This is a genomic window from Methylobacterium sp. J-088 (assembly GCF_022829295.1).
Lineage (GTDB): Bacteria > Pseudomonadota > Alphaproteobacteria > Rhizobiales > Beijerinckiaceae > Methylobacterium.
The window spans coordinates 1-56,220 of record NZ_JAKSYH010000121.1 but is presented as its reverse complement, the minus strand read 5'-3'; the positions used below and the strand labels follow the sequence as shown (position 1 = coordinate 56,220).

At 69.5% G+C, this 56,220-nt stretch carries 50 protein-coding genes, 1 tRNA gene and 1 pseudogene (1 of these 52 only partly in view); 28 read left to right on the top strand and 24 right to left on the bottom strand.

The features are described from left to right. The 5 genes from MKK63_RS13110 to MKK63_RS13090 all read right to left on the bottom strand — a co-directional run. On the bottom strand, positions 1-1,230 hold the 5' portion of the coding sequence (locus MKK63_RS13110) for a ribonuclease E/G (protein ID WP_244002345.1). Its footprint begins 1,845 nt before the window's first position; only the first 1,230 of its 3,075 coding nucleotides appear in the window; its start codon is at positions 1,228-1,230; its stop codon lies beyond the left edge, outside the window. A gap of 742 nt (positions 1,231-1,972) precedes the next feature. Next, positions 1,973-2,164, bottom strand: a complete 192-nt coding sequence (locus MKK63_RS13105; protein ID WP_244002342.1) for an addiction module antidote protein — start codon at positions 2,162-2,164, stop codon at positions 1,973-1,975. Between the two features lie 129 nt (positions 2,165-2,293). Then, a complete protein-coding gene (gene glcF, locus MKK63_RS13100) occupies positions 2,294-3,634 on the bottom strand; it encodes a glycolate oxidase subunit GlcF (protein WP_244002340.1) in 1,341 nt (446 codons plus the stop codon). 137 nt (positions 3,635-3,771) lie between these two features. Next, positions 3,772-4,959: a glycolate oxidase subunit GlcE gene (gene glcE, locus MKK63_RS13095; protein ID WP_244002338.1), complete on the bottom strand. Its 1,188-nt coding sequence runs from the start codon at positions 4,957-4,959 to the stop codon at positions 3,772-3,774. A gap of 140 nt (positions 4,960-5,099) precedes the next feature. Beyond that, positions 5,100-6,542 carry a lipopolysaccharide biosynthesis protein gene (locus MKK63_RS13090; RefSeq protein WP_244002336.1) on the bottom strand — a complete coding sequence of 481 codons (1,443 nt, stop codon included), beginning with the start codon at positions 6,540-6,542 and terminating at the stop codon, positions 5,100-5,102. A 409-nt stretch (positions 6,543-6,951) separates the two neighbouring features. On the opposite strand from MKK63_RS13090, the gene MKK63_RS13085 reads away from it, so the two are divergent. Then, on the top strand, positions 6,952-8,724 hold the full coding sequence (locus MKK63_RS13085; RefSeq protein WP_244002334.1) for a methyl-accepting chemotaxis protein: 1,773 nt from the start codon (positions 6,952-6,954) through the stop codon (positions 8,722-8,724). Between the two features lie 9 nt (positions 8,725-8,733). On the opposite strand, the gene MKK63_RS13080 is transcribed toward MKK63_RS13085, so the two are convergent. Next, positions 8,734-9,240, bottom strand: coding sequence for a GNAT family N-acetyltransferase (locus MKK63_RS13080; RefSeq protein ID WP_244002331.1), 507 nt, complete (start codon positions 9,238-9,240; stop codon positions 8,734-8,736). Positions 9,241-9,997: 757 nt separating this feature from the next. Between MKK63_RS13080 and MKK63_RS13075 the strand changes: the two genes are divergently transcribed. The 5 genes from MKK63_RS13075 to MKK63_RS13055 all read left to right on the top strand — a co-directional run bounded on the left by MKK63_RS13075 (position 9,998) and on the right by MKK63_RS13055 (position 15,490). Then, positions 9,998-11,164 (top strand): type III PLP-dependent enzyme, encoded by a 1,167-nt coding sequence (locus MKK63_RS13075; RefSeq protein ID WP_244002330.1) that lies wholly within the window; start codon positions 9,998-10,000, stop codon positions 11,162-11,164. A gap of 247 nt (positions 11,165-11,411) precedes the next feature. After that, the gene (locus MKK63_RS13070) at positions 11,412-11,963 is read left to right on the top strand and encodes a GNAT family N-acetyltransferase (protein ID WP_244002327.1); all 552 of its coding nucleotides are present in this window, start codon (positions 11,412-11,414) and stop codon (positions 11,961-11,963) included. Between the two features lie 296 nt (positions 11,964-12,259). Further along, complete coding sequence (dgcN, locus tag MKK63_RS13065; protein ID WP_244002325.1) at positions 12,260-13,273, top strand: N-acetyltransferase DgcN; 1,014 nt, start codon at positions 12,260-12,262, stop codon at positions 13,271-13,273. 1 nt (position 13,274) lies between these two features. Beyond that, entirely contained in the window at positions 13,275-14,258 is a 984-nt protein-coding gene (gene dgcA / locus MKK63_RS13060) for an N-acetyl-D-Glu racemase DgcA (protein ID WP_244002323.1), read from the top strand. A 182-nt stretch (positions 14,259-14,440) separates the two neighbouring features. Then, positions 14,441-15,490 carry a ketopantoate reductase family protein gene (locus MKK63_RS13055; protein WP_244002320.1) on the top strand — a complete coding sequence of 350 codons (1,050 nt, stop codon included), beginning with the start codon at positions 14,441-14,443 and terminating at the stop codon, positions 15,488-15,490. A gap of 38 nt (positions 15,491-15,528) precedes the next feature. Here the strand turns inward: MKK63_RS13055 and MKK63_RS13050 are convergent, their stop codons facing one another. Beyond that, positions 15,529-15,870 carry a hypothetical protein gene (locus MKK63_RS13050; RefSeq protein ID WP_244002318.1) on the bottom strand — a complete coding sequence of 114 codons (342 nt, stop codon included), beginning with the start codon at positions 15,868-15,870 and terminating at the stop codon, positions 15,529-15,531. 180 nt (positions 15,871-16,050) lie between these two features. Next, the gene (locus MKK63_RS13045; RefSeq protein ID WP_244002316.1) at positions 16,051-16,389 is read right to left on the bottom strand and encodes a DUF1491 family protein; all 339 of its coding nucleotides are present in this window, start codon (positions 16,387-16,389) and stop codon (positions 16,051-16,053) included. 248 nt (positions 16,390-16,637) lie between these two features. On the opposite strand from MKK63_RS13045, the gene MKK63_RS31700 reads away from it, so the two are divergent. After that, positions 16,638-16,769, top strand: a complete 132-nt coding sequence (locus MKK63_RS31700; protein WP_279574643.1) for a hypothetical protein — start codon at positions 16,638-16,640, stop codon at positions 16,767-16,769. 320 nt (positions 16,770-17,089) lie between these two features. Here the strand turns inward: MKK63_RS31700 and MKK63_RS13040 are convergent, their stop codons facing one another. Then, on the bottom strand, positions 17,090-17,812 hold the full coding sequence (locus tag MKK63_RS13040) for a peptidoglycan-binding domain-containing protein (RefSeq protein ID WP_244002314.1): 723 nt from the start codon (positions 17,810-17,812) through the stop codon (positions 17,090-17,092). 43 nt (positions 17,813-17,855) lie between these two features. After that, entirely contained in the window at positions 17,856-19,745 is a 1,890-nt protein-coding gene (locus MKK63_RS13035) for a PAS domain-containing sensor histidine kinase (RefSeq protein WP_244002312.1), read from the bottom strand. Positions 19,746-20,046: 301 nt separating this feature from the next. On the opposite strand from MKK63_RS13035, the gene MKK63_RS13030 reads away from it, so the two are divergent. Then, positions 20,047-20,367, top strand: a complete 321-nt coding sequence (locus tag MKK63_RS13030) for a hypothetical protein (RefSeq protein WP_244002310.1) — start codon at positions 20,047-20,049, stop codon at positions 20,365-20,367. A 10-nt stretch (positions 20,368-20,377) separates the two neighbouring features. Here the strand turns inward: MKK63_RS13030 and MKK63_RS13025 are convergent, their stop codons facing one another. From MKK63_RS13025 to MKK63_RS13005, 5 genes are all read right to left on the bottom strand, one after another. Further along, the gene (locus MKK63_RS13025) at positions 20,378-21,499 is read right to left on the bottom strand and encodes a DUF2336 domain-containing protein (RefSeq protein WP_244002308.1); all 1,122 of its coding nucleotides are present in this window, start codon (positions 21,497-21,499) and stop codon (positions 20,378-20,380) included. A 132-nt stretch (positions 21,500-21,631) separates the two neighbouring features. Next, positions 21,632-21,988, bottom strand: a complete 357-nt coding sequence (locus MKK63_RS13020) for a hypothetical protein (RefSeq protein WP_244002306.1) — start codon at positions 21,986-21,988, stop codon at positions 21,632-21,634. Between the two features lie 70 nt (positions 21,989-22,058). Then, positions 22,059-22,520, bottom strand: coding sequence for a GNAT family N-acetyltransferase (locus MKK63_RS13015; RefSeq protein ID WP_244002305.1), 462 nt, complete (start codon positions 22,518-22,520; stop codon positions 22,059-22,061). A gap of 24 nt (positions 22,521-22,544) precedes the next feature. Continuing rightward, the gene (locus tag MKK63_RS13010; protein ID WP_244002302.1) at positions 22,545-23,072 is read right to left on the bottom strand and encodes a hypothetical protein; all 528 of its coding nucleotides are present in this window, start codon (positions 23,070-23,072) and stop codon (positions 22,545-22,547) included. 542 nt (positions 23,073-23,614) lie between these two features. Further along, positions 23,615-24,115, bottom strand: coding sequence for a MucR family transcriptional regulator (locus tag MKK63_RS13005; protein WP_244002300.1), 501 nt, complete (start codon positions 24,113-24,115; stop codon positions 23,615-23,617). 498 nt (positions 24,116-24,613) lie between these two features. Here MKK63_RS13005 and MKK63_RS13000 point away from each other — a divergent pair, with 498 nt between their 5' ends. The 4 genes from MKK63_RS13000 to MKK63_RS12985 all read left to right on the top strand — a co-directional run bounded on the left by MKK63_RS13000 (position 24,614) and on the right by MKK63_RS12985 (position 27,806). Next, the gene (locus MKK63_RS13000; RefSeq protein WP_244002298.1) at positions 24,614-25,024 is read left to right on the top strand and encodes a PaaI family thioesterase; all 411 of its coding nucleotides are present in this window, start codon (positions 24,614-24,616) and stop codon (positions 25,022-25,024) included. A gap of 291 nt (positions 25,025-25,315) precedes the next feature. Next, positions 25,316-26,248, top strand: coding sequence for an oxygen-dependent coproporphyrinogen oxidase (gene hemF, locus MKK63_RS12995; protein ID WP_244002296.1), 933 nt, complete (start codon positions 25,316-25,318; stop codon positions 26,246-26,248). A 10-nt stretch (positions 26,249-26,258) separates the two neighbouring features. Further along, positions 26,259-27,377, top strand: coding sequence for an ATP-dependent RecD-like DNA helicase (locus MKK63_RS12990; protein ID WP_244002294.1), 1,119 nt, complete (start codon positions 26,259-26,261; stop codon positions 27,375-27,377). A 339-nt stretch (positions 27,378-27,716) separates the two neighbouring features. Then, a tRNA-Ser gene (locus MKK63_RS12985) sits at positions 27,717-27,806 on the top strand. 225 nt (positions 27,807-28,031) lie between these two features. Here MKK63_RS12985 and MKK63_RS12980 read toward each other — a convergent pair. Continuing rightward, positions 28,032-30,518, bottom strand: coding sequence for a PAS domain S-box protein (locus tag MKK63_RS12980; protein ID WP_244002427.1), 2,487 nt, complete (start codon positions 30,516-30,518; stop codon positions 28,032-28,034). 169 nt (positions 30,519-30,687) lie between these two features. Between MKK63_RS12980 and MKK63_RS12975 the strand changes: the two genes are divergently transcribed. From MKK63_RS12975 to MKK63_RS12965, 3 genes are all read left to right on the top strand, one after another. Further along, a complete protein-coding gene (locus MKK63_RS12975) occupies positions 30,688-32,178 on the top strand; it encodes an ATPase domain-containing protein (protein WP_244002292.1) in 1,491 nt (496 codons plus the stop codon). Next, positions 32,178-33,218 carry a sensor histidine kinase gene (locus MKK63_RS12970; protein WP_244002290.1) on the top strand — a complete coding sequence of 347 codons (1,041 nt, stop codon included), beginning with the start codon at positions 32,178-32,180 and terminating at the stop codon, positions 33,216-33,218. The genes MKK63_RS12975 and MKK63_RS12970 overlap by 1 nt, the downstream gene beginning before the upstream one ends. A 588-nt stretch (positions 33,219-33,806) precedes the next feature. After that, the gene (locus MKK63_RS12965; protein WP_409564510.1) at positions 33,807-34,112 is read left to right on the top strand and encodes a GCG_CRPN prefix-to-repeats domain-containing protein; all 306 of its coding nucleotides are present in this window, start codon (positions 33,807-33,809) and stop codon (positions 34,110-34,112) included. Between the two features lie 78 nt (positions 34,113-34,190). On the opposite strand, the gene MKK63_RS12960 is transcribed toward MKK63_RS12965, so the two are convergent. Continuing rightward, entirely contained in the window at positions 34,191-35,075 is an 885-nt protein-coding gene (locus MKK63_RS12960) for a LysR family transcriptional regulator (RefSeq protein ID WP_244002288.1), read from the bottom strand. A 185-nt stretch (positions 35,076-35,260) separates the two neighbouring features. Here MKK63_RS12960 and MKK63_RS12955 point away from each other — a divergent pair, with 185 nt between their 5' ends. From MKK63_RS12955 to MKK63_RS12925, 7 genes are read left to right on the top strand one after another with little or no spacing between them, the layout of a single operon-like run. Further along, positions 35,261-36,301, top strand: a complete 1,041-nt coding sequence (locus tag MKK63_RS12955; protein WP_244002286.1) for an ABC transporter substrate-binding protein — start codon at positions 35,261-35,263, stop codon at positions 36,299-36,301. Then, on the top strand, positions 36,301-37,362 hold the full coding sequence (locus MKK63_RS12950; protein WP_244002283.1) for an ABC transporter ATP-binding protein: 1,062 nt from the start codon (positions 36,301-36,303) through the stop codon (positions 37,360-37,362). The genes MKK63_RS12955 and MKK63_RS12950 overlap by 1 nt, the downstream gene beginning before the upstream one ends. After that, positions 37,359-38,243 (top strand): ABC transporter permease, encoded by an 885-nt coding sequence (locus MKK63_RS12945; RefSeq protein ID WP_244002281.1) that lies wholly within the window; start codon positions 37,359-37,361, stop codon positions 38,241-38,243. Before MKK63_RS12950 ends, MKK63_RS12945 begins: the two co-directional genes overlap by 4 nt. Next, a complete protein-coding gene (locus tag MKK63_RS12940) occupies positions 38,240-39,055 on the top strand; it encodes an ABC transporter permease (RefSeq protein ID WP_244002279.1) in 816 nt (271 codons plus the stop codon). The genes MKK63_RS12945 and MKK63_RS12940 overlap by 4 nt, the downstream gene beginning before the upstream one ends. Further along, a complete protein-coding gene (locus MKK63_RS12935) occupies positions 39,052-40,185 on the top strand; it encodes an NAD(P)/FAD-dependent oxidoreductase (RefSeq protein WP_244002277.1) in 1,134 nt (377 codons plus the stop codon). Before MKK63_RS12940 ends, MKK63_RS12935 begins: the two co-directional genes overlap by 4 nt. Continuing rightward, positions 40,166-40,486, top strand: coding sequence for a (2Fe-2S)-binding protein (locus MKK63_RS12930; RefSeq protein ID WP_244002275.1), 321 nt, complete (start codon positions 40,166-40,168; stop codon positions 40,484-40,486). Before MKK63_RS12935 ends, MKK63_RS12930 begins: the two co-directional genes overlap by 20 nt. After that, on the top strand, positions 40,483-41,880 hold the full coding sequence (locus MKK63_RS12925; protein ID WP_244002273.1) for an NAD(P)/FAD-dependent oxidoreductase: 1,398 nt from the start codon (positions 40,483-40,485) through the stop codon (positions 41,878-41,880). The genes MKK63_RS12930 and MKK63_RS12925 overlap by 4 nt, the downstream gene beginning before the upstream one ends. Before the next feature lie 331 nt (positions 41,881-42,211). Here the strand turns inward: MKK63_RS12925 and MKK63_RS32220 are convergent, their stop codons facing one another. Further along, complete coding sequence (locus tag MKK63_RS32220; protein ID WP_409564509.1) at positions 42,212-42,649, bottom strand: pentapeptide repeat-containing protein; 438 nt, start codon at positions 42,647-42,649, stop codon at positions 42,212-42,214. Here MKK63_RS32220 and MKK63_RS12915 point away from each other — a divergent pair. Both MKK63_RS12915 and MKK63_RS12910 read left to right on the top strand, forming a co-directional pair. Then, positions 42,587-43,747, top strand: coding sequence for an NAD(P)/FAD-dependent oxidoreductase (locus MKK63_RS12915; RefSeq protein WP_244002269.1), 1,161 nt, complete (start codon positions 42,587-42,589; stop codon positions 43,745-43,747). The genes MKK63_RS32220 and MKK63_RS12915 overlap by 63 nt on opposite strands. Before the next feature lie 26 nt (positions 43,748-43,773). Next, a complete protein-coding gene (locus MKK63_RS12910; protein WP_244002267.1) occupies positions 43,774-44,118 on the top strand; it encodes a RidA family protein in 345 nt (114 codons plus the stop codon). Between the two features lie 91 nt (positions 44,119-44,209). Here the strand turns inward: MKK63_RS12910 and MKK63_RS12905 are convergent, their stop codons facing one another. From MKK63_RS12905 to MKK63_RS12890, 4 genes are all read right to left on the bottom strand, one after another. Beyond that, on the bottom strand, positions 44,210-44,413 hold the full coding sequence (locus MKK63_RS12905) for a hypothetical protein (protein WP_244002265.1): 204 nt from the start codon (positions 44,411-44,413) through the stop codon (positions 44,210-44,212). A gap of 98 nt (positions 44,414-44,511) precedes the next feature. After that, positions 44,512-45,297: a YfdX family protein gene (locus MKK63_RS12900; protein WP_244002263.1), complete on the bottom strand. Its 786-nt coding sequence runs from the start codon at positions 45,295-45,297 to the stop codon at positions 44,512-44,514. A gap of 231 nt (positions 45,298-45,528) precedes the next feature. Continuing rightward, positions 45,529-46,893, bottom strand: coding sequence for a sensor histidine kinase (locus tag MKK63_RS12895; protein WP_244002261.1), 1,365 nt, complete (start codon positions 46,891-46,893; stop codon positions 45,529-45,531). Next, positions 46,886-47,563 carry a response regulator transcription factor gene (locus MKK63_RS12890; RefSeq protein WP_244002259.1) on the bottom strand — a complete coding sequence of 226 codons (678 nt, stop codon included), beginning with the start codon at positions 47,561-47,563 and terminating at the stop codon, positions 46,886-46,888. The genes MKK63_RS12895 and MKK63_RS12890 overlap by 8 nt, the downstream gene beginning before the upstream one ends. 570 nt (positions 47,564-48,133) lie before the next feature. On the opposite strand from MKK63_RS12890, the gene MKK63_RS12885 reads away from it, so the two are divergent. The 3 genes from MKK63_RS12885 to MKK63_RS12875 all read left to right on the top strand — a co-directional run bounded on the left by MKK63_RS12885 (position 48,134) and on the right by MKK63_RS12875 (position 52,930). Next, positions 48,134-48,331, top strand: coding sequence for a polyhydroxyalkanoate synthesis regulator DNA-binding domain-containing protein (locus MKK63_RS12885; RefSeq protein WP_244002257.1), 198 nt, complete (start codon positions 48,134-48,136; stop codon positions 48,329-48,331). A gap of 64 nt (positions 48,332-48,395) precedes the next feature. After that, the gene (locus MKK63_RS12880) at positions 48,396-49,730 is read left to right on the top strand and encodes an efflux RND transporter periplasmic adaptor subunit (RefSeq protein ID WP_244002255.1); all 1,335 of its coding nucleotides are present in this window, start codon (positions 48,396-48,398) and stop codon (positions 49,728-49,730) included. Positions 49,731-49,738: 8 nt separating this feature from the next. Then, complete coding sequence (locus MKK63_RS12875; protein ID WP_244002253.1) at positions 49,739-52,930, top strand: efflux RND transporter permease subunit; 3,192 nt, start codon at positions 49,739-49,741, stop codon at positions 52,928-52,930. A 205-nt stretch (positions 52,931-53,135) separates the two neighbouring features. Here MKK63_RS12875 and MKK63_RS12870 read toward each other — a convergent pair whose 3' ends face one another. Together MKK63_RS12870 and MKK63_RS12865 are read right to left on the bottom strand one after the other, a co-directional pair. After that, the gene (locus tag MKK63_RS12870) at positions 53,136-53,846 is read right to left on the bottom strand and encodes a L,D-transpeptidase (RefSeq protein WP_244002251.1); all 711 of its coding nucleotides are present in this window, start codon (positions 53,844-53,846) and stop codon (positions 53,136-53,138) included. Between the two features lie 785 nt (positions 53,847-54,631). Continuing rightward, the gene (locus tag MKK63_RS12865; protein WP_244002249.1) at positions 54,632-55,135 is read right to left on the bottom strand and encodes an MFS transporter; all 504 of its coding nucleotides are present in this window, start codon (positions 55,133-55,135) and stop codon (positions 54,632-54,634) included. 566 nt (positions 55,136-55,701) lie between these two features. On the opposite strand from MKK63_RS12865, the pseudogene MKK63_RS12860 reads away from it, so the two are divergent. Then, positions 55,702-56,054: pseudogene (locus MKK63_RS12860) on the top strand (IS21 family transposase); the annotation flags it as partial. Positions 56,055-56,220 lie beyond the last annotated feature (166 nt).

Genomic DNA, 56,220 nt, shown 5'->3' with positions numbered 1-56,220 from the left:
CATCCCCTCGGGCACCTCCAGGTCCTGCACCACCTCCTTGAGGCGCTTGCGGTCGGCCGCCGAGGTGATTTTTCGCGATATTCCGCCACCCCGGCCGGTGTTCGGCATCAGCACCGAGTAGCGGCCGGCCAGCGACAGGTAGGTGGTGAGCGCCGCGCCCTTCGTGCCGCGCTCCTCCTTGACCACCTGCACCAAGATGATCTGGCGGCGCTTGATCACCTCTTGGATCTTGTACTGGCGGCGGAAGTGGCGCGGACGCTCGGGGATCTCGGCCAGCGCGTCGCCGTTGCCGCCGATCTGGGCGATCCGGGGCTCGGCATCGGGATCGTCGGATTCCTCGTCCGAATCCTCATCGTCGTCGGACTCGTCCTCGTCGTCCTCCGACTCGTCCTCATCCTCGTCGTCGTCGGACTCGTCCTCCTCAGACTCATCCTCGTCGAGCACTTCGTCGGCCTCGCCCACGGCCGGGCCGCTGCGGCCCGAGGCCTCCGCGACATCCTCCGCGACAGTCTCGGCCGGCTCCTCGGCCACGGTCAGGGCCTCCGCCACGGCGATCCGGGCTTCGGGCTCGGCCGGGTCGTCCTGGTCGGTCGCGGCCTCCTCGGTCTGCGCCGTGACCGGCGCGGCGTCGCCGGCGGGCTCGGCAGCCCGCACCGGCTCGGCGAGATCACCGGCCTCGGTCTCGGAGGCGAGGGCCTCCTGCACCGCCTCGGGGTTCTCGGCGAGCGTATCGGGCATGCCGGCCGGTGCGATCCCGGCCTCCGGAGTTGTCTCGTCGCGACCCTCGATCCCGGCCTCGTCACCCGCGACCTGCGCGGTCTCGTGGGCGTCCTCGGCGCTCACCGTCTCGTCGGTGCCGCGGGCGCGGGCCTCGGCGCGGCGGCCGCGAGACCGGCGGGGGGAGCGACGGCGGCGCTCCTCGCGCTCCCGGTGCTCCTCGGCGTCGCGGGCTTCCTCCTCGAGGAGGGCCTGCCGGTCGGCCAACGGGATCTGGTAATAGTCGGGGTGGATCTCGTTGAAGGCCAGGAAGCCGTGGCGGTTGCCGCCATACTCCACGAACGCGGCCTGGAGCGAGGGCTCCACCCGGGTGACCTTGGCAAGATAGATGTTGCCGCGCAGCTGGCGCCGGTTGGCGGCCTCGAAGTCGAATTCCTCGACCCTAGACCCCTGGACCGTGACGACCCGGGTCTCCTCCGGGTGCATCGCGTCGATCAGCATTTTGTTGGCCATGTCGGACTCTCGGCATGGCGGCCGACGTCGTTCTCCGTGCCCGTGGTCCCGGCGGCGCCTCGCCCGACGTCAAGCCTGTCGGGCACGGTGCCGGCCTCGTCGCCGAGGCGGATGGGTTCGAGGGGAAATTGCCGTCAACCGCCGGTCGGCGCACAGGGCGCCTGGGGTTGAAATAGGCCGGGTCAACGGACGGACCGGTGCGACGCAACGCATGCGCCTCCGGGGCACGCGCAGCGCTCTGCTGGGCCGTGCGTCCGTCCATCGTGGTCCCGACCTCGCGAAACACTCTCGGCCGGGTTGGACCGGCCGTGAATTCCTGGGTGCGGCGGAAAATCCACCGCGACGTGCGACACCTGCCCGATCGGGGAAGACACCCGTTGCCGCCAGGCGGACCAACAGAGCCCGCCGCGACACCACGGCCGTTTTCGCGAGGAATTCGGTCGCGTCCGCGGGCCGTTGCGGCGGCCGGCGGGACCGGAAAGGGTCGGTATCATTACAGACGGCCGCGCGGATTTGGCAAGGGTCAACCGTGAATAGATGTCACGGGGGTGTCACGGGGCCCGGCCGCGGCGACTGGGGTGCGGGCTGCGTGCGACCTGTCGGATCTGCATCGTCGAGGAAGCGGGCTACCCGCCGGGACGCTCTCCGATCCTTACGATGCCACCGCGAGCCGCACGCCGAAGGCCTTCAGCACCCGGAGCAACGTGTCGAGCGTCGGGTTGCCGTTGTCGCTGAACGCCTTCTAGAGCGCCTCGCGGCCGATCCCCGTCTCGCGAGCGAGCGCCGACATACCCTTCGACCGGGCGATGGTATCAAGGGCATGGAGCAGCTCTTCCTGCGTCCCGTCCTCCAGGCAGGTATCGAGATAGGCCGCGATGTTTGCGGGTGCGTTCAGCGCCTCGGCTGCATCCCAAGGATGTGTTTCGAGGGGCATCCCTCAAACCTCCCGTGCCATGACCTTCGCGCGTGCGACGTTCCGAACCTGCGAGCCCCTGTCTGCTTTTTATGACGAACCAAGGTCAATTTCGACGGCAAGCGAACAGCCTATGAGCCCCAGCGCCCCTCACTCCGCCGCCTCCAGCCGCGGCACCACTCCGGCGAGCGCCGCCGGCTTCGGGCCGCCTGTCGCCCAGTCCAGCAGCTCCACCGTGTGGACGATCGGGATGCCGGTGCCTTTCCCGATCTGCGTGGCGCAGCCGATATTGCCGGTGGCGATCACGTCGGGGCGCACGCGCTCGATATTGGCGACCTTGCGGGCGCGCAGCTTCGCGGCCAGCTCCGGCTGCAGGATGTTGTAGGTCCCCGCCGAGCCGCAGCAGATATGGCCCTCGGGCACGTCCTTCACGGTGAAGCCCGCGCGCTTGAGCAGGGTCTTGGGCTCCAGGCGGATGCCCTGGCCGTGCTGCATCGAGCAGGCGGAATGGTAGGCCACCACGAGGTCGGTCTCGGCGACGGGGGCCAGATCGAGCAGCGCGAGGTACTCGGTCACGTCCTTGGCCAGCTCCGAGACCCGCCGCGCCTTGTCGGCATAGGCCGGGTCGTCGCGGAACATGAAGCCGTAATCCTTGATCGTCGTGCCGCAGCCCGAGGCCGTGACCAGGATCGCGTCGAGCCCCTTGGCGATCTCGGCATCCCAGGCGTCGATCGTCTGCTTGGCGAGCGCATGGGCCGAATCTGCCTTGCCCATGTGATGGGTCAGCGCCCCGCAGCAGCCCTCCTGCGCGTGGACGACCTCGACCCCGTGGCGGTTGAGCAGCCGGATCGCCGCCGCGTTGAAGTCCGGCCGCAGCACGCTCTGGGCGCAGCCGCGCAGCAGGGCGACGCGCTTGCCGGCCGCTCCGGTCGCAGCCCCAGTCGCCGCCGGAAAGCGGCCGGGTCGGTTGGTCGGATCCCGGGGCGGCATCCCGGAGGGCGCGAGGTCGAGCATGGCGGCGAGCCGGTTGCCCACCCGGGGCAGCCGCGCCACCAGCCCGCGGAACGGGGCGCCGAGCTTGGCGCCGAGCAGCGCGAGGCGGAAGCGGTTCGGATAGGGCAGGACCTGCGCCAGCAACGCTCTTAGGAACCGGTCCCCGGCGGGCCGGGCAAACGTCTCCTCGATATGCGCCCGGGCGTGGTCGACGAGGTGCATGTAGTGCACGCCCGACGGGCAGGTGGTCATGCACGACAGGCAGGAGAGGCAGCGGTCGACATGCTTGACCACCTCCGGCGAGGCCGGCTTGCCGCCCTCCAGCATGTCCTTGATCAGGTAGATGCGCCCGCGCGGGGAATCGAGCTCGTCGCCGAGAAGCAGGTAGGTCGGGCAGGTCGCCGTGCAGAAGCCGCAATGCACGCAGGTCCGCAGGATTTTTTCGGACGCCGCCATGGCTGGATCGGCGAGCTGGGCCGGGGCGAAGTTGGTTTGCACGGTCTCTTCCTGCCTGCCTGCTCTCCTCCCCCTTGTGGGGAGGAGTTGGAGGTGGGGGTAGTGCAGAAGGCACCTCGGCGCTCGATCCTGAGCCACCCCCACCCCTGACCCCTCCCCACAAGGGGGAGGGGGAAAATTCAAACCTGTGCGTACATCCGGCCCGGGTTGAGCACGCCGTTCGGATCGTGCGCCGCCTTGATGCCCGCGGTGAGCCGCATCAGCGGCTCGGCCAGGGGCTCGAACACCGGCACGGCGGCGCGCACGGCGTCGGGGGCGCGCACCAGCGTGGCGTGGCCGCCCTGCGCCCGCACGGCCTTGCGCACCGCGTCCGCGCCGGCATCGCCCTGCGCGCCGGTGGCGAGCCAGATCAGGCCGCCGCCCCAGTCGAAGAACCAGCGCGCGGCGCGCTCGGAAGCCACCGCGGCCACGAGCGCCGGCCCGTGGGTCGGCGCCGTGGAGATCCGCCAGAGCGCCGCATCCCGGGGCTCGGCGAGCGGCGCGGCGTCGCGCACGCTCCGCCACAGGGCGGCACCGGCCTCGCCGTCGATGATCTCGGGCTGGCCGTAGCGCTTCAGCAGGCGCGTCAGCTCGCCCGTGCGGTAGTCGATCGAGTCCGAAAAGCCCTCCAGGCGCATCAGCGTCCGCGCCTCCGGGGCGCCGAGCCCGGCCGGCAGATGCGCCGCCCCGGTCAGCTCGAAGGGCGAACCCAGAGCCTCCGACAGGGCCGTAACCGCCCGGGCATCGTCGAGGCCGGAGAAGACCAGGGTGGCGACGCGCTCGCTCGCCGGCAGGACCTTGAAGGTCACCTCGGTCAGGAGCCCGAGGGTGCCGTGCGCGCCGGCCATCAGCTTCACGAGGTCGAGACCGGTGACGTTCTTCATCACCCGCCCGCCCGACTTGATCGCCTCGCCCCGTCCGTTGACGAAGCGCACGCCGATCAGACTGTCCCGGGCGGCGCCGGCATTGATCCGCCGGGGGCCGGCATTGTTGATCGCCGCCACCGCCCCGAGGGTCGGTGCGCCGGTGGTGCCGTAAAGGCCGCGCAGGTCCATGGGCTCGAAGGGCAGCATCTGGCCCTTCGAGGCGAGCAGCGCCTCGACCTCGGCGAGCGGGGTCCCGGCCCGGGCCGCCACCACCATCTCGGCGGGCTCGTAGAGCGTGACGCCTGTGAGCTTCCTGGCCGAGAGCGTCGCGCTGTCCTGCGCCGGCCGGCCGAGCCCCACGGCGGTGCCGCCGCCTTCAAGCCGCAGGCGCTCGCCGCGCCCGGCCGCCGCCCGCACGATCTCCGCGGCCTCGGCCTCGGTGCCGGGCTCGTAGACGCCCATCGTTTCCGCCCCGGTCTTGTTTGAAACCATTCCACAGCGGGTGTCGCCGGAACGGCTGGCGGATTCAAGCGCAGGCGGAGTCGCGGGGTTTCAGCGACTCGGATTTCTTGATGGGCCGCAGGGCGGTCGAGGGGGGTGCTCTACTCCGCCGCCACGGCCCGCCCCGGCCGCAGCCGGCCGCCGATCTGCCGGCGCAGCCCGGCGATGTCGAAGATCCAGACCAGCGCCCCGTAGAGGACCATTCCGGCCGGGACCAGCACCGCCAGGGCGGTGGCCGGGGGCAGGTGGCGGAACGGCGCCAGCGCGAGGCCCATCGCCGCGCAGGCGAGTGCCGCCGTCCCGATCGAGCCCCAGGGCAGATGGATGCGCTCCGGACCCATGAGGACGCGCCAGCCGAGCCACAGCCCGGCCGTGGCCAGCCCAGTGCTCTGCGCCACGGCGACCCCGATCCCGCCCAGACGTTCCGGCAGGATCAGCAGGCCCACGCCGTTGACCGCGAGCCCGATCAGCGCCGAGGCGATCACCGGCAGGGTCCGGCGGCGGATCTGGAAGACCGGGTTGAGGGCGTAGAACATCATGGTCAGGCAGAACAGGCCCGGCATCAGCGCGACGCTGTAGCTCTCGAACGGGCCGCGATAGGCGTCGGGCACCACCAGCGCCTGGAGCGCCGGCAGCACGGCCCAGAAGCCGACCGCGCAGGGCGCCAGCAGCGCGAACACCATGCCGGCATTCTCGGCGACCTGCGCCTCGGCGGCGGCCCGGCCGCGCTGCTCCTCGGCCTGGACGGCGAGCTGGAATAGCAGCAGGTCGAGGGCGGTGCCGAGCGTCATCATCGCGCGCGACGTGACGTCGGCGGCGAGCGCGAAGTAGCCGGCCTCCGCGAAGCCGGCATGGCCCGCGATCGCGCCCCGGTTGACGAAGGCGACGCTCAGATAAGCGGTGTTGGCGGCGATCAGCGGCAGGCCGTAGCGGGCGAAGACCCGCCAGGTGGCCGAAAGGCGCGGCCGCTCGAACGGCGTGCGCGGATCGCGCAGGGGATGACGCAGCAGGACGACCGCCAGGAACTGGCTCACGCCCGCCGCCGCCAGCACCCAGGCCGGCTGCGGCAGCCACCATGCGGCGGCGGCCATCAACCCGAAGGCGAGGACATTCTTCACCGCCACGAGGCCGAGATAGAGCTTCCCGTCGAACCGGGCCCGCGCCAAGGCCGTGTGATAGTCGAACACCCCGATCCCGAGGGCCGCGAGCCCGGTGCCGCACAGGATGGCCGCGTGCCCGTCCGCCCCATTGGCGAAGCCAAAGGCGCCGCACAGGGCGGCGGCGGCCAGCAGCAACAGGCCGACCCGCAGGTAGGCCCGGTCGAGCCCGTGGCGGATCCATGGCTCGTCCGCGCGCACCCTGCCCGAGTAGAAGCGCGTCGCCGAGAGCCGCAGCCATTCGAACAGCACCGTGTTGAGCACGGTCGCCCCGGTGGTGGCCAGGGCGAATCGCCCGAAATCGGCCGGGCCGAGCAGCTTGGCGATCAGCAGGCCCAGGACGAAGTTGAGTCCCGCATTGATGATGAAGGCGGCGATCACGGCCATGAACGGCGTCTCACGGGCGGCGGGGTCTTTCGGGCGGTCGCTGCGCTATAGCGTGGTCGCCGTAAAACTCTTTTAACAGGGCAGCATCGCGGCAGAGACCAGTATCGGACGCTATCGTCGGATCCGCCGGGCTGCGGCAGGTCCGTCCCCGGGCGTGCGGATCCCACGGCCTCCCGGCCCGTCCGTGATGCAGGGCGGCGGGATTGTCCGCGATGGGCCAGCACGGCGCGGCGCGTTTTGCCGAACATTCATGCCGATAAAAGTGCAATCAAAAGTCAAATATCATTTTCCGGGACGATTTCGGTCGGAAGTATCAAATCTCCGTCACTGAAGAAGTGCGGATTTGAGGCATTTGTTGAATCTGTTCTCTGAGACTATGCGTCTGGTGTATTGTCGGAGGGCAGCCACCATGAGCCTGAAACGCTGGATGCGGTTCACGGAATCCTTGTCGTTCCGGATCGGCATGTTGGTGACCGTTCTGCTGGTCGTCTCGATGGGGATCGTCACCGGGCTGCTCTACGCCGAGATCCGCGAGGAACTCATGCACCGCGCCGGGCTGGCGCTCGATGCCAACCTGCGCCTGCTCGAGCAGAAGCTCGGCGAGGAGGGTGGGCCCGGCGCTTTCTTCTCGGTCCAGGACGGCAAGCTCTATCTCGGCACGCACGCGATCACATCCGACGATCCGGCGGTGGACCGCGTGAAGGACGTCCTCGGCGGCACCGCGACCGTGTTCCTCGGCGACACGCGGGTCGCCACCAACGTGATGACGGCGACAGGCAGCCGGGCGATCGGGACCAAGCTGGGTCAGGGCCCGGCCTATGACACCGTCATCGGGACCGGGAAGGGCTATCGCGGCGAGGCCGATATCTTCGGAACGACCTACGTGACACGCTACGAGCCCATCCGGGATATCGATGGCCGGGCGATCGGCATCCTGTATGTCGGCGTGAAGAAGTCGGACTTTCTGTCCTCGCTCGACACGCTGTTTCGGCGCGTCCTGCTCATCGGGGCGGTCGCCACCTTCGTGGGCGTGGCCCTGTGCTGGATCGTCCTGCGGCGCGCGACGGGCCCGGCCGCCACCCTGACCAGCGTGCTGATCGACCTCGGGCAGCGCAGGCTCGACCGCGAGGTGCCCGCCCTCGATCGGCGCGACGAGATCGGCGCCATGGCGCGGGCGGTCCAGTCCCTGCGGGACGAGGCCCTGGCCCGCCAGCGCCTGGAGGAGGAAGCCGCAGCCGCCGCCGCCGAGAAGGCGCGGAACACGGCCCACATCGAGGCCGCGCTGGCGGACTTCCAAGAGAAGATCCACGCCGTGGTGGCTTCGGTCTCGCGCGATACCGCGCAGCTCGACGAGATGGCCGAGGCACTGGCGGCCGTCTCGACCCGGACGGCCGGCGAGGCCGACCTCGCCTCGACGGTATCGGCCGAGACCTCCGCGCACGTGACGGCCGTGTCCACCGCCACCGACGAGCTCTCGGGCTCGATCCAGGAGATCGGCCGCGAGATCGAGGGCATGTCTCACACGGTCCGCCAGGGCAGCACGACCTCTCAAGAGACCGCCGCGCAGGTGCGCGAACTCGCGGTCACGGGTGAACGGATCGGGGCCGTGGTGGCCGCCGTGCGGGCGATCGCCGAGCAGACCAACCTGCTGGCCCTCAACGCGACCATCGAGGCGGCCCGGGCGGGCGAGGCCGGCAAAGGGTTCGCCGTGGTGGCGGGCGAGGTGAAGGTGCTGGCCGAGCAGACCGCCAGGGCCACCCACGACATCGCCGCGCGGGTCGCCGAGATCCAGGAGGGGACGCGCCGCGCCGTGGTCGCCAACGAGGCGGTCTCCGGCCTGATGGAGGCGATCCTGAAGGCCGCGGCGAGCGTGGCGGCGGCGGTCGACCGGCAGGACAAGGCGACGCGCGAGATCGCCCGCTCCGTCCAGATGGCCGCGGACGGGACCGGGCAGCTGGCCGCGACCGTGACCGGCGTCCGCACGGTGGCCGCGCAGACGGAGGCTACGGCCGGCAGCGTGCTCACGGTGGCGCGGACCCTGCGCACGCAATCCGCAGAGATCGACGCGCGCGTCGGCGCCTTCGTGCTCACGCTGCGGCAAGGTCCGATGGATCGGCGGCAGCGGCAGGAACTGGATCGTCAGGGGCCGGAGCGGCGGGCCTCCCGTGCTGACGCGGCCTGAGGCGGGCGCCTACAGCGCGCGCTCGTAGCGCCACGCCTCCATCCCGTCTTCATAATAATCAGGCCGCACCGCGAAGCGAGTGTAGCCCCGGCGCTCGTAGAGCCGGATTCCGGCGCCGTTGTCGGCCCGGACCTCGAGCCGCAGGCGATCGCAGCCATGGGCGCGCGCCCGCGTCTCCGCGGCGTCGAGGAGCTTGCCGCCGAGCCCGAGGCCGCCGCGGTTCGGCGCCACGGCGATCGAGGCCAGCCGGGCGATCCGGCTGCTGCGCCGCCGTTCCAGAACAGCCGCACCGACCAGCACGGGGGTCGGATCCCCGTCCGGCGGATCGATCAGCGCGGCCAGCACGTCCATCGTGGGCGAGCCGATCGCGTGGCGGATCGCCCGGCGCTCGGCCCGGTCGATGGCGAAGGCGGCGTGCTCCAGGGCGACGAGGGCGTCGAGATCGGCGAGCGTGGCGGTGCGGATCGTCGGCTCGGGAAGCCCGGCGCCGACCGGGTTGCGCAAGGGCGCGCTCATCGATGGGCGCTCATCGATGGGCGCTCATTGGGGGGGGCGCTCATGCCCGCGCCGTCGCGATCGATCTGCCCGGCCCGCCCATCGATCACTCGCCCGAATGCCCCGCCGTCAGATGCCCGCTTCCACGGCGCTTGGGAAGCCCGTTCGGGCCGCCGGTGCGCCCGGAATGCGCTGTTTTTGCAACGTCCGGCCCCGGTTGTGGATGGCGGGCGAAAAACCCAGTCCCCCAGGTTGTGTCGCCCTTGCCGCCCGGGGGTATCCCCCATATATGCGCCTTGCCCAACTTCGCACGTGCCTGTGGCCGCGTGTCGGTTGGTGGGCATCCGGTCAACTGCCGGACAGCCGCCAGGGGTCTTAAAGGATCGATGGTCGCAAGGGTGGATCCCTACGGCCGGCATCCAGGTGGCAACACCGGACCCCGACAACAACCGGCAGCCGGAGGCGAAACCGGCGAACCCCGCTCTCCACGGGGGACGCAGCTTAAAGCAACGACGAACGGGCTTTTTTGGTCTCGTCGGCCCTCCAAAGGCCGGCACCGAAGAGGCTTGTTTCATCTTTGCCCGGCGTGCGGTGGGGGTTCTCCCTTCCAATCCACGGCAGCTTCCGGGTGTTCTGCGCCCGCACCGACGCACGCGTCTCCAAAGCGCGTGGGCCGGAGCGACGCATCGCCCCCTGACGCCGACGGCCGATCCTGGCCGTCATCTTCGACAGCGCGCCCCGCGTAAGGGCGCTCGCGAACCCGTGCCGGGAGACGACCATGACCGACCGCATCCGTGACTACCTGCGCGTGCGCCGCGACCTCGGTCAGGACGAGGGCCCCGTGATGGTCCTCGATCTCGATGTCGTGCGCGACAACTACACCGCCTTCGCGCGCTCCCTGCCGGACACAAGGGTGTTCTACGCCGTTAAGGCGAACCCCGCCCCCGAGGTGCTGCGCCTGCTCGCCGAGATGGGTTCCTGCTTCGACACCGCCTCGGTCGCCGAGATGGAGATGGTGCTGGCCGCCGGCGCCACCGCCGACCGGATCTCCTTCGGCAACACCATCAAGAAGGAGCGCTGCATCGGCCGCGCCCTCGCGCTCGGCATCCGCCTGTTCGCGGTCGACTGCCAGGCCGAGGTCGAGAAGATCGCCCGCGCTGCCGCCGCCCTGGGCGTACCCACCGGCGAGGTGCGGGTGTTCTGCCGCATCCTGTGCGACGGCGCGGGCGCCGACTGGCCGCTCTCGCGAAAATTCGGCTGCGTGCCCGAGATGGCCGCGGACGTGCTGGAGCACGCCCACCGCCAGGGGCTCGAGGCCTACGGCATCTCGTTCCATGTCGGCTCGCAGCAGGGCAACACCGAGGCCTGGGACGGGGCGCTCGGCTCCGCGGCGGCGGTCTTCCGCGAGTGCGCGGAGCGCGGCATCGGCCTCTCGATGGTCAATCTCGGCGGCGGCTTCCCGACCCAGTACCTCAAGGCGGTGCCGGGGGTGGAGAGCTACGGCGAGGCGATCTTCCGCGGGCTGACCAAGCATTTCGGCAACCGGATCCCCGAGACGATCATCGAGCCGGGCCGCGGCATGGTCGGCAATGCCGGCCTGATCGAGGCTGAAGTCGTTCTGGTGTCGCGCAAGTCCGCCGAGGCCGACGAGGTCCGATGGGTCTACCTCGACATCGGCAAGTTCGGTGGGTTGGCCGAGACCATGGACGAGGCGATCCGCTACCCGATCCGCACCGCGCGGGACGGGGAGGCGACCGAGCCCTGCGTCATCGCCGGGCCGACCTGCGACTCGGTGGACGTACTCTACGAGCGGCAGCTCTACCCGCTGCCGATCTCCCTCTCGATCGGCGACAAGGTGCTGATCGAGGGCGCGGGCGCCTACACCACCACCTACGCGGCGGTGGCGTTCAACGGCTTCCCGCCCCTTCAGCAGATCGTGATCTGACTTTTCGGAGTGAGACTGGGTCCGTTTGAAGGGCAGCGACGTTGCTGCCCCCGCGAGCGAAGTGAAGCAATCCGGTAACGCCACGGCGATAACGCTCGCGCGGTCCTGGGTCACTTCGCTCCGCTCGTGACGACGGCGCGGGCGACTTCGCCGAACGCTGACCTCACCACCGCTTCGACCGAGGGCACCCGGCTCTCGGTCTCAGAAAATCGCTTCTCCCGCATGTCGGCCCGGGGAGGGCAGTGTGATGATCGAGATCCGCGCGGAGCATCTCCACCACGTCCCGGCGCGCGAGCGCCTGCTCGACGCGTGCTTTCCCGGCAACCGCCGCGCCAAGATCTCGGAGCGCCTGCGCGAGGGCCGTCTGCCGGCGCGCGGCCTCGCCTTCGCGGCGACCCGGGCAGGCCGCCTCGTCGGCACGCTGCGGCTGTGGCACGTCGAGACCGGCGACGCCCGCCCGGCGCTGCTGCTCGGCCCCCTCGCGGTCGATCCGGCGATCCAGGGCCAGGGGCTCGGCTCTGTAATGATGCAGGCAGCCCTGGGCAGGGCCGAATCGCTCGGCCACGGCGCCGTGCTGCTGGTCGGCGACGCGCCCTACTACGCCCGCTTCGGCTTCGACCGGGCGCTCGCGGCGGGCCTGACCCTGCCGGGTCCGTTCGAGCGCGCGCGTTTCCTCGGGCTGGAGCTGCGTGCAGGCGCGCTGGCGGGCGCCGAGGGGCTTGTCCGGGCGACCGGCGTATTGTCGCCGGCCGATGCGGCGGCCAACGAGGCCCAGGTCGCGCGACGACACGCCGCCTGAACGGGGTCATCTTTGACCGGGGGCACCGGGTTTCCGAAGGGCTGATGCCCTCTGGCGGGGTTCGGGGGCGGAGCCCCTGAAGCAACCGGGCAATGCCCGGCACCAGGGATCCACCCCGGACCCGCGAAAGGTCTCGACCTTTCGAAGCCAGGACTGGAGCTTCCGGCCTGGACGCAGCCCCGGCATGCGCCGGATAGCGGTCGCGTCCACCGTGCTGGCCGGCCTCATGCATTGCGCCGAACGGTCGCGATCCCGCATAGACGGTCCGCCGGCCTCCGGAGAAGGTTGCTCGACCGATGCAGATCGCCACGCCCTACCTGATGTTCCTGGGCGACGTGCCCGACACGCTGGCGGCCAAGACCGCCTACGGGATCAAGGATTGGCGCCCCGAATGGTGCGTCGGCCAGATGCGTCTGCCGGGGTGCGCCGCCGATCTGGGCATCCCCGATATGACCCTGCCCGAAGCCCTGGCGAAGGGCTGCCGGACCCTGGTGATCGGCGTCGTGAACGCCGGCGGCGTGCTGCCCGACCATTGGGTGAAGGAGATCGTCGCGGCCATCGAGGCGGGGCTCGACGTGGCGAGCGGCCTGCATGTGAAGCTCGGCGCGGTGCCAGCCATCGCTGAGGCCGCCGCGCGGCGCGGGCGCCAGCTGCACGACGTGCGCCACACCGACGAGCGCTTCCCCACCGGCAAGGGCACCAAGCGGGCAGGCCGGCGCCTGCTCACCGTCGGCACCGATTGCTCGGTGGGCAAGAAGTACACCGTGCTGGCCCTGGAGCGCGGCATGCGCGAGCGCGGCCTCGATGCCGATTTCTGCGCCACCGGCCAGACCGGCGTGTTCATCTCCGGCAAGGGCGTCGCGATCGACGCCGTGGTGGCCGATTTCATCTCGGGCGCCGTCGAGACGATCTCGCCCGAGGCCGACCCGAATCACTGGGACCTGCTGGAGGGCCAAGGCTCGCTGTTCCACCCGTCCTTCGCGGGGGTGAGCCTCGGGCTCCTCCACGGCGCTCAGGCCGATGCCTTCGTGGTCTGCCACGAGCCGACACGCACCACGATGCGCGGCGTGAAGCACCCGCTGCCGACGATCCAGCAGGTGATCGACCTCACCGTTCAGCTCGGCAGCCTGACCAACCCGGCGATCAAGCCGGTGGGCATCGCGATCAACACGCAGGCGCTCGATGAAGCCGAGGCCCGGGCCTTCCTGGAGACGGTCGGGTCCGCGCACGGCCTGCCCGCCACCGACCCGGTCCGGTTCGGCGTCGACGGGCTGATGGATCGGATCGTCGCCGACTTCCCGGGAGCCTGACATGGCCCGCCGCCTGACCCTCGCCGTCGAGCGCTTCCCGATCGCGGGCGCCTTCACGATATCCCGCGGCAGCCGCACGGAGATCGCAGTGGTGGTGGCGACCATCACGGACGGCGACACGGCCGGGCGCGGTGAGTGCGTGCCCTATCCGCGCTACGGCGAGAGCGTCGAGAGCGTCAGCGCCCTGATCGAGGGACACGCGGAGGCGATCGCGGCCGGGATCGGGCGCGACGCGCTGATGGCGCACATGAAGGCGGGCGCGGCGCGCAACGCCCTCGACTGCGCCCTGTTCGACCTCGAAGCCAAGCTCCAGGGCCGCCCCGCCTGGGATATCGCCGGTCTCGCTGAACCTCGGCCGGCCATCACCGCCTATACGCTGAGCCTCGGCACCCCGGAGAGCATGGCGGAGGCCGCCCGCATGGCGGCTCACCGGCCGCTGCTGAAGGTGAAGCTTGGTGGAACGGGCGACCCGGAGCGCATCGCCGCCGTGCGGGCCGGTGCGCCGGAATCCCGGTTGATCGTCGATGCCAACGAGGCTTGGCGGCCGGAGACCATCGAGGCCAACCTCGCCGCCTGCCTGACGGCCGGCGTTGCGCTGATCGAGCAGCCTCTGCCGGCCGACGCCGATGCCCTGCTCGCCGAGATCCCGCATCCGGTCCCGGTCTGCGCCGACGAGAGCCTGCACGACCGGGCCGGCCTCGACGCGTTGGCCGGGCGCTACGATGCGATCAACATCAAGCTCGACAAGACCGGCGGCCTGACCGAGGCCGTGCTGCTCGCCCAGGAGGCGAAGGCGCGGGGGCTCGCCATCATGGTCGGCTGCATGCTCGGTACCTCGCTCGGCATGGCGCCGGCGGCTCTGCTCGCGAACGACGCGGATTTCGTCGATCTCGACGGCCCACTGCTGCTCGCCCGCGACCGCGACACGCCGCTGCGCTACGAGGGGAGCCTGATGTATCCGCCTACGCCGGAGCTGTGGGGATAAGGATCGCCCCGCCTGTCACCCGCGGGGCGTCACAACCCGTTTGGGATTAGGTATACCAGAAGGCTTGCCTTCCGTCCGCCCGGCTGCCATCCATCGCGGATGCCAGTGTCGTCGTGAGTCAACGCGCCGTCCCCGGCAGCCCGATAACAGAACAGCAAGTCTCAATGCTGGGGAGGAACGACGTGGCCAAGAACATCCTGATCCTGGGGGCCTCCTATGGCTCGCTCCTGGGGACCAAGCTCCTGATGGCCGGTCACAACGTGACCCTGGTCTGCCGGCGCAAGACCGCCGACCTGATCAACCGCGAGGGTACCGAGGTCCGCATCAAGCTGCGCGACGAGAAGGAGCACCGGGCGATCTTCTCGCGCGACCTGCCCGGCAAGGTCGACGCGATGCCGCCGGAAGACGTCGACGTCTCGCGCTACGATCTCGTCGGCCTCGCCATGCAGGAGCCGCAATATAACAACCACACGATCCGCGTGCTGATGATCAAGATCGCGGCCGCGAAGCTGCCGTGCCTGTCGATCATGAACATGCCGCCGCTGCCTTACCTCAAGCGGATTCCGGGCCTCGCCGCCATGGACCTCGAGGATGCCTACACCAATGCCGGCGTGTGGGACCGGTTCGAGCCGGGCCTCGTGTCGCTGTGCTCGCCCGATCCGCAGGCCTTCCGGCCGCCCGAGGAGGAGGCCAACGTCCTCCATGTCGGGCTGCCGACGAACTTCAAGGCCGCAACTTTTACGGACGAGGCGCACAACACGCTGCTCAGGCAGCTGGAAGCCGATATCGACGCCGTGCGCCTCGACGGGCACGACGTGCCGGTGAAGCTCAAGGTGTTCGATTCGCTGTTCGTGCCGCTCGCCAAGTGGTCGATGCTGCTCACCGGCAATTACCGCTGCATCACGCCCGGCGAACCCCAATCGATCCACGATGCCGTGCACGGCGATCTGGCGCGCTCCAGGGCGATCTACGACCACGTCGACGGGATCGCCCGGAAGCTCGGCGCCGATCCCGCCGATCAGGTGCCGTTCGAGAAATACGCCAAGGCGGCCGAGAGCCTGCTCAAGCCGTCCTCGGCGGCCCGCGCCGTAGCGAACGGCGCCCCCTATATCGAGCGGGTCGACCTGCTGGTGAAGCTGATCTCGCACCAACTCGGCGACCCCAGCGATGAGATCGACCGCACCGTCGCGACCGTCGATCGCAAGCTCGACGAGCGCATCATCGAGGGGTGATCGATCTCGCGCGACGCGGGGGCACGGCATCGCTCACCTCATTCAAGGTGTCCGACCGCCGCAATCTGGCGGCGGACGCCCCCGCTCGCCGCATGTCGAAGATTTGCCTGTCCTCGGTCCGGTGCCGAGCCCGGGCGGTGGCAGGCCAGAAGAATGGCGGCATCGGTGACAGGCGACGGCGCCATCTCGATCGACAGGTCGCTGTATCCCTGCGCGACGATGCCGTTCAAGAGTTCGCCGATCGCGCCGGCGAATTCAACGCTCCGATAGCCGCGTAAAATAGCATCCGCCATGTAAACAGCATCGATATCGTGGGCCCCGTTTCTCCAGAACGTCTCGCAGCGCCAGATGAACGTTTCGGCGGCATCCCGCTCCGGCATCGCGTCATCTCCAACGGGTAAGATGATCACATGGCACGGGGCTGAAATTCACGCTCCGCCGGCAGCACGCTTGCGGTGCCGCGCGGCTGGAAACATGCTGGCTGAAGCCGGGTCGCGCCTCGTGAGAGGCGCGGGTGAGGCCCTCCGTCGGCGAGAGGACAATCTCCTCAAGGCGGTGCGTTACTCGGCCAGCTCCAAGAAGTGCCGGCCCTGCCGATCGTCGATCTCGATAATCCAGAGGTCGGAATCGAACCGGATTTCCTTGGTCAGGCGCTCCTCCACGTCGAGCGGGGTGCCGCCGGTGACCAGGGCCGCGAAGCGGCGGTCACCGCTGTCCTCGGCCTCGAACAGGGCCTGCGGCGCCGGCCCGTAGAGATCCGCGCTGCCATCGAGGCGATCGACCTTCACGAAGATTGCCCCCGCCTCCGCGGCCCCGCGCCGCCGCAGCACCGCCGGGATGCCCGCCACATCGAGACGGCGGAGATGAGCCGAAGCCCAGAAATCGGAACGCAGGCGCATGCGGTAGAGCCTCCCGGAAGCGCGCCTGAGATGCGTGATCCGGCGCTTCCTGACAACGCACGGCTGCAGCGCGTCCGACACGGTGCACGCCCGCGCATCGCAAATAAGCCAGCCATCAATTCAGAGTCTTTCAGGATTAAATCTGTTGTCAATGCTGTGCGTTATCGCAAAACAACAGTATTGTTTAATTATTGACTGAGCAAAAGTCAAAAGGGGAGGCATCCTTCGACGATTGAAGGAGCAGTTTCATGCCGAGACGACCCTCGCGTCTCACGGTGATCGCCGCCTGCCTGTGCCTGCTGACTGCGTCGTTGCCAGTCCCCGCGCAGATCCTCATGGATCTGCTGGGACAGCGGGAAGCCGCCTCCTGCCCACGCTAACAGCGGAATCTGCAGGATCGGTGCAACATCGTGGTTCGGCGCCCGGGCGGCAATCCGACCCAGGACATGACCGGTTCGATCAGCCACGCGAAGTCGTGGCAGGGCAAAAGCGGACCGCGCTGCAAAACGATCCGCCGCTTCACCGGTTCGCAAGACTGAGCCGCGTGATCCAGGCCCGCGTCGGAACCTGTCCGGCGCGGGGTTCCCGCGATGGCGTCTTGGAGCGCTCGCCGACGAAGTGGATACCGGTTCGGCGCAAGAGAGCGCGTCACAACAAAAGCTTAGAGCCGCACACGATTGCAAAGCGCTCGGGCATGGCTCTAACCGTGGCTTGCCCGGGCTGTCAGTTCGCGCAGGGTCCGGCCCGTAGCCTCCCCGGTCACCGGCAGCTTGGCACTGCGCTCGAACTTCTCGATCGCCGCCCGGGTGCCCGGACCCATGGCGCCGTCGGGCTTGACCGGATAGCCGAGCTTCGAAAGCGCCTTCTGCACCCGGAGGACCGGATCAGACTCCGTCTCGGCCTTCTTGACGGGCTCCTTGGCGGCCGGCTTCGCAATCGGCTTGGCTCCCGTCCGGACCGGGGGGGCCTTCGGGGTCACCGATGCGGTCGTCTCCTCGGCACGGATCAACTCGCCGATCGTGTCCCGGGCCGCCGGCTTGGCGGCGGCCTTCTCCGGTTCGGAGCGGACCGGATCCCGCGCGATCTCCCGCACCGGCTCCCTGGCAGCCTCTCGGGCGACATCTCGGGTGGCCGGTGCGGCCTCGCGCGGGGCGGGGGCCTTCTGGGCGAGCTTGGGCAGGATTGGGGCCGGATGGCGGCCGGCTTGGTAACCGAGGGCGTTGACGCAGATGAAACCGGCCGCGCCCAGGCCGACGAGGCTGCTGAGGACCGTCCCGGGGCTGTTCCGGCAGGTGCTGACGGCCGCCCGCAACGCGCCGACGAGGACGGCGCGCCAATCCCCCTGCACGGCGCTGCGCCGCGCGGCCGGGCGACGGGCCCGGGCGGCCTCGCCCGGTACGGTGATCTCGCGGTAGCCTGACATCGTGTCTCCTTCCGGGGGATCGTGTTCCGGGGGGATTTTGGGCTCAGCCGGTCCGGCGCAGCGCCGAACCCGGCCCGGTGCTCAGCGTGAGCCCCGGCTCGGCGTCGAACAGACCGAGCGGCAGGCGTACGACCCGGCGCGGCTGAGGCGCGCCCCGCACGGCGATGCGGATCGGCGCCGGGCCGCAGGCGGTTTTCGGCGCGCGGCAGACCCGGGGCAGCGTCACGGTGACGACGGTGCCGGACTGGGGCGCGCTCTCGATCCGCATCGCGCCGCCATGGAGGCCGACCAATCCCTGCACCACCGAGAGGCCGAGTCCGGTCCCCTCGTGCTGACGCTTGTAGTCGCCGGCCCCGGCCTGGAAGAACGGCGTGCCGAGCTTCAACAGATCCTCCGCGCCGATCCCGCAGCCCGTATCGGCGACGACGATGTCGAGGCCCTCGACACCGCGGCGCAGCGACAGGTCGACCCGCCCGCCGCGCGGGGTGAACTTCACGGCGTTCGAGACGAGGTTGATCAGGATCTGCCGGCAGGCGCCGGGATCGGCGGTGATTTCGACCGGACCCGACGCTGCGACCGCCAGGCTGACGCCCGCAGCCTCGGCCCTCAGCCGCATCAGGTCGCAGCAGGACTGGAGCAGCCCCGCGATGTCGAACACCTCCGGCGCATAATCGAAGTTGCCGCTCTGGATCCGGCTCATGTCGAGGAGCGTGTTGACGACGCCGAGCAGGTGGTGGCCGGAGGCGCCGATGATCCCGGCATAGTCCCGCGCCTGTTCGGCGCTGAGGCTGGGCGCACCTTCGCCGGCCAGAACCTCGGAGAAGCCGATGATCGCGTTGAGCGGCGTGCGCAGCTCGTGGGTGACGTTGGCCAGGAACCGGCCCTTGATGGCGTCGGCCCGCTCGGCCTCGGCGCGGGCGCGCTCCAGCTCTTCCGCATGGCGGTAATGCTCGGTCATGTCGCGGGTCACCGCCACCACCGCGGTGGCGGCGTCGTGGGGACCGTGTTCGATCCGGTGGGCGCGCATCTCGGCGTGGATCAGGCGTGCGCCATCGGGCCGTCCGGCCTCGACGTGCAGGCGCAGCGGTAGGGTCGCGGGACGCCCGGTCGCGGCGACATCGCTCACCGCCTGGAGGAAAGCCGGCCGGTCCGCCACGTGGACCCGCTCCAGGAAGCCGTGGCCGTGCAGACGCGCCGGCTCGCTGCCGAGCAGCCGCGTCGCCGACACGGAGGCGTCCACGACGCGGCCGTTGCGGTCGTGCCAGGTCACGAGATCGTCAATCGCCGAGAGCAACAGCCGGTCCCGGGCCTCGTTGTCGCGCAGCCGCTCGCGCCACGCGCCCTCGTTGCGCTCGTGCTCCAGGGCCTGGGCGGCGACGTGGCTGATCGCCGTGAGCGCGAAGGCCGGCAGGGCGAGGCCGGCGGAGATGTCCATGACCGGCAAGGCGATCGCGAACGCGTCGAGACCGGCCAATGCCAGCACGCCGAGGACCGCCATGGCGGCCGCCGCCAGCGTCGCGCGCAGCGATCCCGAGATCAGCGCCTCCACGGGGATCGCCACCAGCCAGACCGCGGCCGGGGACGCGACGCCCCCCGTGACGCTCGACAGCGCCACCACGATCCCGGTCAGGCCCGCCGCGGAGACCGCATGGGCGAGCCAGAGCGATCCCGTCCGGACGAGCAGCACGGCGGCGAAGACCGGCAACAGCAGACTCGCGATCGCCAGAACCTCGATGCCGGAGGGCACGCCGCGCCACAGCAGGTAGGGCGGCAGGCCGACCATCATCACGGCGCCGGTGGCGAGGCGCGACACCAGGAAGCGCTGATGGCGGCACCGGGTGGCGACATCATCGGCCGCGGAGGCGTGAACCAGCCCCGCGAGACGGTCGTCGATCAACGAAGTCAGGACTTTTTTAATAGGCAAGGCTGGCACACGCCGCGATGTATGCGTTTCCGCATCCCTCGCGCCTCCGGTTCGACTTTCGAACAACTTCCGAACGGTCGCAGAGACGGCTTAAACGAGTGTTGCGCGTGGGGTCAGAACGGTCAGGATGCTTTCCGCAAGGTAACCAAGCGCATTCGGATAAGCTTCGTTCACCATCGCGCGCGAAAGCCCAGGCTGGTTGAGGCCCGGTTCACGAAACCTGTCGAAAGCTCGCGGCCGCGCATCGTCACCCTTGGCGACAGCCAGCACGCGCGTCGATGCGATTCACACTGAGCGGAGACGACGAACCATGACCGTCCTGCTGCGCGCCGCGCTGGTGATCGGCGTGCTCTCGTATCTCGCGCTGATGCGTGGGGGCGCTGATCCGGCCGCGGAGGCCCGCAAGCTCACGGGGAGGCTGCCGAGCGCCTCGGCGGTGCTTCCGGCGGCCCTGGAGGCTGTCCCCGCCGAAACCCGCGAGCGGGTCGCCCGGGCAGTGCTCGCCCGCGGCCTGATGGCGGAGTTGAGCCGCCGGGCCGGCGAACCTCAAGACGCCGCGGATACGCCCTCGACCGACACCCTGGAGGCGGCCGACCGACAGCCCGCTTGGCGGGGGATCGAGCCCCGCTGAGGGCGATCCGTCAGCCCACGTCCGCCTTGGTTCCCGGGCGGGCGCGGGCCGGCAGGTTCGTGCGCGACGCGGCGGCGCTCTGGCGCAGCTTGGCTTCCGGGCCGTGGACCGGCTGATGCGTTTCGCTGCGCCCGCGCTCGGTGAGCGGCCGGTCGAGGATCGCCGCCACGAGGTCCCGCGCCGCCGGGCGGCTCACCGTGCGGAACAGACGGACGAGGTCGGCGACGCGCTCGGCCGAACGCGCCACCCCCTGGTTGAGGGTGAGGAAGATGTAGACCGCCTCCTCCTCGTGCAGCCCGGCCGCGCGCAGGCCGAGGGTGAGGAGGTCGTAGCGGGCACCCGGATCGGCGACCAGGGCGAGGAAATCGGGGGGCAGGCCGAGCCCGTCCGCGAGCGCGGCCACGAAGGCCGCAACGTCGTGCGCGGCCGAGAGCCGGGTCAGGGACTCGCCGAGGTCGCGGGGCGGGGGCGGGCAGGGGCGTAGGGCGGCGGTCGCTTCCACGCTCTTGCCGATCACGGCGCGGCGCATCGGGTCGGCGTGCAGGTAGAGGGGCACCAGGTCGGCCGCGGAGACGTCGGGGCGGACCAGGAGCAACCGGGCGAGGTCGGCATCGCCGCGGCCGCGGCCGACCAGCCGGGCCAGCGTCGCACCGCGCAGGGTGATGCCGAGATTGGCGGCGAGCGCACGGTCGATCTCGGGGCGGCCCTCGCGGGACAGTTCGTCCGCCGCCTCGCGGCTCAGCCCGGCCCGGGCGGCGATCCGGTCGGCGATGTCGAAGCCGTCGGCCAGCGCCGCGTCGATCAGGCCGCGGCTCAGCGTAGGCGCCAATTCCACAACCGCGTCGCGGGCGCCGCCGCCGCGCAGCGCCAGGGCTTCCAGGACCGCCGGCGGCGTCTCGGGGCAGGGGGCGAGCTTCCGGGCGACCACCCGGGCGGTCTCCTCGTCCACCGTGGGGATCAGACCGCAGGCGAGGGATTCGAAGATCTCGGTTGCAGTCCGATCGCGGCCCGGCGCGCGGACGAACAGATCGGTCTGCACCCGCAGGATCACGGGCTTCAGATCGAGATTCTCGATGCGCGAGAGTTCGAGGAGCCCGGACAGGTCCGGCGGAGCATCGACGGATGAGGGCATGGACGATCGGTTTACGCAGGACTGCAGTAAGCTCACGCTAACCGCATCGACGTGAATCGACCTTTAAGACGCTCCCCGCGGGACCGTGCCGTCCTGCATCATCGCGCGCCGGCGCTGTTTGTGCGCCGGGGTTCAGTGCGTCAGCCAGAGGCCGCCGCCGAGCGCCACCGCCGCGAAGACGATGAAGCCGACAAAGGCCGGGACGACCCAGGGCTGCCGCTGGTGCACGTAACCGGCCTTCGACCGCTCGGACGGGGCCCGCTCGTTCTGGCGCGCAATCCGGACCTCCTGGGATGTCGGCGGCGTTCCGCCCGCTTCCTCGCAGGTTCCGAGCGGCGCTGCCCCGATATCCATGTGGGGGGTCTTGTCGCCGGTGCGGCCACTGTCGATGTCGCCCTTGAGCTGCGCGGAGGTCGGCGCGTCCGCATTCGGCGGGGCATCGACATGCAGGTTGCCGGGCCGCGGCGGGGTCTCGGATCGCAGGGACATGAACGGAACTCCAGCTTGACTCAGTCAACGCCTGGGAGCGCCGTCGGCTGCGGTCAGGATGTCGCGGGCCTCAAGGCTCGCCGGATCCGCGCTTGAGCAACGGGCGCTCGTGGAGTTCCGACCCCCCGGCGAAACCGGCTGCGGTGCAGAAGGCGCGCAGGGTCGGCTGTTCCCGTCCGACGCGCAGGAGCAGCCGGTCGCAGCCGGCCTGGCGCGCCGCCCGCCCGGCCGCCTTGAGCAGCACACGCCCGATGCCGCGGCGCCGGGATTCGGCTGCCACAACGAGGGTCGTGATCAGGCCAAACGGGCGGGGCGCATCGAGGGTGTGGGTGGGGGTGAGGGCGATGAGGCCGCTCGGCGGACCCCATTCGACGGCGACGAGAACCGTGCCGCCCGCCCGCTGCAGGCTTTCGAGCCGGGCCGCGAGATCCCCTGCGCCGACCGGTTCCCCGGTCTCGCTCAAGAGAGCCGCGAGGCCGGCCGCGTCGGAGCCCGCGGCTGCCCGGATCTCCAGCCCGTACCGATTACCCAAGCGCGACTCCCAAATGATCGCCCCTCAGACCCGGCGCCAGCCCGGTTGCGACGGGTCGACCAGCCGGTAGTTCACCGGCGCCACGCCGCATATGGCAATCACCGCCGGCTCCGTCCCGTCGCGGACCACGCCGTCGTAGTGCGGCGTCCCCGCCACGCGGCGGACGAAGCTGCCGGCCTTCACGGGCAGGCAGGCGGCGGGGTCGAAATCCGCGCCGCTGTTGCACCACCACGTGCCCGACAGGACCATGCAGAACCGGTCCGAGGTGTAGGTATGCGGCGCGCTCATGTAGCCCGGCCACCAGCGGATCAGTGTGTAGTACAGGCCGGTGCCGTTGAGGTCGCCGGTGAGATTACACCGGTCGACGCTGCGCTCCGGGTAATCCTTCGAAGGCACCCACGGCAGCGCCTCCGGGGCGCGGATGATGGTCTGTTCCGCGTTGAGGGGCGAGGCCTCGGCCGCGTTCGCAAGAAGCAGCGGGAGCGTGCCGAGCAGCGAGGCCGCCAGCAGGTCGCGCCGGCTCGCCTCCGGCCGGGTTTGCGTGTCCGTCATCGCGGAGTTCCATCCCTGTCGCGGCCGGTTTGCCCGGCGGCTTGCGCTCCAGCAACGCCGACGTTCCGGTTTGTCTCCCGGGCCGGGGCCGCGCGATGTTTCAAACGGGCGGACCTATCAGGGGTGTGGCCAGGATCGACCGTGCTTGGGTGTACGTCCAGCACTATAGCCGGCGCCTCCCTTCGACCCAGATACAGAGTATCGCGGTTTAAATCGGCGGGGATACGCAATGACGGATCGGCTGCGGGATCAATCCCGGGACAGGCAGGGCACGGGCGATCCGCCGGATGCGGCGCCACTGCGGCAGCAGGATCGAGGGCCTGGGCAGGATCGAGGATCCGACGACGACGCCCGGAAGTCCGGATCCGCGCCCTCGGAGCGCCAAAAGGCCAAGACTGAGATTGCCGCCGGCGAGGTGGCCGATGACCTCGCTGATTTCGCCTGACGGACCCGCCCCGCGGGGCGTACGCCGTCCGGCTTGAGCGCCCGGGCCGCCCCGCCGAACCGTCATGCGGCTCGGTAGGGCGGCCGGATGCCTGCCCTCAGGCGGTTTCCTTGGTCTTGCGCGGCTTGCTGGCGCGCTTCGGCTTCTCGGCGACTTCCTCGACCGGCTCCTCGACCGCCACGGACTTGCGGCGCTGCTGGCCGAGGCCCAGGCTGCGGGCCAGCTCGGAGCGCTGTGCCGAATAGCTCGCGGCCGTCGACGGATAATCCCGCGGCAGGCCGAAGCGCTCGCGATACTGCTCGATCGTCAGGCCGTTGCGCGAAAGATGGCGCTTGAGCGTCTTGTAGGGCTTGCCGTCGATGAAAGAGACCAGCGCATCCGGGGTCACCGACTTGCGGATCTGGGCCGGCGTCGGCTTGTCGGCCGCCTCGGTGACGGCCGCCGTGGGGGCGGACAGCTTCGCCAGAGCGGCATGGACGCCGGCCAGCAGACCGGGCAGCTCGCTGATCGGCACGGAATTGTTCGAGACATACGCCGAGACGATGTCCGAGGCCTGCTCGATAAAGGTCTGCTGCTGTTCAGGGGCGTTGTCGTCCATCGATGATTCCCTCTATGTGGTGGTGGTGAGACGGTTCTAACGTCTCTGCAGCAAAATCAAGTCGTCGTCGAGGATTTCCATACACAAGCTGCCGCCCGTTAACACGCATATTATTCAACCGGCCGGTCCAGCTGAAATCGTTGCCCGAGAAACCCGATTGGTGGGATGGCCGGTTTCACCAGTTCCAGATACCGCTGCCGTGCCGGCGGGCCTCCGACCGGTGACAAGCCGGTCCCTTGGTTTGCGAAGATCGGTTGCCGGTCTGACGAGACCGGTGAAACCTCACGGCCCGTCCTGTCGCGCTCTCGTTGTGTACGCCGGGCGATCAGGAAGATCTGATGGGAGCCAGAGGCGAGACCGCGCTGCGGGTAGCCGTGGGCAGCCCCGGAGCACCGGGCTACGGCATCCTTCGGGTCCGGTGCTGTGCGAGAAGAGCCTTGGGGCTTGATCCGCCCTGCGTCATAAAGAAGTTTGTCGGGGGAAGCCGGGACGGTGGATGTGGATCAGAATTCGGAGCCCGGCACCGTCTTCGGAGCGCACATTCCGTTCGTGAAGTTCTGCGGGATCGAGGCGTTGGACGTGTGCGAGGGGCGGACGCGGCTGCGGCTCGTCCTGCGCCCGGAACATGCCAACAATCTTGGCATCGCCCATGGCGGCGTGCTCTGCACCCTGCTCGACGTCGCCCTCGGCACGGCGGCGCGCCTCAGCGTCGGGCGGCCCGTGGTGACCCTCGACATGCAGACCCGGTTCCTGAATCCCGGGCGCGGCGTCCTGCTCGCGGAGGGGCGCGTGACCCGGTCCGGGCGCGACGTGATCTTCTGTGAGGCTGAGATCCGGGATGCCGAAGGCTTGGCGGTGGCCAGTGCCACCGGTCTGCTCAAGCCCGTAGGCCGTCCACCCGCGGAGTAGGACGGATGGGGACTTTCGCAGGACCGGTTTGAGCCTTGACTCGTCTCTCTGGTGATTAGACTAAATCGATTCTTCGTTCTCCCGATATGATCAATGCTGTCTAGATCGATCACCTTCGTGCGAACCTGAAATCCCTCGGCGTACCGGATGCGTGCGCCCTCGTCGGGAAGAGCGCGTCCGCGCCCCCGAGCGGTGAAAGTCAACGGCCGCGGTCGTGCAACACCGCGGTGATGCGCCGATCCGGTCACGACCGAATTGACGGCGGCCCGGCGGGGTGGGAAAGCCTCGGCCATGACGATGCCGGATGATGCGCGCGCAGCCCTGGCTGCACCTCCCGCCGAGGCCGATGTCACGGCCATGAAATCCGAGGCGGCCGCGTGGTTCGAAACCCTGCGCGACCGCATCCTCGCGGCGCTTGAGGCGCTGGAGGCGGAGGCCGAGGGGCCGTTCCACTCGGACGCGCCCGACGGGCCGGGCACCTTCGTGAAGACGCCCTGGAACCGCACCGACCATACCGGCCGGCCCGGCGGCGGTGGCGTGATGTCGATGCTCAAGGGCCGCGTGTTCGAGAAGGCCGGCGTCCACATCTCGACGGTGCACGGCGAGTTCGCGCCGGAGTTCCGGGCCCAGATGCCCGGGGCGTCCGAGGACCCGCGCTTCTTCGCCACCGGGATCTCGCTGATCGCCCATCCCTGGAATCCGCATGCGCCGACGGTGCACATGAACACCCGCTTCGTCGCGACGACGCGGGCGTGGTTCGGCGGCGGGGCCGATCTCACCCCCGTGCTCGACCGGCGCCGCACTCAGGAGGATCCGGACAGCCGCCACTTCCACGCCTGCCTGGAGCGGGCCTGCGTGGCGCACGGCGTCGACTATCCGCGCTACAAGGCGTGGTGCGACGAATACTTCCACCTCAAGCACCGGAACGAGCCGCGCGGCATTGGCGGGATCTTTTATGACTACCGCTGGACCGGCGACCCGCAGGCCGATCTCGCCTTCACGCGCGACGTGGGACAGGCCTTCCTTGAGGCCTATCCGAAGATCGTCCGCGACAATCTCGGCACGGCCTGGACCGAGGCCGACCGGTTCGAGCAGCAGGTGCGGCGTGGGCGCTACGTCGAGTTCAATCTGCTCTATGATCGCGGCACGATCTTCGGCCTGAAGACCGGCGGCAACGTCGCCTCGATCCTGTCCTCGATGCCGCCCACCGTGCGCTGGCCGTGATGGGGCTGTCATGAGCGCGGGGCTGCCCGCGGCCTACGCCCCCCAGCAGGACGCGGCGCTCAAGGCGATCGCCGCGTGGCGGCGGGACGGCGGATCCCAGGTCTTCCGGTTGTTCGGCTATGCCGGGACCGGCAAGACCACGCTCGCCCGGCGGATCGCCGAGGATGTGGACGGCACGGTGGTGTACGGCGCCTTCACCGGCAAGGCCGCCTCGGTGATGCGCCAGAAGGGCTGCTACGACGCCGCCACGATCCACTCGCTGATCTACCGCACCAAGGAGGCGGAGGAGGGCGGCCCGACCTTCACGCTGAATCGCTCGGGCCTCGCCGCCAAGGCGGACCTGATCATCATCGACGAATGCTCGATGGTCGATTCCGATCTCGGCAACGACCTCCTGTCGTTCGAACGGCCGGTGCTGGTGCTGGGCGACCCGGCGCAGCTGCCGCCGGTGCGCGGCGGCGGCTTCTTCACCGAGGCCGAGCCCGACGTGATGCTGACCGAGGTCCATCGACAGGCCAAGGACGATCCGATCGTCCGCATGGCGATGACCATCCGTGAGGGCGGACGGCTGGAACTCGGCACCTTCGGGCAGAGCCGGGTGGTTTCGCGCCGCGCCCTCGACCCGGCCGAAGTCCTCGAATGCGATCAGGTCCTGGTCGGGCTCAATAAGACCCGCCGGCTCTACAATGGCCGCCTGCGGGAACTCGCCGGCCACACCGACCCGATGCCGGCGATCGGCGAGAAGCTCGTCTGCCTGCGCAATGACCGAGTGAAAGGCTTGCTCAACGGCTCCACCTGGACGGTGCAGGCCCTGCGCGCGCCGCCGCGGCCGGACCTGATCCGCCTCGACGTGGTGCCCGAGGACGATCCGGGCCTGCGCCGGAAGCCCACCGACATCAAGGTGCTGCGGTCGATGATCGCCGGCTCGGACGAGGAGATCCCGCTGTTCCTGCGCCGGGAGACCGACGAGTTCACCTACGGCTACGCGCTGACGGTGCACAAGGCGCAGGGTTCCCAATGGGACCGGGTGACGCTCTTCGACGAATCCTACGCCTTCCGCGAGCACCGGGCGCGCTGGCTCTACACCGGCCTGACCCGCGCCGCGCAAGCGATCACCGTGGTGGTCTGAGCGCGCGTGCCTGGATATCCGGTTCGTGCCGCCACGGCCCGGAGCGCGACCGGACCCGGGACGCGCTGACGCCCGATTCGCACCGGGCCAACGCGGCAACCTCCGAGGCGCGGCCGGACCCGGCGACCGCTGCGATCCCGTGTTCGAGGATCCTCGGCGCGGCGGCGGAGGAGATCATTCTCGGTCTCGTGGCTTGCCCTGCCACCGCAACCTCGTTATGACCCGCCTCGGCTATTCCCGAGCGACCGCCTCCGAGCCATTGGCGGTGGTCGCTTGGTAAGGTCAGAGCGACGATTCTCGCGACGGTGCTGCCTGCATCACCTTGCCGAGATCGCTGCTGGAGAGGTGGCAGAGCGGTTGAATGCACCGCACTCGAAATGCGGCATGCCTGCAAGGGCATCGGGGGTTCGAATCCCCCCCTCTCCGCCAGTTATCGTAAGAAGCTGCTCCGGGCTTGGCGCGCCGAGCAGGAGGCTGCCACCCTTCGGCCGGTTCGACATCCGCTCTGGGCACGTTCATCGACGGCGGTCGCCGGTCGCCTCGCACGTGTCGGTCTGACGTCCCCGCAAGCGGACGTCTCTGTTGCCCGCAGCCTCCCGTGAACCATCGGCGTCCCTGCAGAGATTGGCAGCCCACACGGATGCGCGCGGCGGCTCAGGGTCGCTCCGCCTTTTCCCGGCTGCCCTCGATCATCGATCGGATCCGCGCCGCCATCGCCTCGATCGCGAAGGGCTTGGTCAGCACGGCCATACCGGGGGCGAGATGCCCGTTTCCGAGGATGGCGTTCTCGGCATAGCCGGTGATGAACAGCACCTTGAGGTCGGGGCGCGCCACACGCGCGGCGTCGGCCATCTGTCGCCCGTTCATGCCGCCCGGGAGCCCGACATCGGTCACCAGCAGGTCGATGCGGACATCCGATTGCAGAACCTTGAGGCCCGCCGCGCTATCGCCTGCCTCGATGGCCGTGTAGCCGAGATCTTCCAGGATATCGCTGATGAGCATGCGCACGGTCGGCTCGTCATCGACGATCAGCACAGTCTCGCCTTGCTCGGAGCGTGGCAGGTCCGTAACCGGAAAAACCGTCTCGTCGTCGGCGACTTCCCCGTAGTGGCGGGGCAAGTAGATGCACACCGTCGTACCCTGGCCAACCTCCGAGTAGATCCGCACCTGCCCGCCGGATTGCTGGGCGAACCCGTAGATCATCGAGAGGCCGAGCCCGGTGCCCTCGCCGATGGGCTTGGTCGTGAAGAATGGCTCGAAGACGCGCGCGATGACCTCGGGCGGCATGCCGGTGCCCGTGTCGCTCACGCACAGCGAAAGGTACTGCCCTTCCGGAATGTCGTGTTGGCGGGCGGCCCGGTCGTCGAGCCACTTGTTGGCGGTCTCGATGATGATCTTGCCGCCGTCGGGCATCGCATCGCGCGCGTTGATGCAGAGATTGAGCAGAGCATTCTCGAGCTGCGACGGATCGACGAGGGCCGGCCAACCGCCGGAGATCCCCACCACCTCGACCTGGATCGCCGGTCCGACGGTGCGCTGGATCAACTCCTGCATGCCCGAGGCGAGCCGGGTCACATGGGTCGGCTTGGGGTCCAGCGTCTGGCGACGCGAGAACGCGAGAAGGCGATGGGTCAGCGCGGCGGCGCGCTTGGCTGCACCCTGGGCCGCGGTCATGTAGCGGTCGACATCCGTGAGGCGGCCCTGCTGCATGCGGGTCTGCATCAGTTCCAGCGAACCGGTGATGCCGGCCAACAGGTTGTTGAAGTCGTGGGCCAAACCCCCTGTGAGCTGGCCGACCGCCTCCATCTTCTGGGATTGGCGGAGCGCCTCCTCGGCCTGCCGTAGGGCTTCGGCCTGATCCTTCTCGGCGGTGATGTGGCGCCCGCTCGCGTAGATCAGCGCGCCCTCCGGTGCGGCCACCCAGGAAATCCAGCGAAAGCCGCCATCCTTGTGACGATAGCGGTTCTCGATGGTCGGCAGCGTCGTCGCCCGCGCGTGCTGCAGCGCGCGATCGGTCAGCGCCTCGTCCTCGGCCAGAACGAACGCGAACACCGGCTTGCCGAGCACGTCTTCGGCCGACCAGCCGAGGATCGTCGTGAAGGCCGGGTTGACGGCTTTGAAGATGCCCTGGCTGTCGATGATGACCTGGATGTCCTGCGTGTTGCGCCAGAGGTGGTCACGCTCCTGGGTACGTTCCTGGACCTGGAGTTCCAGGGTCTCGTTCAGTGTGCGCAGGTTCTCTTCCGCGGTTTTGCGCGCCGTGACGTCGTTGAAGAAGATCGCGATCTGTCGGTCTGCGGGGGCACCGACGCGGATCGCCTTCACGTCGAACCAACGCCCGAACGCCTCGGCGTAGTTTTCGAAATTCGCCGGTTCGCCGGTTCGTGCGACCTGACCGTAGGTCTCGAACCAGAAACGCTCCAGATCGGGCGCGAACTCGGTCACCCATTTGCCGCGGAGGTTGACCCCGGCTTGGCGTTCGAACGCCGGATTGGCTTCGAGAAAGCGGTAGTCGACCGGGCGGTCATCGGCGTCGAACCGGACCTCGACGATGGCGTAGGCCGTATCGACGGCCTGGAGGACCGCGCTGAAGCGTTCCTGGCTGACATGCAGGCGTTCTGCACTGGCTTCGCTCTTGGCCGCCAGCGCGCGGTTCTCACCCTTCAGTTTGGTCAACTGCGCGAAGTCTGCGCTGACGTCGTACTGACTTGCGAAGAAGTAGGCGACCTCGCCCTTCGCGTCCTTGACCGGGGCCAGGAGCAGCTGGTTCCAGAAGGGCGTGCCGTCCTTGCGATAGTTGTAGATCGCGATCTCGATCGTCTCGCGGGCCGCAACCGCTGCGCGGATGCGGTCCACATCGGCCTCGTCGGTTCCCGGCCCCTGCAAAAAGCGGCAGTTCCGTCCGATGATCTCCGTGCGGTCGAACCCGGTCAGCTGGCAGAATGCTTCGTTGACGAAGATGATCGGGTTGTCGTGCTGGCGCGTGTCGGTGATCAGCATCGGCATGCGTGTGGCCCGCACGGCCGCGGCGAAGGGGTCGGTGACGCCGACGCCACCAGCGACCTCCGCGAGGATACGGCTGGTGTCACGACGGACCGTCTCTGAAATCGTCGGCGTCGATGCTGGGCGGTCGCTCTGCATGATGGGGCTGGCTGTATCAGACACGGCCAAAGCTTGAACACCTCTGCTGGCCGACGGTTCATCTCCGAGCGATGGCCCCCGGGCCGCCGTGGAAGCGTTTCGTGCCCACCGCGAATTCGTGTAGGAGCGGGCGCCGTCGACCGACGACGGTGCACAGTCTGGAGCGCCAGTGCCCGAACACGATGCAGCGGCGGTTTCCACTGGATTGGTCGGTCTCGACCATATCCTGGTTGGTGGCTACGCGTCGCACCGGTCGCATCTCATCGAGGGGCGGCCCGGATCCGGCAAGACGACGCTGGCGATGCAGTTCCTGCTCGATGGCGCGCGGCGCGGCGAGCGGTGCCTGTACATCACGCTCTCGGAGAGCCGGCGTGAGCTTCTGAACGTCGCGGAGCGCCACGGTTGGTCGCTCGACGGCATCACGATCTGTGAACTCGTCGCACCGGAACTCAGCCTCGATCCGAGTCAGCAGCAGACCCTCGTCCATACGTCCGATCTCGAACTTGGCGAGACCGTCCGGATGGCGATCGCGGAAATCGAGCGTGAAAAGCCGCAGCGCCTCGTGTTCGACAGCCTGTCCGAGATCCGGCTGCTCTCGCAGGGCTCGCTGCGCTACCGTCGGCAGGTCTACGCGCTGCGGAGCTTCCTGCTCATCCAGAACATCACCGCGCTGCTCCTCGACGATCTCACCGCCGAGGCGGACGATCTGAATCTGCACTCCCTGAGCCACGCCGTGATCCGGCTTGAGCAACTCGCGCCGCTGTACGGCGGCGAGCGGCGACGGCTGCGCGTGATCAAGATGCGCGCCATACCGTTTCGTGGCGGGTACCATGACTACGTCATTCGGCGTGGCGGTTTGACGGTGTTCCCGCGGCTGGTGGCGGCCGAGCATCGCGCGACGTTTTCGGATGACCGGTGCGGCACCGGCAACGCCGAGCTCGACCAGCTGCTCGGGGGCGGCATCGATCGCGGGACCAGCACGATGCTGATCGGCCCGTCCGGCGTCGGCAAGTCGACGGTGGCACTCACGGGCGTCACTGCGGCGATCGCCCGTGGCGAGAAGGTGCTGATGCTCAGCTTCGATGAGACCACGAGCGTGCTCCGGCGGCGGGCCAGCGGCCTGTCGATGCCGATCGATGATGCGATCGCGGCCGGCGCCCTTTACGTCGAGCAGATCGATCCTGCGGAAGTGTCGCCGGGCGAACTCTCCGACATGGTTCAGAACGCGGTCGAGCACCGCGGCGTCACGATGGTCGTGATCGACTCCCTGACCGGCTATCACAACGCCATGCCGGAGGAGAATTACCTGCTCTTGCAGATGCACGAATTGCTGACTTACCTGAACCAGCAAGGCGTGCTGACGCTCTTGATCCTGGCTCAGCACGGTATGATCGGTACGATGAGCGCGAGCGTCGATCTCACCTATCTCAGCGACACCGTGCTGCTGTTCCGCGCGTTCGAGGACGAAGGGCGTCTGCGCCGCGCCATCTCGGTGGTGAAGAAGCGCACCGGCAGCCATGAAAACACGATCCGCGAGTTTCGGATCGACGCCCAGGGGATTTGCGTTGGCGAGCCTCTGAGCTTGTTCCGAGGGGTCATGACCGGCGTCCCGAAATACGAAGGTGAGCGGTCTTCGCTGCTTCAGACGCGCGGCTCCTGATGACCGACGCCGAGCCGCCGGTCCTCGTCTTCGCTCCGACTGGGCGCGACGCGCGTGTGGCGGCGGCCATCCTGGGTGAGGAGCGGATCGCGTCGCGCATCTGCGCCGACCTCGCGGACGTGATGGACGGGCTCGATACGGCGGCCTGCGCCATCATCACCGAGGAAGCGTTGCTGTCCTCCAATCGTCAGACCTTGGCCGCGTGGATCGCTGCCCAGCCGCCGTGGTCGGACTTTCCGTTCATCTTGTTGACCCAGCGGGGCGCTGAACCCAAAGTCCAGCTCACGGACCTCCTGGGCAATGTCAGCGTGTTGGAGCGGCCGTTCCATCCGGCGACATTGGTGATGGCGGCGCGCTCCGCCTACCGCGCCCGGCGTCGGCAACTCGAGGCGCGTGCCTATCTGGAGGAGCGCGAGCGGACGGCGGAACGGCAGACGCTCCTGATCCGTGAACTGCATCACCGCGTGAAGAACACGCTTGCGACGGTCCAGGCCCTGCTGGGAGCCTCGTCCCGCTCGGCGACGAGTGTCGAGGCGTTCTACACCGCATTCTCGGCGCGGGTGATCTCGCTCGCGAAGACGCACAATCTGCTGACCGAGGATTATTGGCAGCAGGCCCCGCTGCGCGACATGCTGATGAACGAGTTGGGTCCCTACAACGACAGTGAGGGATCCCGCATCGTCCTGGATGGCCCGAGGGTCGATCTGATCGGCGATCTCGCGGTCCCGACCGGGATGGCGATCCACGAGTTGACCACGAATGCGGCCAAGCACGGGGCACTGTCCGTTCCCGAGGGGCGGATCCGGATCACGTGGTCGGTCGAGGCGGAGGCCGACCGTCAGATCCTGTGCCTCGACTGGACCGAAACCGGCGGTCCGTTGACGAAGCCGCCGACCCGGAAGGGGTTTGGGTCGACCCTGCTTCAGCGCGTGCTGAAGGTGCAGTGCGAAGCCGATCTGGCCTTCGATTATCAGCCCACCGGTTTGTACTTCACCATGCGCGCGCCTCTGCCGGAAAAACGGGTCGTCCCTGCCTACTGATGCGTTGCCGGTGCGGCCCGGACCCGGTGGCATGCGCGCATGAAAATGCCCGCACCGGCGAACCGGGCGGGCGAAGGTGGACCCGCGCTTCGGGGGATTACGGATCGATCGTTGCTTTTACCGTGATCGCGCGTGTTCAACAGGTGGGCAAACAGTCCGCCGCTGTCGCAGGTCTGGCCGCAGGATAATACCGGTATCGGCAGGCCGTTCACCGCGTACCGGATCCCGAAATACGCTTCGTGGGGCTCCACCGGCGTTTCCGAGGCTCGTCCCGATGGGGGATGGCCTGGATCGATCCGGCCATCCCCACCACTGGCACCGCTGACCAGTCCTGTTCGCTCTCCAGTCCGCAGAGCGCAGGTCGTTCGAAGTCGAGGCGCCCAGCCGACCAGGTCGTGGGTCTGTCCTGGGGGAGGTCGGCATCGCGCGTGTGCTTCAACGCACGCACTTTTTTGTGAAGAAACGCTTTCCTGGGTACGGCTGTTTCATGCCGGTTCGTGGCGAGGCTCGGGAATCCGACTCCGCCAAGTCGGGATTGTCTTGGATCGAGGTCGGCTTCGAAGACCTCGCGTTCGTAAGGAGGCAACAATGCGAATGAAACTTGCAGGCGCGGCGCTCCTCGCGCTTGGCACCCTCACCGCATCCTTTGGGACGGCTGAGGCCGCACAGGGCTGCGGTCCCGGGTTCCACCGGGGCTATTACGGCTGGTGCAAGCCCAACTGGCGGCCCTACGCCTACCGCCCGGTCTATTACGCCCGGCCGGTGGTCTATGGCTGGCACCGTCCCTGGGGCTACCGGCCTCACTGGGGTTGGCGCCACGCCGGCTGGCATCGCCCCTGGGGTTGGCACCATCATGGCGGCTGGCACCGGGCTGCTTGGCACTACGGGTGGTGAGCGCTTGGGCCGGCGCTCCGGCGCCGGCCCGGGAGGCTGGCCCGCCGCGCTCGGGATGCGGCAGCAGCGAAGCGCGCGTCATCCGCCGACTTCGTTGCGGACCAGCTTGAGAAAGGCCAGGGCGGCGCTCGAGAGCGGACGCCCCGGACTCCCCAGAATGGTGATCGCGAACGTCACCGTCGGCTGCAGGCGGCGCACGATGACCTGCCGCTTGAGGCCGCTCACGGTCACAGCCTCCGCGATGGCGAATCCGAGCCCCGCGGCGACCATCGCGCAGGCTGCCGCCGCGTTCTGCGTCTCAGCGACGAGGCGCGGCGTCACCCCGTTGACGGTGAAGAGCTCGTCGACCTGATCGCGCAGCCGGTACTGCCGACCGAGCGAGATGTAGGGCTCGTCTTGGAGTTCGGAGAGCGAGACGGACTTGTGCCGCGCCAAGCGATGGCCGGGCGGCAGCACCACCAGCCCGGGCAATTCGATCGGCGGCGCCGCGACGAGGGCGCTGCGGCCGACCGGCAGGGCGAAGCCGAGATCGGCATTGCCGGCCTGCACCAAATCGTGAACCTCCCGTGAGCTGGCCACCACGTGCGAGATCCGCACCGGCTGCACCTCCATGGCGAAGCGTGCCAGCAACCGTGGGATGAGCGACAGCCCCATCAGCGGCATGGCCGCGACGCGCAACTCGCCGCTGCCGACGCCGCGCATGTCGTCGATGACGCGATCCAGGCTGTCCGCTGCCGCGAACAGGGTCGCGACCGCGCCTTCCAGCTTCACGGCCTCCGGCGTTGGCTGCAGATGCCGCCGCGACCGGTCGAACAGCGGCAGCCCGGTCTCGTCCTCCAGGCTGCGCAGCAGCTTCGTGACCGCGGGCTGCGTGAGCAGCATCCGCTGCGCCGCCCGGCTGACCGAGCCGCTCTGCATCACGGCCCGGAATGCTTCCAGCTGCCGAAGCCGGCTCGGCGTCATCCGCACCCCCTGATTGGCGACCAAAAGGAATGAAACCGCAAAAATTATGAATTTGCGTCTCTCGTCAAGACTGCGCAGGTTGCACAGCATTCGCGAGCCAATAGGCGCGGGAGATGCTTATCGGACAAGCGTCTTGCCTGTTCAGCACGCAGGAACGGCTTTCCGATTGCTCACGGAGGCAAGCGATGATGCGGTCGTTACTGGGATTTCTTGCGGCGGCGACCGCCGCGCTGGTCGCATCGCAGGCTCCGGCCCTGGCTGAGCAGCGCCTGACCGTCGCGGGCTACGGCGGCAGCTACGAGCAGATCATGCGCACCAGCGTCATTCCGACGTTCGAGCGCGAGAACGGCGTCCGGATCGACTATCTGACCGGCAATTCCTCCGACAACCTCGCCCGGATGCAGGCGCAGCGCGGCAATCAGACGGTCGGCGTCGCGGTGCTCGACGACGGTCCGATGGTGCAGGCGGTGTCGCTCGGCCTGTGCCGGACGCTGCCCGACGCGGTGCGCGATGCGGTCTACCCGATCGCGGTCCTGGGCGATGACCACGCCGTCGGCACCGGCTTCGGCTTCACGGGGATCGCCTACAACACGAAGCTGTTCAAGGAGCGCGGCTTCCCGGTGCCGACCTCCTGGATGGATCTCGCCCGGCCGGAGTACCGGCAGCGGATCGCGATCCCCGGCATCGACAACACCTACGGTGTCCACACCCTGGCGATGATGGCCCGCATCCACGGCGGCAGCGACGGCGATATCGCGCCCGGGCTGAAGGTGATGCGCCAACAGATCAATCCGAACGTGCTCGCCTACGAGAGCTCGCCCGGCAAGATGAGCGAGATGTTCCAGTCGGGCGAGATCTGGCTCGCCGTCTGGGGCTCGTCCCGGGTCGCCGCCATGCAGCAGGCGGGCTTCCCGCTGGCCATCGCCCGGCCGAAGGAGGGTGCCGTCGTGCTGATGACGGCGGGCTGCGCCATCACGGGCAGCCCGGAGCCGGCGCTCGCCGACAAGTTCCTCGCCTACCTCGTCTCGCCGAAGGTCCAGGAGATCTTTTCCACGCAGTACGGGGCGGGCCCGACCAACCGCGCCACGAAGCTGCCGCCGGAGGTCGCCGACCGGGTGATCTACGGCGAGGATCAGGTGCGCTCGCTGATCGGCCTCGACTGGGACGTGGTCAACCGCAACCGCGCCGACTGGACGCGCCAGTGGCAGCGGCAGGTCGAGCGCTGATGTCCGCGCCCGCCTTCCTCACCCTCGACGGGCTCGGCAAGGATTACGGCACGGTCACCGCGGTGCGCGATGTCAGCCTCACCGTGGCGCCCGGCGAGTTCCTCGGCCTGCTCGGGCCCTCCGGCTGCGGCAAGACCACGACGCTGCAGATGATCGCCGGCTTCGAGACGCCGAGCCGCGGCCGCATCCTGATGGAGGGACGCGACCTGACCGGAACGCCGCCGGCCAAGCGCGGCATCGGCCTCGTGTTCCAGTCCTACGCGCTGTTCCCCCACATGAGTGCGGCCGAGAACGTCGCCTTCGGCCTGGAGATGCGCGGCGTGCCGAAGGCGGAGCGGGCCAAGCGCGTCGCCGAGGCTCTGGCCCAGGTCCGCCTTGGCCACCTCGCCGAGCGTTTTCCCCGCAACATGTCGGGCGGCCAGCAACAGCGGGTCGCCCTGGCGCAGGCGCTGGTGGTGGAGCCGCGCCTGCTGCTCCTCGACGAGCCGCTCTCGAACCTCGACGCCAAGCTGCGCGAGGAGATGCAGGTCGAGCTGCGCGAATTGCAGCGCCGGATCGGCGTCACCACGGTGCTGGTCACCCACGATCAGGCCGAGGCGATGGCCCTGTGCGACCGGGTGGCGATCATGCAGGGCGGCCGGGTCGTGCAGATCGACGCCCCCTGGCAGGCCTACGACATCCCGGCAGACGCGTTCGTCGCCGACTTCCTGGGCCGCAGCAATCGGCTGCCGGCGCGGGCCGCCTGCGGCGAGGCGGAGGCGGCGGGCCACCGCTTCTCCCTGCCACCGGAACTGGCCGACCGGCAGGGCGACATCCTCCTGACGATCCGGCCGGAGCGCATGCGCATCCGCAGCGAGCGGGCGCCCGAGGGGCTACCCGGACTCGAGGGCCGCGTGCAGGCGCGGCTCTTCCTGGGCGGCTACTGGCTCTACACGGTGGCGACGGCCTTGGGCGCCTTCGCCGTCATGGCGCAGAACACCGGCGCGACGCCGCTGGACGAGGGCGCCGCCGTGACGCTGGACTGGGACGCCCATAGCCTGCGGCGGCTGGAGCCGGCATGACCCGCCTTGACCGCCTCACCCCGGCGCTTCTCACAGCGCCCTCCGCCCTTGTCTATGCTGGGGCACTGCTGGTCCCGCTCGCCGGCGTGCTGGCCTTAAGCCTGCACGGCTTCGACTTCGAAAAGGGCGTGCTGCCCGGCTGGGGTCTCGCCAATTATCAGGATCTGTTCACCGATCCGCTGTTCGGCGAGGCCCTGGCGCGGACCTTCCGCATCGCCGGGCTGACCACCCTGATCTGCCTCCTCGTCGGGGTGCCGGAGGCCTGGATCATCCACCGCATGGATCCGCGCTGGCGCGGGCCGATGCTCCTCGTCGTAGTCGGGCCGCTGCTGGTCTCGGTGGTGGTGCGCAACTTCGGCTGGATGGTGCTGCTCGGCACGAACGGCCTCGTGAACCAGACGTTCACCGCCCTCCATCTGCCCGGCGCGCCCTACCGGCTGATGTTCACGGAACTGGCCGTGGTGATCGGCCTCGTCCACGTGATGGTGCCGCTCGTGGTGCTGTCCGTCTGGGCGAGCCTGGGGCGGCTCGATCCGGTGCTGGAGCGCGCCGCCACCAGCCTCGGAGCAGGGCGTTTCACGGTGTTCACCCGCATCGTGCTGCCCAACGTCATGCCGGGGGTCATGGCCGGGGCGCTGATGGTGTTCTGCCTGTCGGCCTCGGCCTTCGCGACGCCCGCCATGCTGGGCGGCAAGCGCCTTAAGGTCGTCTCCAGCATGACCTACAACGAGTTCCTCAACACCCTGAACTGGCCGCTCGGCGCCGCGCTCGCCACCGTGCTGATGGCGGCGATCCTGCTCGCCACGCTTCTCTGGACGCGGCTCGTCGAGAAGCGGGCGCTGCGGCGCCTCGGCGAGGTCGCGCAGGGAGGCCCGGCATGAGCGGTGACGGCTCCAGCCGCAACGGCCCCCTGGCGCTGGCCTTCCACGCCCTGTTCATCGCCTTCATCCTGGCGCCACTCGTCGTGGTGATCGCCGTCTCGTTCACCGGCCAGGGCTACCTCGCCTTGCCGTTCGACGGCCTCTCGCTGCGCTGGTGGCGGGCGATCGGCGACAACCCGCGCTTCCTGGAGAGCTTCTGGTACAGCGCGCGTCTCGGCGTGACGGCCGCGACGATCTCCGCCCTGATCGCCGTCCCGGCCGCCCTGGCGATCGCCCGCTGGCGCTTCCCCGGGCGGGGCACCCTCGTGGCGATCCTGGCCTCGCCGCTGATGATCCCGCACGTGGTGCTGGGTGTCGCGCTGCTGCGCTTTTTCTCCGGCTTCGGCCTGTCGGGCAGCTTCACGGGCCTCGTGGCGGCCCATGTCATCGTGATCACACCCTATATGCTGCGCCTCGTCGGCGCCGGCCTGTCGGGGCTCGATCCGCGCATCGAGCGCGCCGCCGAGAGCCTCGGTGCCGACCGGTTCACCGTGTTCCGGCGCGTGACCCTGCCGCTGATCGCGCCCGGCCTCGCGGGCGGCTGGATCCTGGCCTTCGTCACCAGCTTCGACGAGTTGACGGTGAGCCTGTTCCTGGCCTCGCCGGCCGCCAACCCGCTGCCGGTGCAGCTGTTCAACTACATCGACCAGATGACCGACCCGCTGGTCGCGTCGGTCTCGGCGGCGCTGATCCTCGTCACCGCCCTGGTCCTCTTAGGGCTCGATCGCTTCTACCCGATCGACCGCCTGCTCACCGGGGAACGCCGCGCATGACAGCGACCGGACAAGACACGCGCGACGCCATCGTGGTCGGCGGCGGCCTCGTGGGTGCGGCGATCGCCTACGGGCTCCAGCGGCAGGGCCTGACGACCGTGATGCTCGACGAGGGCGACGTCGCCCACCGGGCGAGCCGGGGCAATTTCGGGCTGGTCTGGGTGCAGTCGAAGGGCCTCGGCGCGCCGCATTACCAGCACTGGACCCATGCCTCGGCCGGAGCCTGGCCGGAACTCGCCGCTGACCTCCTCGCGACGACCGGCATCGGTGTCGGGCTGCACCAGCCGGGGGGGCTGCACTTCTGCTTCTCCGACGACGAGATGGCCCAGCGGGACGCGCTGATGGGTCAGCTGCGCCGGGAGGCCGGCAATGCCGGCTACGAGTACCGCATGATCCCGGCCGCGGAGCTGCGCGACATGGTTCCGGGCCTCGGCCCCCAGGTCGTGGGCGCCTCATGGACACCGTATGACGGCCATGCGAGCCCACTCCACCTCCTGCGGGCGCTCCACGCGGCGTTTCAGGATCTCGGCGGCCACTACCGGCCGAACGCCAAGGTCACCGCCATCAAGGCGGCCCCGCGCGACTTTACCGTCGCGATCGGGGCCGAGACCGTCCGGGCGCCGCGCCTCGTCCTGGCCTCCGGCCTCGGCAACGCCGACCTCGCACCGCTGGTCGGCCTGTCGGCGCCCCTGCGGCCCGAGCGCGGCCAGATCCTCGTCACGGAGCGCACACGGCAGGTGCTGGGTCTGCCCACCCACGTCGTCCGCCAGACCGAGGAGGGCTCGCTGCTGCTGGGCGACAGCAAGGAGGATATGGGCTTCGACACCCTGACCCAGACGCCTGCCATGATGCGGGCCATCGCCCATAAGGCGGTCCGGACCTTCCCGTGGATCGCCGAGCTGAACATCGTCCGGGCCTGGGCGGCGCTGCGCGTCATGTCGCCGGACGGCAAACCGATCTACGACGAATCCGAGCGTTATCCGGGCGCCACCATCGCCAATTGCCATTCCGGCGTCACCCTGGCCGGCGCGCATGCGAGCCTGCTCGCCCCGATGATCGCGGCCGGCGCGCTGGCGCCGGAGATGTCCCCCTTCAGCGCGAGACGGTTCGATGTTCAGAAGGCGGCCTGAGGCCCGTCCGGCCCCCGGGGACCGGCTGGTGGAGGTCTTCGTCGCGGGCCAACCCGTCCGCGTGCCCGAGGGCGCCTCGGCGGCCGCCGCCGTCCTGCTGTCGGGCGCGCCGGCGATCCGCACGACGCCGGTCAACGGGGCGCCGCGCCTGCCCTACTGCATGATCGGCATCTGCTTCGATTGCCTCGCTGAGATCGACGGCGTGGCCAACCGGCAATCCTGCCTCGTGCCGGTTGCCGCCGGCATGCGGATCGAGCTGCAGGTCGGCGCCCGCGCGGCGCGGATCGAGGACGCCGCATGAGCTACGATCTCGCCATCGTCGGCGCCGGCCCGGCCGGCATGGCCGCCGCCACCGAGGCCGCCTGCCTCGGGCTCTCGGTTACCGTGCTGGACGAGCAGCCTGCCCCCGGCGGGCAGGTCTTCCGGGCAGTCGAGGCAGCGTCGAGGGATCCGGCGCTCGCCGGAGAGTTCCTCGATGCCGGTGGTGCCCTGGCGGGTGCGTTCCGCGCCACCAAGGGGATCGCCTACCGGCCAAGGACCACGCTCTGGCACCTCGACCCCGATGCGGGCCTGCTGTCCGTCGCCGCGGACGGCGCCACAGCGGAGATCGCCGCCCGGCGCATCCTGCTGGCGACCGGCGCCCAGGAGCGGCCCGTGCCGATTCCCGGCTGGACGCTGCCGGGCGTCATGAGCGCGGGCGCCGCTCAGATCCTCCTCAAGACGGCCGGCGCCGTGCCGGAGGGATCCGTCGTGATCGCCGGGCAGGGGCCGCTCTGCTGGCTGCTCGCCGTGCAGCTCCTGCGCGCTGGCGTCGAGCGGCTGACGCTACTGGAGACCGGCGCCGGTGGTGCCCTCCGGGACGCGCTGCGGGCGGGCGGCCTCTGGACCGGCCGCAAGCTCCTCGCGAAGGGCGTGGCCCTGATGCGCGAGACCCGGGCGCGGGGCCTCACCGTGGTGCGCAACGTCCGCCACCTCCGGGCGGAGGGTGATGGCCGGGTCTCGACTGTGCGCTGGCGTCAGGGAAGCCGCGACCACGCGATCGCCTGCGACACGCTCCTCCTGCACGAGGGGGTGATTCCGTCGACCCACATTACCCGGGCGCTGGGGTTCGACCACGATTGGGACGACAGGCAGCTCTGCTGGCGTCCCCGCCTCGACGCCTGGGGCGCCACGAGCCATCCGAATGTGGCGGTGGCGGGCGATGGCGGCGGTATCGGCGGCTGGGAGGCGGCTGCCGCGGGCGGGCGGTTGGCCGCGATCGACGCGGCTCACCGCCTCGGCCGGTTCGACGCAGTCGCCCGCGACACCCGCGCTGCGGATGCGCAGAAGGCTCAGCGTTCGGCCCTGGCGCTCCGGCCCTTCCTCGACCGGCTCTACCGCCCCGCCTCGGCGATCCTCACCCCAACAGACGACACCATCGTCTGCCGCTGCGAGGAGATCACCGCCGGGCAGATCCGTGGGGCCGCCCGCCTCGGCGCCGCCGGCCCGAACCAGGTCAAGGCCTTCCTGCGGGCCGGCATGGGTCCCTGCCAGGGGCGCATGTGCGGCACCGTTGTCGCCGGGCTGATCGCCGAGACCCGCGGGGCCTCCATGGAAACGGTCGGGGCGCTCCGGCCGCGGGCCCCGTTCAAACCGATGACGGTGGGCGAACTCGCGAACGAACGGCCGGACGCAATCCCGGAGCTGATCGCGTGACAGCGAAACCCTGCATCGTGATCGTCGGCGGCGGTCCGGCTGGCCGCGCCGCCCTGGCCGCGCTGCCCGGCGCCGTCCAGATCGCCCGGCCCGAGGCCACGGCCTGGCACGCCGAGCCCCGCCGCCTCTGGGTCGAGGGCGACGGGCGGGTCTGGGCCGAGCCGTTCGACGGCTTGCTGGTCTGCGCAGACGAGCCGCTGCTGCTGGCCGCCCTCGGCTGCGCCATCCGGGACGGGCGGGTCGTGGCCGATCCCGAGGGCCGGACCAGCGTGCCGGGCGTTTCGGTAGCCGGCCGCGTGGCGGGGGCGGCAAATTCGCGGGAGGCGGAGCGTCAGGCGACCATCGCCGCGCGCGCCCTGGCCGCCGGGCCGGCATACACAAACGCGCCGATGATCCCGCCCGCCAAGACTGCGCCCGCCAAGACTGCGCCCGCCAAGACCGCGCCCGCCAAGACTGCGCCCGCCAAGACTGCGCCCGCCAAGACTGCGCCCGCCAAGACCGCGCCCGCGCTGCGGCTCGATCCGGTGGACCTCGCGGCTTTGCTAGAGCGGCCCACGGGGCCGGAGCGCCACCGGGCCGCACTCGCGCAGTGCGCAATCCTGGGCGCGGTGGTGCCGGCGCGTCCCGTCGGCCTCGCTGCGCTGGCCGGCCTCGTGGCCACGATGCCGGAGGCGGCTCCCCCGCAGACGGATACGGGCGCGCTGGCATGACCGATCCCGACATCCTGATCGTCGGTGGGGGCCTGCACGGGCTGTCCGCCGCCCTGCATCTGGCCCGGGCCGGGCGCCGGGTCCGCGTGCTGGAGGCCCGGCAGGTCGGCGCCCAGGCCTCGGGCTACTCGGCGGGCGGCGTGCGCACCCTGGGCCGCCATCCCGCCGAGGTGCCGCTCGCCCTGGAGGCGATCGAGCGCTGGCATGACATCGCGAACCTCGTCGGCGACGATTGCGGCTTCCGCCCCGTCGGGCAGGTCCGGGTCGCCGAGACCGAGGCGGAACTCGCGCAGCTCGCCGAGCGCGTCGAACGCCTGCGCGCCGCCGGCTGGATGCACGAGGCTCTGGCGGATGCCGAGACGGTGCGCCAGCTGCTCCCGGCGGTCGCCCCGCACGTGGTCGGCGGCATCGTCGCCCGCCGCGACGGCTTCGCGTCCCCCTTGCGCACGACGCGCGCCTTCGGCTGCGCCGCTATGGCCGCCGGTGCCACGGTGATCGAGGGTGCACGCGTCGCCACGCTGGAGCGCCGGGCCGGCCTCTGGTGCCTCCGGACACACGGGGGCGAGACCCATGCCGCGCCGCTCCTGCTCAACGCCGCGGGCGCCTGGGGCGGCCGTATCGCCCGCGCGGCCGGAGAGCCGATCCCGCTTGGCTTCAACGCCTTCCAGATGCTGCTCACCGACGCGCTGCCGCCACTCCTGACACCGGTGGTGGGGGCGGCCGGGCGACCGCTGTCGTTCAAGCAGTCCGACAGCGGCCACGTGATGATCGGCGGCGGCCACAAGGGACAGGCCGACCTCGACACCGGAGAGATCCACCTCGACGTCCCGCGGCTCGCCTATTCGGCCCGCACGGCGCTCGACCTGTTCCCGGCCCTGCGCGAGGCGCGGATCGCCCACGCCTGGGCCGGCATCGAGGGCGTCACGCCCGATGAGCTGCCGGTGATCGGCCGGTCCGCGGTGGCGGACGGGCTGGTCCACGCCTTCGGTTTCTCCGGGCACGGCTTCGCGCTCGCGCCCATCGTCGGTGCGATCGTCGCCGGCCTGCTGCTCGACGGACCGGAGACGCACGCCCTCACGGCATTCGCGCCGGACCGCTTCACCCTCGGCGGCCCCGCCCGCGAGACCCGCTCGGCCCTGCTTCAGCCAGCCGGCTGATCCTCCACGCACAAGGACCTGTTTCGATGATCGAACGCCATATCCGCACGCCCATCATGCACCGCGTGGTGGAGCATGGCGGCGTCCTCTACTTCGGCGGCATCGTGGCGGAGGATCGCTCCGCGCCGATGCAGGGCCAGACAGAGCAAATCCTGGCGCGGATCGACGCGCTGCTTGCCGAGACCGGCAGCGACCGGAGCAGGATTCTGACGGCGACGCTCTACATCACCGACATGGCGCTCAAGGACGAGATGAACGCCGCCTGGACCGCGTGGTTCGCCCCCGAGCTCCTGCCGAGCCGCTCCACCATCGGGGTCGCCGAACTGGGACCCGATGTCCTGATCGAGGCCGTGATCACCGCGGCGAAATGAGCCTCGGTCGAGGGGCGCGGCTCGGCTGCGGCGCCACGGGCCGCCTTATGGAAGCGGCTGGTCTTGCCGGGGTGCGGACCGGCCGGACGTATCACTTCCTGTTCTTGATCAGGCTGTCGACGTTCTTGTTCGCCTCCTTGTTGTCCTTCCGCTGTGCGGTGATGGCTTGCTTCGTGTCCTTCATCGACGTTTCGTCCCGCTTGCCCTGCGGTATCTCGTTCGGTGCCGCCATGGCGGGGACGGTGGCCAGGAGAAAGGCCGTGCACAACGCGGCGCTCACCGTTGTCTTGATCATGGTCGTCCTCCTCTGATTTAACTGGGACAAGATCTTGACGATGTTGTCGGTCTGATCAGACTGGGCGGCTAGGACTTTCCCGGCCGCCCGGTCGTCTGTTACTTGCCGGCCTTGGCGCCTGCGGCCGTGCCGGTCGCCGTCGGGGACGCGGTGTTTGATGCCGCGGCCTTGCCCGTCTGCGGAAGGGCGACCGCGTCGATCATGTCGAAGCGCATCCCGTCCTGGGCAGTCTTCAGGACCGCGTTGGCCTCGTAATACTTGCCTTGCCCGATCAGCGTCGCCGCCTGATTGACGTCCGCGATGGTCTTGTCGAGCGGCAGCACCGCCATCGTGAAGTTCACGTCGACATGGGCGAGCTTGAGCTTCTCGATCGCGCCCTTCTGGTCGCCGTGGGCGAGGTTCTTGTTCGCTTCGGTCACGGCCGAGGCCTTATCGGGGCTGGCCACGAAGTCGTCACCGAGCGTCAGCTGCGCGTCCACCGGAACCCAGGCGACCTGCTCCTTGGAGGGCTTCGCGTCGGTCGTCGCGGGCTGAGCGGTCGCCACCGGGGCCATCGCCTTGTGGCCGGCCATGTCGGCGGGTGTCTTGAGGTCGGCTTCGGCCTTGGTGAACACGGCGTCATCGGTCTTGGCCTTCGTGAAGGCCGCCTGCGTCTTGCCGATCAGAGCCTTGGCCTGAGCGGGGTCCGCTTCGAAGATGGCGAGCCGCGTGAGTTGAAGATCACGGAACGCCTGTGCGCCATCTTTCGACAGCTTGCCCACATCCTTGTCGATCGCCGTCTGCTGCGCGGCGGGCTGCTGAGCGGCCTGTTCCGCGGCGAAAGCGGTCCCGCCGAGGATGGTGGAGAGCACGAGCGCCGCAGCCATGGATTTGCGATAAGCCATCTTAATAACTCCATCTGAGCGCTTGAACCAAGACCTTTGACTGTATCGGCCTCGTTCTTCGCGTGTTCATATAATATTCAACTACCGTGTTGGTCGCATGTCCACTGGATTAAAATTCGGACATGTCGGTGCTGGCGCCAGGTGGAGACTGGGATTGGCGATGTCACGGTCTCGCGATCGGCGCCGGATGCCTGCCGGCCTTCGATCGGATCTTTTCGACCGGGACCCGCCTCAGGTGGCCGCTGCGGCGGGAAACATCAGGTCGAAGCGGCAACCGCCCGTCGCGGCCGGGTGGACGCTCACGCTCGCGGCGTGGAGCTTGACGATTGCGGCCACCAGGCTCAGTCCGAGGCCGTTGCCCTTGGTCTGGCGCGCCACCTCCGAGCGGTAGAAGCGCTGGAAGATCTTGTCGCGCTCCGTCGCGGGCAGGCCCGGCCCCGTATCCTCCACCGCGAGGCTGACAGCGCCGCCCAGGTGAGTCAGGCGCACGGACACGGCCCCGCCCTGCGGCGTGAACTTCAGGGCGTTGTCGAGGAGGTTCGACAGGGCCTCGAAGCACAGGTCTCGGTCACCCCGGATGGTGGGAAGCCCGTCCGCGATCGCGAGGGTGAGGCGCACACCCTTCTCCTCGGCCGACGGCTCGAAGAGGTCCACCGCAGCCGCCGCCAATTCGCCGAGATCGACCGGTGCGAAGGCGGTCCGGCGCCCCTCTTCCATCGCACCGATCCGCAGCACCGCCGTGACCATGGCGAGGGTCTGGTCGATCCAGGCGAGGCCCTGGTCGATCGTCTCGTGGAACTCCGCCACCGTCCGGGCCTGGATGCGGCTGCGTTCCAGCCGGGCGCGCAGCCGGGTCAACGGCGTGCGCAAATCATGGGCGACCGCGTCGCCGACGCTGCGGACCTCGCCCATCAGGTGCTCGATCTCGTCGAGCATCCGGTTCACGTTGGCGGCCAGCCGGTCGAACTCGTCGCCCCGGGTGCCGACCGGCAGGCGCCGGCGCAGGTCGCCGCCCATCACCTCGGACAGAGCCGCCTCGGTGGCGGCCAGCCGCCGACGGCCCCGTCGCGCCAGCAGGAGGCCGCCGAGACCTGACAGGGCCAGCATCGGCACCAATCCGAGGCCGAGCGCCCGCAGGGTCGTCACCCGCACGCGGTCGATCTCGTCGGAATCGTGGGCGATCACCACGGTGCTGCCGTCCGGTAGCGGCAGGGCGGCCGCCCAGATCTCGTCGTCGAGCCTGCGCTGTGCGACCTCGACGACGGCACTCACGCGATAGGCGTCCCCGTCACGAGCCAAACCTTTGGGCAGCGCGTCGAGGTTGCCGGCCCGGCGCGCGCCGTCGGGCCCGAACAGGCCGCCGTAATGGGTGGCGTGCAGGTCCATGGCGGTCCAGGTGTCGACCCGCAAAGCCGCGGAGGCGGGATCTGCGGCGGCCGCGCGGACTTCGAGCCGCAGCGTCTCGGCGAGTTCCTCGCGCAGGTAGGCGGCCGTCTGCCAGTAGATGAAGGCAAAGATCGCCAGCGCCAGCAGCACCGACCACAGGGCTATGCCGAGCGCCCATCGCACGGTCGTGGAGCGCAGCAGATCAGTCATCGGGCGTGAAGGTGAAGCCGAGGCCGCGCACATTTTGGATCAGGGGTGGTCCTCCGCAGGCTTCGAGCTTCCGGCGCAGGCGCCCGAGATGGACGTCGATCAGGTTCGATTTCGGGGTGAACCGGTAGTTCCAGACCTCCTCGAACAGCATCGCCCGGGTGACGATCTGGCCGGGTGCGCGCATCAGATAGGCGAGCAGCTTGAGCTCACGCGGCAGCAATTCGAGATCGCGCGCGCCGCGCCGGCCGGTCCCGGCGATCAGGTCGATCTCCAGGCTGCCGACCCGAAGCAGGGTCTCGCGGCTGTCCACCGGACGCCGGAGCAGAGCCTCGATCCGGGCGGCGAGTTCCCCCAGGGCGAAGGGTTTGGCGAGGTAGTCGTCCCCGCCCGCCCGCAGGCCGCGGATCCGCTTATCCACGTCGCCCAGCGCGCTGAGCACCAGCGCGGGAGTCCGGTCCCCGTCCCGGCGGAGATCCTGCAGGACGCTGAGCCCGTCCTGGCCGGGCAGCATCCGGTCGAGGATGATCGCGCCCCAGGTGCCGTCCCGGGCCGCCTGGGCGCCGTCGGGCCCGGTCGCCGCCCAGGTGACCGCGTGACCGCGCCCGCGCAGGTCATCGAGCACGACGGCTGCCGTCTCCGCGTCATCCTCGATCAGCAGCACCCTCGCCACGCCCGCACCTCCGGCCGGTTTCCTGTGTGCCGCATTTCGGTTCGCCGGTCCCGGCGCGGTCCGATTGTGAACCCGAATTTAGTGGCGCAGCATTGGCTTCGCCCAACTTATTAGAATGACTCTAGCGCGTACCGGCGCCGGTTTCACGGCCCCATTTGTTTGACCGGATTGCGTCGATGCAGACCCCGCCCCGCCGAACGCGTGTGCCCCGATGGGCTCGCTGTGCGGATCCAGGAATCGCCGTTCGAGGAGAGGGGCGGAGGGCTTCGGAGCTTACCTGCGCACTTTCGCAGGAGCTGGACATGGGGGCCCGCGCCGCGGCGACAGGATGGTGCGCGGGTCCCCCCTCCCGAGCGGGAGAGGGACAGGGTGAGGGTCGAGCACGTTCAGGAAGAGGCGCGATCTTCACGCGTGGTCTTGGCGCGCTTGGTGCTGAAGCTTCTCATCCCTCACCCCAACCCGCTCCCGCACGGGAGAGGGGGCTTGTCGCGCCCTGCTGCCGGCTTCAGTGGCTAACCTCGAAGCCTGGCCGTCATCGCCCGGTCCGATGCCATCCGGCAGGCGTCGCGCATGCCTAGGAAGAAGCGTCCGCGGCGCCTGATCAACCGATACGCCCAGTCCCGTCTCTACGACGTGGAGACGCGGAGCTACGTCTCCATAGACCGGCTGAAGGAACTGCGCAGCGAGGGCTACGAGGTGGTGGTCCGTGAGGTCGAGACCGGACGCTTCGTGAGCGACGAGGTGCTGCGCCCGGGTTTCGACGCATGAGGTGGCCGATCCCCAGCGACCGGGCAGCCGGAAATGGGCAGCCCGGCGAGCGGCGCGCGCGCCCATGACGCTGAACGCGGAGGCGCATGCCCGTGCCATGGAAGCTGAGTCCGTCGAGCCGGAGGGCTCGGACGAGGAGGTGCCCTCGAAGCCCGCCCCAGAGGTGCCGCGCCGCCGCGGTGGCGTCCGCGTGCTCCTCTTCCTGGCTGGGGCCGGCCTCGCCACTGCCGGCTGGATCGAGCGCGCGCCCATCCTGTCCGCGCTCGGCCTCGCGCCGGCCACGTCGGCGGCGGGGACGGACAAACCCGACGCGGCGCCGGCGAACCCCGATCGCGTCACCCTCGACGCGGAGGGGCAGACGCGGATCGGCCTCGCCTTCGGGACGGCCGAGACCCGCCGGATCGTGCTGCCGGTGCGCGTCCCCGGCACCGTCGCGTTCGACGAGCGGCGGGTGACGCATCTTAAGCCGCGCACACAAGGACGGGTGCTGAGCCTCGCGGTCCAGCCCGGCGACCGGGTCGAGGCGGGCGAGACCCTGGCGACCCTCGACGCTGCCGGCCTGCTTGATGCGCGCAACGGCTACCTCGCCGCGCAGGCCTCCCTCGGCGAGGCGCAGGCCTCCGAGGCGGTGGCCGCGCTGCAGCTCAAGCGCGGACAGGAGCAGCTCAAGTTCGGCGGCGTCGCGCAGGCCGAGGTGGAACGGCGGCAGGTCGATCTCGCCAAGGCGCAGGCGGCGGTGAAATCGGCCCAGGCCAACGCCGAGATGTACCGGGCGCAGTACCAGCGCCTCGCCCCGACCGAGGGGGGCGCCCCCGGAACCAGCGCCGTCGTGACCCCGATCGCCGGGGTCGTGACCAGCGTCGGCGTGACTCTCGGCGAGGTCGTCGACACCACCCGCGACGCCTTCACGGTCGCCGATCCGACCCGCATCCTCGTCCTGGCCAACCTCTACGGACCGGATACCGCCCGGGTGAAGGCGGGCGACGGCGCCTCGGTCGAGAGCCCGGTCCCGGGCCACGATCCCTTCGAAGGTCGCGTCCGCTCGGTGAACGCCGCCCTCGATCCGGCCACCAACACGGCGCCTGCCCGCATCGAGCTCGACAACCCGGGCGACCTGCTGCGCGCCAACATGTTCGTCGCGGTGACGATCGCGGCGGATCTCGGCCGCGACGGCGTCACCGTCCCGGCGGCCGCGATCCAGCAGACCGAGCAGGGGCCGATCGCCTTCGTGCGTGTGGGCGAGGACCAGTTCGAGCGGCGCGCCCTGACACTCGGGATCCAGCGCTCCGACTGGGTCGAGGTGCAGAGCGGTGTCGCGGCCGGCGACATCGTGGCGACGCAAGGCAGCTTCGGGCTCAAGGCGATCCTGCTGCGCAGCCTGCTCGGCTCGACGGATTGAGGCCTTCCATGCGGTCGTGGTTCGCCCTCCTGATCCGCCGCCGGTTCCTGGTGCTGATGATCGCGCTCGCCGCGGCGGCGGGGGGCGTGGCCAACCTCGAAGGCCTGTCGATCGACGCGGTGCCCGACATCTCGCCCAAGCAGGCGATGATCCTGACCCTGTCGCCGGGCCTTGGGCCGCTGGAGGTGGAGCGGCTCGTCACCTTCCCGGTGGAGAACGCCATGGCGGGGGCGCCGGGCCTGACCGGGATCCGCTCGACCTCGCGGGCCGGCGTCTCGGCGGTCTACGTCACCTTCGCGGACGGCGTGCCGATCACGGAGGCGCGCAATCAGGTGTTCCAGCGTTTGCCGGCGGCCAAGGGCATGATGCCGGCGGGCGTCGGCGATCCGCAGATGGGCCCGATGGCGACGGGGCTCGGCGAGATCTACCAGTTCGAGCTGCGCGGGCCCGGCTACACGCCGATGCAGCTCCGGCGCACCCTGCAGTGGACGATCGCGCCGAAGTTGAAGCTGACGCCCGGCATCGTCGATGTGAACATCTACGGCGGCCAGATGCCGACCTACGAGGTCCGGGTCTCGGCCGACGCCTTGCGCCGCTACGGCGTCGGCCTCGCCCAGGTCTTCACGGCGCTCGCCGACAACAACGCGGCCCGGGGCGGCGCCTATATCGAGCATAACGACCAGCAGGAGACGATCCGCGGCCTCGGCCTCGCCAAAAGCCCGGAGGACATCGCCAACATCGTGGTCGCCACCGGGCCGGGCGGCGTGCCGGTGACGCTCGCGACTTTGGGCCAGGTGGTCGAGGCGCCAAAAGTCCGGCTCGGGGCCGTGACCCACGACGCGCAGGGCGAGACGGTGGTCGGCATCGCGCTGATGCAGGTCGGCGAGAATGCCAGCGCGGTGGTCGGCCAAGTGAAGAAGACGATCGCCGACCTGCGCCCGCAACTGCCGCCGGGCATGGATATCGTTCCCTATTACGACCGCAGCGCGCTCGTGGACCGCACGATCCACACCGTAGCGCACAACCTCCTCGAAGGCGCAGTCCTCGTCATCGTCGTCCTGCTGCTGCTGCTGGGCAACCTCCGCGCCGGGCTGATCGTGGCGGCCGCGATCCCGCTCGCGATGCTGATGGCGTTCGCCGGCATGCGGCTGCTCGGCCTGTCGGGCAACCTGATGAGCCTGGGCGCCATCGATTTCGGCCTGATCGTCGATGGCGCCGTGGTGATGGTCGAGAACGTGCTGCGCGCCCGCGGCGAGCACCCGGGCCGGCCGCCCGAGGACCTGATCCGCGATGCCGCCGCCGAGGTGGCCAAGCCCGTGATGTTCGCGGTGGCGATCATCATCCTCGTCTACGTGCCGATCCTCGCGCTGGAAGGTGTGGCCGGCAAGATGTTCGTGCCGATGGCGCTGACCGTCATCCTGGCCCTGTCGGGCTCCCTCGTCATCACCATGACGCTGATGCCGGCGCTGGCCGCGATCTTCCTCGCCGGCAGCGGCGTCGGCGAGCGCGAGACGCGGCTCGTCCACGGGATGCGGGCCGCCTACACGCCGCTGCTGAAGGCGGCCGAGCGGCACGCCGGGCTCACCGTGCTGGCGACGCTTGCCCTGTTCGCCGGCTCCTGCGTGCTGGCAACGCGGCTCGGTGGCGAGTTCCTGCCGAAGCTGTCGGAGGGCTCGATCGTCATCACCTCCGAGAAACTGCCGGGCATCGATCTGAGCGCTTCGCTCGCCACGGTGACCCGCATCGAGCGGGTGCTGAAGTCGTTTCCGGAGGTGAAGCGTGTCGTCTCGCTCACCGGCAGCGCCGAGATCCCCACGAATCCGATGGGCGTCGAATCGACCGACAGCTTCATCACCCTCACCGACCCAGCCACATGGATAACCGCCGACACGCAGGAGGGTCTCGTGGCGGCCATCGACAAGCGCCTCAAGGAGGAAGTGCCGGGCGTGGCCTATACCTTCTCCCAGCCGATCCAGATGCGCATGGACGACCTGCTGGAGGGCGTGCGCGGCGACGTCGCGATCAGCCTCTACGGCGACGACCTGAAGGTTCTGAAGGACAAAGCCGACGCCATCGTGCGCACCGTCTCCGGGATCGACGGGGCGGCGGACGTGAAGGCCGAGGCGCAGGCCGGCATGCCGGCGCTCACGATCCAGGTCGACCGCGCCAAGGCGGCCCGCTACGGCATCAACGTGTCGGACGTGCTCGACATGGTGGAGAGCATCGGCGGCCGGACCAGCGGCGTCGTCTACGGCAACGACAATTCGATCACCGAGATCGTGGTCCGGCTCGATCCGGCCGACCGCGGCGACATCGAGCGGATCCGCGCCCTGCCGGTCGGCCGCTCCGGCAACGGTGATCCGAGCCGGGAGGCGGGCAGCCGCATGATGGTGCCGCTGTCGATGGTCGCCAGCGTGGATGTGGCCTCCGGCCCGGCGCAGATCAGCCGCGAACGCCTGCAACGGCGGATCTTCGTTCAGGCGAATGTCCGCGGCCGCGACGTCCAGAGCTTCGTGGATGCCGCCAAGGCCGCCGTCGCCCGGCAGGTGACGCTGCCGCCGCGCTACGCGCTGGTCTGGAGCGGCCAGTTCCAGAACCTGCAGGAGGCGACCGCCCGGCTCACCGTCGTGGTGCCCGCGGCGCTCGCGGCGATCCTGCTCCTGCTGGTGGTGATGTTCGGCGACATCCAACTCGCCGGGTTGATCTTCCTCAACGTGCCGGTGGCTGCGACCGGCGGCATCCTGGCGCTGACGCTCCGCGACATGCCGTTCTCGATCTCGGCGGCGATCGGCTTCATCGCGACCTTCGGCATCGCGATCCTGAACGGTGTCGTGCTGACGAGCTACATCCGCGACCTGGAGGCGACCGGCCTCGACCCGCGGGAGGCGGCCACCCGCGCCGCCGAGATGCGGCTGCGCCCGGTGATGATGACCGCCCTGGTGGCGGCTCTGGGCTTCCTGCCGATGGCGCTCTCCACCAGCGCGGGCGCCGAGGTGCAGCGCCCGCTGGCCACCGTGGTGATCGGCGGGCTGATCTCGGCGACCCTGCTCACCCTCGTGGTGCTGCCGGCCGTCTATCCATGGGTGGCAGGCCTGCGCCTGCGGCGGGCGAGCGCGGACCGCAGGACGCAATCGGGCCGGTCTCGTCCAGGCGCGGCGGCGTCGGCTCCGCCGCCCGCGGGGCGCCGAACAGCCCGCTGAGATACACGTAATAAGCCGGCTGCTTCCGGCGCAGCTCTTCGCGGCGGGAGCCCCGATCGCGCCCGCGGCGGGACCGGCTCGGGACGCGATCGTACTGGACTAATGAGCCGAGGATACGTTGGCACGCCAACGCATCCTCGGCTTAGGTCCTTCGCCGCTCGCAGGATTTGATGGCAAAACCGGTGGCCACTTTCGCGAAACCTGCTCAGGCCGGCAGAACGACAACCTTCGTCTTGACCGGCGTGCGCGCGTAGAGGTGGATCATATCCTGGCTGAGCAGGCCGACGCAGCCGCTCGTGATGCCTGTGCCGATCGATTCGGCGTCGCTGCTCGCGTAGATCGTGTAGAGCGTATAGGCGCCGTTCTGGTAGAGGTGGAGCGTCCGGGCGCCGAGCGGATTCTCGAGGCCGCCCGGCATGCCGCGAGCGTATTTCGCCGCTTCGGGCTGGCGCCGGATCATCTCTGCGGGCGGCGTCCAGGTCGCCCATTCGGACTTGCGTCCGACATAGGCGTCGCCGTTCCACAGGAACCCCTGGCGGCCGACATTGGCGCCGTACCGGGTTGCAGTGCCGTCGCCCTCGACACGATAAACGTAGTAATGGGCGGGATCGACGATGATCGTGCCGGCCGCCTCCTTCGTGTCATAGCTGACGGTCCGGCGATAGTATTTCGGATCGACCTTGCTGATGTCGGCCGCCGGGATCGGGAACTTCTCGTTCGGCATCGGCCCGTAGGTTTTTTGTGCCTCGGCGAGGAAGAGGGTGTCGGTTGTCCCGCACCCACCGAGGGCGAGGGCGCCGACCCCGAGGGACGACCCGGCCAGGAAGGCCCGGCGGCTGAGCAGGCCCGCCTGCGGCCCGGGTCGCGCGGACGCGTCCAATGCCCCGGTACCGGTCTTCCGAGCGTCGATCGTCATGTCTCTGGACGTCCCATGTCCCGCCGCGCAACCGTCGAGCTCGATGGTGCCGCGCCGCGGCGCAGCAGGCAAGCTCGGCTGTCCACAGTCGAAAGCCGGGGGAATGCGTCGGGAGTGTGGCCAATATCGGTTGTCATCCAGGGTTGAACGATCGATGCAATGAAATGGCGCGCTGACCACGGGTCTTCGTGCCGCGCGCACCCGATCGATCAATCTCTGCGGATGGCATGGCCGCCTCGTGGGTGCGAGCCGGGCCAGATGACAGGCGACGGGGTGGCTGCTACGAACCCGGCCCGGCACCAGACTCCGTAGCTCAGCTGGATAGAGCAGCCGCCTTCTAAGCGTCTGACGGCGCGGCATTCAAGCTAACATTCCCCTTTGGAAAATGGTTTTTAGGTCGGAAAAGATGATTAGTCGGACGGTATTCGGACGGCCCCCGCGGCGTCATAGCGCCGGAAGGCCGGTCCTGCTGGCGCAGGCAGTTCCCGGACGGGACTGATAGATGCCAGGCATCAGCCTCGCATCGCAGTGAAGGTCTGGCCGCATCGACTTGGCCGATGACGCCCATAGCTGGCGCCCGCCACCGGCCCATGCGCCCTGCCGAGCCCGATTGAACAGGTCGGGGAAAAAAGTCGGCCGGATCGGCGTGCTTGCCGGACTTGCCGGGGGCCATCATTGGATAGTCGTTCGGCAGCGTCGTCCTGCTCGTCCCATGGCCGCGACGCCGGGGCCTGCACGGCGCCTTCCAGCACCGGCATGCCCAGGTAGTCCCGGGCGCCAGGTTCTCAGCGCAGGTCGTGACCTCGAGTCTCGGGAACGCAGAGCACGATCAGGAGTGCGATGACGAATGCGCAGACGGTCGTTCCGAGCCCCGCCTCGATCCCGCCCTGCCCGGTGGCGATCAGGCCGATGATGCTGAGGGCCAGCAAGCCGCCGAGCCTCCCCCTATTGTAGATCAACCCCATGACGAAGCCGCGGGCCGGGGTGTCTGGGATCATCTCGGCCGTGAACGGTCCCATGCCCGCGAAGATCCCATTCACGGTGAGCCCCGAGAAAAAGATCGCCACGATGAGCTTCTCTGCAGGGCCGAAGGCGTAGGCAGCGACGGCCAGTATCCCGATGACGATGTATGCGATGAACATTGGCTTGCGGCCCACCCGATCGACGAACGCACCGTAGACCAGGAAGCCGATCACCGCACCGATCTGCAGGGCCAGAACGAAGTTAAGGTTTTTGAGGAAGTCGTAGACCTTGACCGTGGACAGGAAGGTCGGGGTCCAAGTGAACACCCCCCAGAACATGGACCGCAGGCAGCATACGACCCCTAAGGCCAACAGCGCATTTCGTCGCGCGTCGGGCGTGATGATAGGACCGGAGCCTACCGTCCTGTTCGCGGCCGTCTCGGCATGTCGTGCGATCCAGATCGGGGATTCAGGGGTGATTTCTCGACCGGAGCGAGGATCAGCGCGGGGAGGGCTCCGATCATGTAGAGGATTCGCCATCCATCCCATAATAGCCCGGTGTACCGCGAGCCGACGATCGCTGAGGCGACGATGGGCAGGATGGCCCCGAGCGGGAGGCCCATCCGCCTCAGGGCGCCGCCGCGCCCGCGCAACTTGGATTCCAAGGTCTCGGCGATGAGCGCGGCGCCGGCCGTCCAGGTCCCCCCCCATCCCGAGGGCGCCGCAGAACCGAGGATCGACAGCGAGGTCATGGAAGGCAACAAAGCGATGAGGCCCGAGAAGACCGAATAGATCAGGATTTATGCGTAGGCCGCGCGCACGCGTCCGATCCGGTCGGAGATGTAGCCGAACGCGATGCCGCCCACGATTTTTCCGCCCGCGGACAGGCTGATGAGGCGGTGGCCACGATCGGCGGCGTGCGTCGCAAGATCCATTTCTTCCGCATGGACCTGCCGCACTCCGACGCCTGCTTCATAAAGGCGTATCCGCGGGAGACCACCGAGGCGTTCCTCGACGGGCACGTCGCCGCCTTCGCCTTCTTCACGGGCGTGCCGCTGTTGATCCTGTACGACAACACGAAGATCGCGGTCGCCAAGATCTGCGGTGACGGGCAGCGCGAGCGCACGCGCACCTTCACCGAGCTGGGGAGCCAATACCTGGTCCGCGACCGCTTCGCCGGCGGGGCAAGGGCAACGAAAAGGGCAAGGTCGAAGGGCTGGGCAAGTTCGCCCGCTCGAAATTCATGGTTCTTCCGCAGGTTCGGTGCTGAGGGCTAGGAGCCCGTCCGAGTAATCCTCTCGACGGCGGGGCCGGAGGGTGATTCACTTGGCTCATGGCCAAGGTGTTTCGCTCCTGGGATGTGGATCAGGGCTGGTTGCTGCCGCCCTCGCTGCACGAGTTCGTGCCGCCCG

Bases quoted from the DNA above. Each gene is read 5' to 3' on its own strand.
- MKK63_RS13105 (WP_244002342.1), bottom strand. From the start codon at position 2,164: ATGCCCCTCGAAACACATCCTTGGGATGCAGCCGAGGCGCTGAACGCA.
- glcE (WP_244002338.1), bottom strand. From the start codon at position 4,959: ATGGGCGTCTACGAGCCCGGCACCGAGGCCGAGGCCGCGGAGATCGTG.
- MKK63_RS13090 (WP_244002336.1), bottom strand. From the start codon at position 6,542: ATGGCCGTGATCGCCGCCTTCATCATCAATGCGGGACTCAACTTCGTC.
- MKK63_RS13085 (WP_244002334.1), top strand. From the start codon at position 6,952: ATGAGCCTGAAACGCTGGATGCGGTTCACGGAATCCTTGTCGTTCCGG.
- MKK63_RS13080 (WP_244002331.1), bottom strand. From the start codon at position 9,240: ATGAGCGCGCCCTTGCGCAACCCGGTCGGCGCCGGGCTTCCCGAGCCG.
- MKK63_RS13075 (WP_244002330.1), top strand. From the start codon at position 9,998: ATGACCGACCGCATCCGTGACTACCTGCGCGTGCGCCGCGACCTCGGT.
- MKK63_RS13070 (WP_244002327.1), top strand. From the start codon at position 11,412: ATGATCGAGATCCGCGCGGAGCATCTCCACCACGTCCCGGCGCGCGAG.
- dgcN (WP_244002325.1), top strand. From the start codon at position 12,260: ATGCAGATCGCCACGCCCTACCTGATGTTCCTGGGCGACGTGCCCGAC.
- dgcA (WP_244002323.1), top strand. From the start codon at position 13,275: ATGGCCCGCCGCCTGACCCTCGCCGTCGAGCGCTTCCCGATCGCGGGC.
- MKK63_RS13050 (WP_244002318.1), bottom strand. From the start codon at position 15,870: ATGCCGGAGCGGGATGCCGCCGAAACGTTCATCTGGCGCTGCGAGACG.
- MKK63_RS13045 (WP_244002316.1), bottom strand. From the start codon at position 16,389: ATGCGCCTGCGTTCCGATTTCTGGGCTTCGGCTCATCTCCGCCGTCTC.
- MKK63_RS31700 (WP_279574643.1), top strand. From the start codon at position 16,638: ATGCCGAGACGACCCTCGCGTCTCACGGTGATCGCCGCCTGCCTGTGC.
- MKK63_RS13040 (WP_244002314.1), bottom strand. From the start codon at position 17,812: ATGTCAGGCTACCGCGAGATCACCGTACCGGGCGAGGCCGCCCGGGCC.
- MKK63_RS13030 (WP_244002310.1), top strand. From the start codon at position 20,047: ATGACCGTCCTGCTGCGCGCCGCGCTGGTGATCGGCGTGCTCTCGTAT.
- MKK63_RS13025 (WP_244002308.1), bottom strand. From the start codon at position 21,499: ATGCCCTCATCCGTCGATGCTCCGCCGGACCTGTCCGGGCTCCTCGAA.
- MKK63_RS13020 (WP_244002306.1), bottom strand. From the start codon at position 21,988: ATGTCCCTGCGATCCGAGACCCCGCCGCGGCCCGGCAACCTGCATGTC.
- MKK63_RS13010 (WP_244002302.1), bottom strand. From the start codon at position 23,072: ATGACGGACACGCAAACCCGGCCGGAGGCGAGCCGGCGCGACCTGCTG.
- MKK63_RS13005 (WP_244002300.1), bottom strand. From the start codon at position 24,115: ATGGACGACAACGCCCCTGAACAGCAGCAGACCTTTATCGAGCAGGCC.
- hemF (WP_244002296.1), top strand. From the start codon at position 25,316: ATGACGATGCCGGATGATGCGCGCGCAGCCCTGGCTGCACCTCCCGCC.
- MKK63_RS12990 (WP_244002294.1), top strand. From the start codon at position 26,259: ATGAGCGCGGGGCTGCCCGCGGCCTACGCCCCCCAGCAGGACGCGGCG.
- MKK63_RS12980 (WP_244002427.1), bottom strand. From the start codon at position 30,518: ATGCAGAGCGACCGCCCAGCATCGACGCCGACGATTTCAGAGACGGTC.
- MKK63_RS12970 (WP_244002290.1), top strand. From the start codon at position 32,178: ATGACCGACGCCGAGCCGCCGGTCCTCGTCTTCGCTCCGACTGGGCGC.
- MKK63_RS12965 (WP_409564510.1), top strand. From the start codon at position 33,807: ATGCGAATGAAACTTGCAGGCGCGGCGCTCCTCGCGCTTGGCACCCTC.
- MKK63_RS12960 (WP_244002288.1), bottom strand. From the start codon at position 35,075: ATGACGCCGAGCCGGCTTCGGCAGCTGGAAGCATTCCGGGCCGTGATG.
- MKK63_RS12955 (WP_244002286.1), top strand. From the start codon at position 35,261: ATGATGCGGTCGTTACTGGGATTTCTTGCGGCGGCGACCGCCGCGCTG.
- MKK63_RS12950 (WP_244002283.1), top strand. From the start codon at position 36,301: ATGTCCGCGCCCGCCTTCCTCACCCTCGACGGGCTCGGCAAGGATTAC.
- MKK63_RS12945 (WP_244002281.1), top strand. From the start codon at position 37,359: ATGACCCGCCTTGACCGCCTCACCCCGGCGCTTCTCACAGCGCCCTCC.
- MKK63_RS12940 (WP_244002279.1), top strand. From the start codon at position 38,240: ATGAGCGGTGACGGCTCCAGCCGCAACGGCCCCCTGGCGCTGGCCTTC.
- MKK63_RS12935 (WP_244002277.1), top strand. From the start codon at position 39,052: ATGACAGCGACCGGACAAGACACGCGCGACGCCATCGTGGTCGGCGGC.
- MKK63_RS12930 (WP_244002275.1), top strand. From the start codon at position 40,166: ATGTTCAGAAGGCGGCCTGAGGCCCGTCCGGCCCCCGGGGACCGGCTG.
- MKK63_RS12925 (WP_244002273.1), top strand. From the start codon at position 40,483: ATGAGCTACGATCTCGCCATCGTCGGCGCCGGCCCGGCCGGCATGGCC.
- MKK63_RS12915 (WP_244002269.1), top strand. From the start codon at position 42,587: ATGACCGATCCCGACATCCTGATCGTCGGTGGGGGCCTGCACGGGCTG.
- MKK63_RS32220 (WP_409564509.1), bottom strand. From the start codon at position 42,649: ATGCAGGGCGGCGGACAGCCCGTGCAGGCCCCCACCGACGATCAGGAT.
- MKK63_RS12910 (WP_244002267.1), top strand. From the start codon at position 43,774: ATGATCGAACGCCATATCCGCACGCCCATCATGCACCGCGTGGTGGAG.
- MKK63_RS12905 (WP_244002265.1), bottom strand. From the start codon at position 44,413: ATGATCAAGACAACGGTGAGCGCCGCGTTGTGCACGGCCTTTCTCCTG.
- MKK63_RS12900 (WP_244002263.1), bottom strand. From the start codon at position 45,297: ATGGCTTATCGCAAATCCATGGCTGCGGCGCTCGTGCTCTCCACCATC.
- MKK63_RS12895 (WP_244002261.1), bottom strand. From the start codon at position 46,893: ATGACTGATCTGCTGCGCTCCACGACCGTGCGATGGGCGCTCGGCATA.
- MKK63_RS12885 (WP_244002257.1), top strand. From the start codon at position 48,134: ATGCCTAGGAAGAAGCGTCCGCGGCGCCTGATCAACCGATACGCCCAG.
- MKK63_RS12880 (WP_244002255.1), top strand. From the start codon at position 48,396: ATGACGCTGAACGCGGAGGCGCATGCCCGTGCCATGGAAGCTGAGTCC.
- MKK63_RS12875 (WP_244002253.1), top strand. From the start codon at position 49,739: ATGCGGTCGTGGTTCGCCCTCCTGATCCGCCGCCGGTTCCTGGTGCTG.
- MKK63_RS12870 (WP_244002251.1), bottom strand. From the start codon at position 53,846: ATGACGATCGACGCTCGGAAGACCGGTACCGGGGCATTGGACGCGTCC.